Genomic DNA, 57,425 nt, shown 5'->3' on the forward strand with positions numbered 1-57,425 from the left:
GCGGCCGCCTTGCGGGCCTTCTCGGCCTCCTCCTCCGCCTCCATCTCGGCGAAGACGTCGATCGGCGGCGGGGCCTTCGCGAGGAAGACCCAGGTGAGGTACACGGCGAGCAGGAACGGCGGGATCTTCAGCGCCACCAGGACCCAGCCGAACTGCGTGGTGTCGGCCCACCAGTACAGCGGGAAGAGGATCGCGCACTTGGCGAGCAGGATGAGGCCCCAGGCCCAGCTGGCCTTGGCGTAGGCCTTCTTGCGGCCGGGGTTGCGGGTCCGCCAGGAGAGGTTCTCCTTGAAGACCGGGCCCAGGATCAGGCCGATCAGCGGCGCGCCCGCGAGCGTGGTGATGATGTAGGCGAGGGCGAGCCCCAGCGTGTACAGCATGCCCGGGAGGTAGAAGTCCTTGGCGTTGCCGGTCATCATCGCGAAGACCACGCCGATGGCCACGCCGAAGACGCCGCTGAAGGCGTGCTTCACGGTGTCCCGGCGGATCAGGCGGACGACGACGAGGAGCACGGAGACCCCCAGCGCGGCGATGGCCGAGCTGTGGAGGTCCTTGTTGATCGTGAAGATCGTGACGAAGAGAAGTCCGGGCAGGACCGTCTCGACCATGCCCCGTACGCCGCCGAACGCCTCGAACAGCGCGGCTTCGTTGACCTCCTTCGAGACCCGGGCGTCGGAGGCCTGGGCGTCCTGATCCTGTGTCGGCTTGTCGAGGGACGTCACCGGCTACTCCTGTCCGAGCGGTCGGAGCTCGTATTTGGGGTTGAAGAGGACCCGCCGGCCGTGGCTCATGGAGATCCGGCCGGAGGCGATCAGCTTGCGGCCCGGCTCGATGCCCACGATGGACCGCCGGCCCAGCCACACCACGTCCAGGGGGGCCGTGCCGTCGAACAGCTCGGCCTCCAGGGCCGGCACACCGGCCCGCGGACGCAGGGTGACCGTGCGCAAGGTACCAGTCACCTTGACTATCTGGCGGTCGGAGCAGTCACAGATACGTGTGCACCCCGAGGCGGCCGTGTCCCCCTGGAGCTCTTCGGACTCCAGCTCCTCCTGTGAGGTGGACAGCCGGTCGAGCATCCGGCGGAATCGCCCGGCCGGCTTCTCTGTACGCGGTGCGGCACTCATACAGAAAGCGTACCGGCCCCCGCGGACACGGGCCCCGGCCCTCCCGGCGGGGCCTCGGGTGCCGGGACCCCACGGCCGGGCGCGGGCCCGGACCAGGCGGTCGCGGGCACCGGATCGGGCCGGGCGCGGAGGCCGGATCGCGCCGGGCGCCCGGGCCGGATCAGTGCTCGAAGCGGTACCCCATGCCCGGCTCGGTGACGAAGTGCCGGGGGTGCGAGGGGTCCGCCTCCAGCTTGCGCCGCAGCTGCGCCATGTAGACCCGCAGATAGTTGGTCTCGGTGCCGTACGACGGGCCCCAGACCTCCTGGAGGAGCTGCTTCTGGCTGACGAGGCGCCCGCTGTTGCGGACGAGCACTTCCAGGAGGTGCCACTCGGTGGGGGTGAGACGGACGTCCCTGCCGTCGCGGTGGACCTTCTTGGCCGCGAGGTCGACCGTGAAGCCCTCGGTCTCGACGACGACGGCCCCCTCCTCGGCGCCGCCGACGGGCTCCGCCCGGCGGACCGCGGCGCGCAGCCGGGCCAGCAGTTCGTCCATCCCGAAGGGCTTGGTGACGTAGTCGTCGGCGCCCGCGTCGAGCGCCTCGACCTTCTCGTCGGAGGTCTGGCGCGCGGAGAGGACGAGGATCGGTACGCGGGTCCAGCCGCGCAGGCCCCTGATGACCTCGACCCCGTCGATGTCGGGCAGCCCGAGGTCGAGCACGATCACGTCGGGATGGCGCTCGGCGGCGAGCCGGAGGGCGGTGGCTCCGTCGGGCGCGGCGTCCACCTCGTACTTCCGCGCCCTGAGGTTGATCACCAGCGCGCGGACGATCTGCGGCTCGTCGTCGACGACGAGAACCCGGGTCATCGAAGGGGTCCTTCTCTCTGTGGGGGTGGAAGGGGGAGCCGGACGGCGTCGGGCCGACGTCAGGAGGTGAGGCGGGCGGGCAGGTCGGCCGTGGGCGGGGGCGCGTCGTCGGCCCGGCGTACGGCCTTGAGGGTCAGCGTCATGGTGAGTCCACCGCCGGGGGTGTCCTCGGCGGTGAGGGTGCCGCCCATGGCCTCGGCGAACCCGCGGGCGACCGCGAGCCCGAGGCCCACCCCGGAGCCGCGCGGGGCGTCGCCGAAGCGCTGGAACGGTTCGAAGATGCCGTCCTTGCTCTCGTCCGGCACCCCCGGCCCCCGGTCGGCGACCCGCAGCTCCACCCGGTCGGCCAGCGCGCTGGCGGCGACGGTCACCGGCACGTCGGGCGGGCTGTACTTCACCGCGTTCTCGACGATGTTGGCCACGGCCCGCTCCAGGAGACCCTTGTCGACCTCGACCATCGGCAGGCTCTCCGGGATGTCCAGCTCGGCGCTGCCGTCCGGGACGCCGCCGAGGGCCATCGGCACCACCTCGTCCAGGTCGATGGCGCGGATGAGCGGGGTGACGGTCCCGGTCTGCAGGCGTGACATGTCGAGGAGGTTGCCCACCAGGTGGTCCAGGCGGTCCGAACCCTCCTCGATGCCGGCGAGCAGTTCCGCCCGGTCCGCCTCCGACCACTCGACGTCGTCGGAGCGCAGGGAGGAGACCGCCGCCTTGATGCCGGCGAGCGGGGTACGCAGGTCATGACTGACCGCGGCGAGCAGGGAGGTACGGATCTTGTTGCCCTCGGCCAGTTTGCGGGCCTCCTCGGCCTCCCCGACGAGCCGCTGCCGGTCCCGTACCACCGCGGCCTGCGCGGCGAACGCGCCGAGCACGCGCCGGTCCTCGGCGGGCAGCGCGCGGCCGTTGAGGGCGAGGGCTAGGTGCTCCCCGACGGGCATGTCCACGTCGGCCTCTTCGGGGCGGGCCGCCGGGCCCGTGCCCACGCTGCCCGCGGGCCGCCACGGCTCGACGTCGCTGTCGCGTTCCAGGAGGGCCACCGACTCCATGGAGAAGGTCTCCCTGACCCGTTCCAGGAGGGCCTCCAGGCTCGACTCCCCGCGCAGCACGCTTCCGGCGAGATAGGACAGCACCTCGGACTCCGCGCGCAGCCGGGCCGCCTGGTGGGTGCGCCGCGCGGCGAGGTCGACCACCGACGCGACCGCCATGGCGACGCCGAAGAACACGGCGATGGCGACGATGTTCTTGGGGTCGGCGATGGTCACCCGGTGCAGGGGCGGGGTGAAGAACCAGTTCAGCAGGAAGGAGCCGGCCGCGGCCGACACCAGCGAGGGCACCAGACCGCCGAGCAGGGCGGAGGCGACGGTGAGGGCGAGGAACAGCAGCATGTCGTTGGCGAGACCGAGGTCGGCGTCGACATGGGTCAGCAGGAGGGCGAGCAGGACGGGCCCGGCGACGCCGACGGCCCAGCCCCACATGATCCGGGAGCGGCCGAGCCGGGCGCTGCGGGCGTCGGGCAGGCCGCGGCCCTTGGCGACCTCTTCGTGGGTGACGATGTGGACGTCGAGGTCCGGCCCCGACTCGCGGGCGACGGTCTGGCCGACGCCGGGCCCGAAGACGTACTGCCAGGTCTTGCGCCGGCTGGAGCCGAGGACGATCTGGGTGGCGTTGACACCCCGCGCGAACTCGAGGAGCGCGGAGGGTATGTCGTCGCCTATGACGTGATGGAACGTTCCGCCGAGGTCCTCGACCAGGGTCCGCTGGAGCGCCAGCTCCTTCGGCGAAGCCGCGGTGAGCCCGTCGCTGCGGGCGATGTAGACGGCGAGCACCTGGCCGCCGGCGCCCTTCTCGGCGAGCCGGGTGGCGCGCCGGATGAGCGTGCGGCCCTCGGGGCCGCCGGTGAGGCCGACGACGATCCGTTCGCGGGCCTGCCAGGTGGAGCGGATGTTGTGCTCGCCGCGGTACCGCCGGAGGTACTCGTCGACCCGGTCGGCGGTCCACAGCAGGGCCAGTTCCCGCAGCGCGGTCAGATTGCCGGGGCGGAAGTAGTGGGACAGCGAGGCGTCGATCTTGTCGGGCTTGTAGATGTTGCCGTGCGCCATGCGCCGGCGCAGCGCCTCGGGCGACATGTCGACCAGTTCGATCTGGTCGGCGCGGCGGACCACCTCGTCGGGGACGGTCTCCCGTTGCCGGACGCCGGTGATCGACTCCACGACGTCCCCGAGCGACTCCAGGTGCTGGATGTTGACGGTCGAGACGACGTCGATGCCCGCGGCGAGCAGTTCTTCGACGTCCTGCCAGCGCTTGCCGTTGCGGGAACCGGGGACGTTGGTGTGGGCGAGCTCGTCGACGAGGGCGACGACGGGTCTCCTGGCCAGGACCGCGTCGACGTCCATCTCGGTGAAGGTCGTGTCCCGGTGGGCGAGGGACCGGCGCGGTACGTGTTCCAGGCCGTGGAGCAACGCCTCCGTGCGCGGCCGGCCGTGGTGCTCGACGAAGGCGACGACACAGTCCGTGCCGCGCTCGACGCGCCGGTGCGCCTCGGACAGCATGGCGTACGTCTTGCCGACGCCCGGTGCCGCACCGAGATAGATCCGTAGCTTGCCGCGTCCCGCCATGGCACGACCATACGTCCAGCCAAACGGACATTCCGTACGGGTGTCAGGGCCCCCGGGCCGTATTGACGTGTTTCTGATGCACCCGCCGGCCGTGCCCGGCCGAGGGGCTCAGTGCTCGGTGATCTCGCCGTCGCTCAGTTCGAGGACGCGGTCGGCGAGTCCGAGGAGCTGGGTGTCGTGGGTCGCCACCAGCGCCGTGACGCCCTCGCTCCGCACCACCGCCCGCAGCAGCTCCATCACCGCGAGGCCGGTCTCCGCGTCGAGCTGGCCGGTCGGCTCGTCGGCGATCAGCAGGGCGGGCCGGTTGGCGAGGGCGCGGGCGATGGCGACGCGCTGCTGCTGACCGCCGGAGAGCTCCCCGGGGCGCTGGGCGGCGTGGTCCGCGAGGCCGACCAGGGCGAGGAGGAGGGCGACCCGCTCCTCGCGCTCCGTGGGGTCGGCCTTGCGCAGCCGCATGGGCACGCCGACGTTCTCGGCGGCGGTGAGGATCGGGATGAGCCCGAAGGACTGGAAGATGAAGCCGATACGGTCCCGGCGCAGCTCCAGGAGCCCGCTCTCGCCGAGGTCGGCGAGGTCGGTGCCGCCGACCGTGATCCGCCCGCCGTCCGGGGTGTCCAGACCGCCTACCAGGTTGAGCAGGGTGGTCTTGCCGGAGCCCGAGCGCCCCTTGAGGGCGACGAGCTCGCCCCGCGGGATGTCGAAGGAGACGCCGCGCAGGGCGTGGACGGCCGCCGCGCCCGTGCCGTACGAGCGGCGCAGGTCCCGGACGCGGACCATCGGGCCGGCGGCCGGCTCCCCGGCCACCGCCGTGCCGGACCGCGCGCTGCTCTCACTCATACCTGGGCTCCCCCCGCGTCGTCGTACGTGTGCGCCCGTCAGTATGGGCCGCCCCGGGGCCGCCGGACCAGGGTTCACCGGGGACGGCGGATCTTCGCGCGAAAGGAACCGCCCCCACCGCTGACGGCCTCCCCCCGGCCCTCCAGGTACCACCGCCCGCCCCCGCCCCCTACGCGAACGGCCGGTGGGCCGTGCCCCGTACACGACGTACGGGACACGGCCCACCGGCCGTCACCGCGAGCACCGTCCTGCGGACCGGGGCTCGCGGGGTGTCGTCGGCCGCGTGGGCCGACGGCTGTCGTCAGCGGACCTCGGTGATCTCCGGTCCGCGCTGGAGCTGGCCCATGCCTCCGGAGAAGCGCGAGCCCTCCTGGTCGTCCGTCTGGACGCCCTCGGGCACCATCTGCGCGTCGTTCGGCAGCTTCAGCACGATCGGGTCGCGCGGAGCCATCGGCCCGTCGCCCCGGACGACGACGGTGTCCCGGACGATCTGCTCCAGGAGACCGGCCGCCTCGGGCTGCACGGCGCCCTGGCCGGAGATCACTCCGCGCAGGAACCAGCGGGGGCCGTCGACGCCCACGAAACGCACCAGCTGCACGCCGCCGGTGCCGTCCGGCAACTGCACCGGGACCTGGGCCCGCAGCTCCCAGCCGAGGGGGCCCTCGACCTCGTCGATGACACCGCCCTGCTGGGTGATGCCGGAGGCGATCTCCTCGCGGACCTCGCCCCAGATGCCTTCCTTCTTCGGCGCGGCGAACGCCTGCAGCTGCACGGCGCTGTCACGCAGGACGACGGTGGCCGCGACGATCGCGTCGCCCGCCACCTCCACACGCAGCTCCATGCCCTCGACTCCGGGCACGAAGATGCCGCCGAGGTCCACCCGGCCGTCCTCCGGCTTGGAGACCTCGGAGATGTCCCACGGCCCGTCGGGCCGGGGAGCCGGCGGAAGATTCATCCGACGCGGCCGCCCGGCCGCGTCCGTGCCGTCACGGGTTTCGACCTCGTCGACGACCTGCTCGGCCTCGCCCGCTGCGTCCTCAGCGGAACCGCTCTTCTTGCGACGTCCGAACACGTCACTGTCCTTCCCGGTCGGATACGACCGAAGCGTATCGATTCCCACCCGTTGTGCCGTCCACGGCGGCATGACCGCCGGTGGACCCGAAGCCCCCCTCGGCCCGTGCAGAGCCGGGAAGCTCCGCGACCTCGTGGAAGCGCACCTTCTCGACCTGCTGGACGACAAGTTGGGCAATCCGGTCGAGCCGCTCGAACCGCACGCTCTCACGCGGGTCCAGATTGACCACGATCACCTTGATCTCTCCACGGTACCCGGCATCCACCGTCCCCGGGGCATTCACCAGGGCGATACCCAGCCGTGCGGCCAGACCGGAGCGCGGGTGCACGAAGGCGGCGTAGCCGTCGGGCAGCGCGATGGAGATCCCGGTGGGGAGCACGACCCGCTCCCCGGGGGGCAGGACGGCCGCCTCGGTGGTCACGAGATCCACTCCGGCGTCGCCGGGGTGGCCGTAGGCCGGGATCGGTACGTCCGGGTCCACGCGCCGGATGAGTACGTCGACAGGGTTACGCATCAGGGGTTCACCTCGAAGGCGCGGGCGCGCCGGACCTGGTCGGGGTCGGACATGGCCGCCCGGATCTCCTCCGGGCGTCCGTTGTCGATGAAGTGGTCGACCTTGACCTCTATGAAGAGGGCGTCGGCGCGGACCGCGACGGGGCCGTCGGGCCCGCCGATCCGGCCGGTGGCGGTCGAGTAGATCTTGCGCCCGTGCACGGCGGTGACCTCGGCCTCCAGGTGCAGCACCGTGCCGACCGGGACGGGCCGCGCGAAGTCGGTCTCCAGCCGGCCGGTGACGGCGATGACCCGGAGCAGCCAGTTCAGGGAGCCCAGGGTCTCGTCGAGCGCGGTGGCGAGGACGCCGCCGTGCGCGAGGCCGGGGGCGCCCTGGTGGTCGGGGGTCACGGTGAACTCCGCGGTGACGGTCACGCCCTCGCCGGCCATGGCCGCGAGGTGGAGGCCGTGGGGCTGCCCGCCGCCGCACCCGAAGCAGTGCTCGTAGTGCGCGCCGAGCAGCTCGCCGGGGGCGGGCGCGTCGGGGTGGCGTACCGGCGGTATGGCGTCGGCCGGCGGGGTGAGGGCGGCAGATGTTGCAGTCACAGCCGCAGACCTTACCCGCGCGGATGGGGGCAGGTCGCGCCGTGCCAAGCTAGGACGTATGCAGCCTTCCGCACCGTCCTCCGCGCCGGGTTTCGACGAACGTCTGACCGCTCCCCGCTCCTGGTGGGTGATCGTGGCCCTGCTGGGGCTGTCCGGCGGTCTGGTGACGTTCCCCCTCGGCACGGTGGCGACGCTCGTCGGGCTGATCGCGGCGGCGGCGCTGGCGGCCGTGGCGGTCTCCTCGTACGGCTCCGCCCGCATCCGGGTCGTGGCCGATTCGCTGGTGGCGGGCGACGCCCGTATCCCGGTGTCGGCGCTGGGCATCCCCGAGGCGCTGGACGCCGAGGAGGCGCGCGCGTGGCGGACGTTCAAGGCCGACCCCCGGGCCTTCATGCTGCTGCGCAGCTACGTCCCGGGCGCGGTCCGCGTCGAGGTCACCGACCCGGCGGACCCGACGCCGTACGTCTACGTCTCCACCCGTGACCCGGAGGGCCTGGTCGCGGCCCTGGAGGCGGTACGCGAGCGGATCGGCCGGGAGCGGGGCGCGGAGGCGGCGGTCGGCGAGGACGCCCCGGCCGGGGCCGCGGAGACGGCGCGGGGCACGGAGGCCTAGAAGCCGATCTCCTCGGGATTCTCGGGCTGCTCCAGCGGGGGCAGCGCGCCCAGGGCGTCCCAGGGGACCTGGCGGCGCCGGAGGTCCTTGCGGACGTGTTCGGCGAGCTTCTTGGTGTCGCGCCGGTTCATCACCGCGCCGACGGCGGCGCCGATCATGAACGGGGCCAGGTTGGGCAGATTGCGCACGATGCGCTTCGTGATCTGCTGGCGCAGTTCGCGCTTGAGCTGGCCGCCGAGCGCGGCGTTGACGGTGGTGGGCTTGGTGGGGTCGATGCCGCGTTCCTCCGCCCAGGAGGTCAGATAGGCGGCCGACCGCTGCGGGAGGGTGCCGGCCGGTCGCAGCCCGTACACCTCGTGCAGCTCGGCGATGAGCTTCAGCTCGATCGCCGCGACTCCGGTGATCTCCGCGGCCAGCTCCGCCGGCATCGCGGGGGGTACGGGAAGCATGGCGGCGGCGCCGATGCCCGCGCCGACGGTCGAGCTGGCGTTGGCCGCGCCCGCGACGAGCTTGTCGGCGATCTGTTCGGGCCCGAGCCCCGGGAAGTGGCGGCGCAGGGTCGCCAGGTCCCGTACGGGTACGCGTGGAGCGATGTCGATGACCCGGTCGGCGAGATAGCCGATCCCGATCTTGGCGCTCTCGCCGCCGCGCTTCACGCCGCGTTTGACGGCGTCGATCCGCGCGCGGTCGAGTTTGACGCGGTCCAGCTGGACGCGCGCCGGGTTGGCCACGCGTTTGACGGCGTCGAGACGCCCTCGGCGCGGCTCCTCCCGCTCCACCGGCACCGGGGCAGCTTCGAGCGAGGCCTGGGGGCCTCGCTCGTCGTCACGTGCGCCGAGGGAGGGCAGGAGGGCGGTGTTCTCGGCGTCGGGTGCGTGCTGGGCACCCTCCGCCCGACGTGAGCCGCCCTGATCCGCCTCCGGCTTCCCATGAAGCCGGAAGCGTCGCTTCCGGGACGGTGTGTCGCCTGCCACGGCCGGCCGATCTCAGTCGCAGTCGCGGCAGATCGGCTGGCCGTTCTTCTCTCGAGCCAGCTGGCTGCGGTGGTGCACGAGGAAGCAGCTCATGCAGGTGAACTCGTCGGCCTGCTTGGGCAGGACCCGGACGGCGAGCTCCTCGTTCGAGAGGTCCGCGCCGGGCAGCTCCAGGCCTTCTGCGGCCTCGAACTCGTCGACGTCGACCGTCGAGGTCGACTTGTCGTTCCGGCGGGCCTTCAGTTCCTCAAGGCTGTCCGAATCGACGTCGTCGTCGGTCTTGCGTGGGGTGTCGTAATCCGTTGCCATGTCGCTCTCCCCCTCTGGGTGGTTGCGGTGTCTCCAGCGCACGTAACGCGTGAGAGGCCGGACTTGTGCCCGACCCGAGGCGGAGATTTTGCCTCACATCAAGGTCTGTTACTCAATCGACACCCAATCCGCTCTCTCACGAGTGATCGGGTTTGGGTGGCGAACGGGACCGTACACGGTCCACCTGCCGTCCTTCACGGGCGCCACCCCGTGTACTTCCCGTCATCGATGACCCCGGAAACCCGGACTTTTCCTGGTTTTCCGAGGGAATTCCCGATCACGGAGAGTGGAGGGACGGCTGTACGTTCCTGTGATCGATCACACAGGGGCGTCTCACGGCCGGGCTCCGATAATTCCGCGCACAGCGAACGAAGCGGCGGGTACACGAAGTGTGTCAGATCGGGAGAGTGACGCGCATCACGAGACCACCGCCTTCACGAGGCTCCGCGATGATACGGCCGCCGTGGGCACGCGCGACCGACCGGGCGATCGACAGGCCGAGGCCGACTCCCTTGTCGCTTCCCGTCCGCTCCTGCCGTAGGCGCCGGAACGGCTCGAAAAGATTGTCGATCTCGTACGCGGGAACGACCGGCCCCGTGTTCGAGACCACCAGGACCGCCTGACCGTGCTGGGTCTCGGTGGTGACCTCCACCCAGCCGTCCTCCGGCACGTTGTACCGCACGGCGTTCTGGACGAGGTTCAGGGCGATCCGCTCCAGCAGGACGCCGTTGCCCTGCACGACGGCCGCGGCACGCTCGCCGCGGAACTCCACGCCCTTGGCCTCGGCCTCCGCGTGCACCTGGTCGACGGCGCGCGACGCGACCTCGGCCAGGTCGACGGGCTTGCGCTCGATGATCTGGTTGTCGCTGCGGGCGAGCAGCAGCAGGCCCTCCACCAGCTGCTCGCTGCGCTCGTTGGTGGCGAGCAGGGTCTTGCCGAGCTGCTGGAGCTCCACCGGGGCCCCGGGGTCCGAGAGGTGGACCTCCAGGAGGGTGCGGTTGATCGCCAGCGGCGTGCGCAGCTCGTGCGAGGCGTTCGCCACGAACCGCTGCTGGGCGGTGAAGGCCCGCTCCAGGCGTTCCAGCATCTCGTCGAAGGTGTCGGCCAGCTCCTTCAGCTCGTCGTCGGGACCGTCCAGCTCGATCCGCCGGGCCAGGTCCGATCCGGCGACCTGGCGGGCCGTCCGGGTGATCCTGCCGAGCGGCGACAGGACCCGGCCCGCCATGGCGTAGCCGAAGGCGAAGGCGATGATGCTCAGGCCGAGGAGGGCGAAGAGCGAGCGGCGCAGGAGGTCGTCCAGGGCGTGCTGGCGCTGTTCGTTGACGCAGGAGTTCATCGCCGCGTTGAACTCGGTGGCCGGGGCGTCGTTCGGGAAGTTGCAGACCTCGCTGGTGACCTTGCCCTGCACGATCTTGAACGGCAGCTCGCTGCCGATGTGCAGCGCCTGCGCGGCGAGGAGGTAGATGATCGACAGCAGCAGGATGCCGGCGATCAGGAACATCCCGCCGTACAGCAGCGTGAGCCTTATCCGGATGGTCGGACGCAGCAGGGGCCTGACGGGGTCCCGGGGGTCCCAGGTCGGCTTCGGGGGCGCCTGAGGCGGCGCCGGGGTCGCGGCCACGGGGTCAGATCCGGTATCCGGAGCCGGGGACCGTGACGATGACCGGCGGTTCGCCGAGCTTGCGGCGCAGGGTCATCACCGTCACCCGTACGACGTTGGTGAACGGGTCGGTGTTCTCGTCCCACGCCTTCTCCAGGAGCTGCTCGGCCGAGACGACCGCGCCCTCGCTGCGCATGAGGACCTCCAGGACGGCGAACTCCTTGGGCGCGAGCTGGACCTCCCTGCCGTCGCGGAAGACCTCGCGGCGGTTCGGGTCGAGCTTGATGCCGGCGCGCTCCAGGACGGGCGGGAGCGGGACGGTCGTGCGCCGGCCGAGGGCCCGGACCCGCGCGGTCAGCTCGGTGAAGGCGAAGGGCTTGGGGAGGTAGTCGTCGGCCCCGAGCTCCAGGCCCTCGACCCGGTCGCTGACGTCGCCGGAGGCGGTGAGCATCAGGACCCGGGTGGGCATGCCGAGCTCGACGATCTTCCGGCAGACGTCGTCCCCGTGGACGAGCGGGAGGTCGCGGTCGAGGACGACCACGTCGTAGTCGTTCACCCCGATGCGCTCCAGGGCGGCGGCGCCGTCGTACACGACGTCGACGGCCATGGCCTCCCGGCGCAGTCCGGTGGCCACCGCATCGGCGAGCAGCTGCTCGTCCTCGACGACGAGTACGCGCACGTCGCATTCCTTCCTGCCGGCCCTGGTCCGCGACGCGGGCAGAGCGGTTCATGAGCGTGGGCTGTGGGTGTCCATCCTGCCCCGGACGCGCGTAAACCGGCTGTAAGGCGGCGTACGGCCGGGGACCCGCCGAACGCCGGGGCGGGGGCCGGACGGCGCACGGCGAGGGGTGAAGGCGGGCACGCGGGCGCCGAGGGGGTGCGAGGGCGCGGAGAGGGCGGGCGGGCGGGGGCGCGGAGAGGGCGGGTGTGAGGCGCGCCGAGAATTCACCTGAATCACGGGCCAGTTGAGGTTTCTGTGAGGACCGGCTTGGGGAGGACGTCTGCACACCCCGCGATCACGCCCTGTATGTGGCACGCCACAGGCCGCTCTGTCCCCCAGAGGTGGCAGCGTGTGATCGACCCACCCTCGGCACACCCCCGTGCCACCGACCCATGACGAGGGGGCGCACGATGGACGCTTTCACCGCAGGACTGCTGCAGCGCATCAGGACGGCGCAGACCGACCTCACACGGGCTCGCGAGACGGGCGACGACTTCCTCGCGGACGTCGAGCAGGCTGAGCTCGAAGACCTGCACCGTCTGGCCGCCGAACACGGCGTGGAGGTCGGCGCCGCCAGCGTCTGACCCCAGCACGTGGCCTGCACCCCAGGACGCGAAGGGGCCCCGGTGTCGTCGACACCGGGGCCCCTTCGCGTGTCCACCGTCCTGGTTCAGTCGTGCCAGGCGCCGAACTCCTCCAGGAGCCTCTGGAGGGGCTCGAAGACGCCGGGTGAGGCCGCGACCGCCAGAGCGCCCGACGCGGCCTCACCGGGGCGTCCACCGGTCACCGCGCCCGCTTCCCGGGCGATGAGGTCCCCCGCCGCGAGGTCCCACGGGTTCAGTCCGCGCTCGTAGTAGGCGTCGAGGCGGCCCGCGGCCACGTCGCAGAGGTCGATCGCGGCGGAGCCGCCCCGGCGGATGTCGCGCACGCGCGGGACGAGGCGCTGGGCGACATCAGCCTGGTGCGAGCGGACCGCCTGGACGTAGGCGAAGCCGGTGGACACCAGGGCCTGGTCCAGCGGGGCCGCGGGCCGGCAGGAGAGCCGGCGCTCGCCGACGTCCGGACCCGTGACGTAGGCGCCGCCGCCGAGGACGGCCCGGTACGTCTCGCGGCGCATCGGGGCCGCGACGACGCCGACGACGGTCTCGCCGTCGCGTTCGGCGGCGATGGAGACGGACCAGGTCGGCAGGCCGTAGAGATAGTTCACGGTGCCGTCGAGCGGGTCGATCACCCAGCGGACGCCGCTGGAGCCCGGGCTCGCGGCCCCCTCCTCGCCGAGGAAGCCGTCGCCCGGGCGGTGCTCGGCCAGGAAGCCGGTGATCAGCTTCTCGGCGGCGATGTCCATCTCGGTGACCACGTCGATCGGGCTGGACTTGGTCCTGGCCACGGCCAGGTCGTCCGGCCGGCCGTCCCGCAGCAGCGCGCCGGCCCGCCGCGCGGCCTCCAGGGCGAGGTCGAGCAGTTCGGTCCGCAGGGGGTCGGTCACAGGCTGGGTCACAAGAACTCCTTACGCGTACGGGCTGTCGGCACCGGCCGCCGCCGGCCGCTCCGCGCGCGCGGGGCAGCAGCCGATCGGGCAGAGGTCGTGGGACGGGCCGAGGGCCCCCAGGGCACAGCGCTCGGCCCGGACACCGCGCTCGCCCGCCGCACGCTCCAGGACGAGGTCCCGGACCGCCGCGGCGAACCGGGGGTCCGCCCCGACGGTCGCGGAGCGCCGCACCGGGAGCCCCAGCTCGGCGGCCTTGGCGGTGGCCTCGGTGTCGAGGTCGTACAGGACTTCCATGTGGTCCGAGACGAAGCCGATCGGGACCATCACGGCGGCCGGGACACCGGAGCCGTGCAGCGTCTCCAGGTGGTCGCAGATGTCGGGCTCCAGCCAGGGGATGTGCGGGGCGCCGCTGCGGGACTGGTAGACGAGCTGCCAGGGGTACGCGACGCCGGTCTCCTCCCGGACGGCCTCGACGATCACCCGGGCCACGTCGAGGTGCTGGCGCACATAGGCACCGCCCTCGCCGTGCTCGCCGGCCGGACCGGAGGTGTCGGCGGCCGACTCCGGGATGGAGTGCGTGGTGAAGGCGAGGTGCGCGCCGGCGCGTACGGACTCGTCGAGCTCGGCCAGGGAGGCGAGCACGCCCTCGACCATCGGGCCGATGAACCCGGGATGGTTGAAGTAGTGCCGGAGCTTGTCGACGCGGGGCAGCGGCAGCCCCTCCGCCTCCAGCGTCGCGAGCGCGTCGGCGAGGTTCTCGCGGTACTGGCGGCAGCCGGAGTAGGAGGCGTACGCGCTGGTGGCGAGGACGGCGATGTGGCGCCGGCCGTCGGTGATCATCTCCCGCAGGGTGTCGGTGAGGTACGGCGCCCAGTTCCGGTTGCCCCAGTAGACCGGCAGGTCGAGGCCGGCACGCCCGAAGTCGGTCCGCAGCGCGTCGAGCAGGGCGCGGTTCTGGTCGTTGATCGGGCTGACGCCGCCGAAGAGGAAGTAGTGCTGCCCCACCTCCTTCAGCCGTTCCTTCGGGATGCCTCGGCCGCGGGTCACGTTCTCCAGGAAGGGGACCACGTCGTCCGGCCCTTCGGGGCCGCCGAAGGAGAGCAGCAGCAGGGCGTCGTACGGGGCGGGATCGTGCTGATCGGACATGGCACCGATCCTCCCACCCACCGCTGACGGCCGGTGGCGCGGCCCGGCCGAAAAAGGTGGCTGCCCGATCCACTTCAACACCGTAGGCTTTAGCTATTAATTACACGTGTTGGACGACGCGTGCCGAGCCGATGCCGGAGATCCCCTTGCCCAGTCCCTATCGCGCGATCTTCGCGGCACCCGGCACCAAGGCGTTCTCGGTCGCCGGTTTCCTCGGCCGGATGCCGCTGTCCATGATGGGCATCGGCGTCGTCACGATGATCTCCCAGGTCACCGGGAGGTACGGCCTGGCCGGCGCGCTCTCGGCGACGCTCGCGATGTCCGCCGCGGTGATGGGCCCCCAGGTCTCGCGGCTGGTCGACCGGCACGGCCAGCGCCGGGTCCTGCGCCCGGCGACCCTCCTGTCGCTGGCGGCCTGCGCCGGCCTCCTGCTCTGCGTCCAGCAGCAGGCCCCGGACTGGACCCTCTTCGCCTTCACCGCGCTCGTCGGCTGCGTGCCCAGCGTCGGTGCCATGACCCGGGCCCGGTGGGCGGAGATCTACCGCGGCTCGGCGCGCGAGCTGCACACCGCTTACTCCTGGGAGTCGATCGTCGACGAGGTGTGCTTCATCTTCGGCCCGATCATCTCCATCGGCCTGTCGACCATCTGGTTCCCCGAGGCCGGTCCGCTGTTCGCCGCCGCCTTCCTCGCGGTCGGCGTCTTCTGGCTGACCGCGCAGCACGCCACCGAGCCCCGGCCGCACCCCCGCGAGGAGCACGGCAGCGGCTCCGCCCTGCGCTCCCCCGGTCTGCAGATCCTGGCGCTCGCCTTCGTCGCCACCGGCGCGATCTTCGGCTCCGTCGACGTGGTGACGGTGGCCTTCGCCGAGGAGCAGGGACACAAGGCCGCCGCCAGCCTCGTCCTCGCCGTGTACGCCCTCGGTTCGTGTCTGGCGGGCGCGGTCTTCGGACTGCTCCACCTCAAGGGCGAGCCGTCCCGCAGATGGCTGCTGGGCGTCTGCGCGATGGCCGTGAGTATGATCCCCCTCCTACTGGCCGGGAACCTGCCGTTGCTGGCCGTGGCGCTCTTTGTCGCGGGCCTGTCCATCGCACCGACGATGGTGACCACCATGGCCCTCGTCGAAGCGCACGTACCGCGCACCAAACTGACCGAGGGCATGACCTGGACAGGGACCGGGCTCGCGATCGGTGTGGCGCTCGGCTCCTCGGCCGCCGGCTGGGTGGTCGACGTGTCGGGGGCGGAGGCGGCGTACGTGGTGCCCGTGGTCTCGGGCGCGCTCGCGGTCGTGGTGGGTCTCCTGGGGTACCGCCGGCTGCGCAGGCCGGTGCCGACTGGGGAGGGGCAGCGTGAGCGGGACGATGAGGGCGAGCACCAGGACGGCGATCACCGGAACGGCGAGCGGTCCGTGGCGTAACTGGGCGGGGAACGTCACCTCCCGGCCCGTACGGGAGGTGAGCCCCGCCTCGGCCGAGGAGCTCGCCGACGCCGTCCGGAAGGCGGCCGCCGACGGGCTGCGGGTGAAGACGGTCGGCACCGGGCACTCCTTCACCGCGATCGCGGCGACCGACGGCCTGCTGGTACGGCCCCATCTCCTGGCCGGCATCCGGCGGATCGACCGCGAGGCGATGACCGTCACCGTGGAGTCGGGCACTCCGCTCAAGCGGCTCAACGTCGCCCTGGCCCGTGAGGGTCTGTCGCTCACGAACATGGGCGACATCATGGAGCAGACGGTCGCCGGAGCCACCTCCACCGGTACGCACGGCACCGGCCGCGACTCCGCCTCGATCGCCGCGCAGATCCGGGAGCTGGAGCTAGTCACCGCCGACGGGCGGCTGATGACCTGCTCCGAGAAGGAGAACCCCGAGGTCTTCGCGGCCGCCCGGCTCGGGCTCGGCGCGCTCGGCGTGATCACGGCGATCACCTTCGCGGTGGAGCCGGTCTTCCTGCTCACCGCGCGCGAGGAGCCGATGACCTTCGACCGGGTCACCTCGGAGTTCGACGCCCTGCACGCCGAGAACGAGCACTTCGAGTTCTACTGGTTCCCGCACACCGAGAACTGCAACACCAAGCGCAACAACCGCAGCGCGGGCCCCGCCGCCCCGCCCGGGAGGATCGGCGGCTGGGTCGAGGACGAGCTGCTGTCCAACGGCGTCTTCCAACTGGCGTGCTCCCTGGGGCGCGCGGTGCCCCCGGTCATCCCGTCGCTGGCCAAGGTCTCCAGTCGCGCGCTGTCGGCCCGTACGTACACCGACATCCCGTACAAGGTCTTCACCTCCCCGCGCCGGGTGCGCTTCCTGGAGATGGAGTACGCCCTGCCGCGTGAGGCGGGGGTCGCGGCGCTGCGCGAGCTGAAGGCGATGGTCGAACGCTCGCCCCTGAAGGTGAGCTTCCCGGTGGAGGTCCGGACGGCTCCCGCCGACGACATCACGCTCTCCACGGCTTCGGGCCGGGAGACGGTCTACATCGCGGCCCACCTCTACAAGGGGACGCCCCACCGCGGCTACTTCACCGCGGTGGAGCGCATCATGACGGCGCACGGCGGGCGGCCGCACTGGGGCAAGGTGCACACCCGGGACGCCGCCTACCTCGCCGAGGTCTACCCGCGCTTCGCCGAGTTCACGGCGCTGCGCGACCGGTTGGACCCGGACCGGCTCTTCGCCAACGACTACCTGCGGCGCGTCCTGGGCGACTGAGGGTCACCCGGCCGACGGGGAGCCGGGTGACGGGCTGCCCATCGGGGCCGGGGTGGGCGTCACCGTGGAGGGTGTGGGGGTGGGCGCCGGGTCGCCGCCGGTCGAGGGCGAGGGGGTCGGATCCGGAGCGGGGGTGCTCGCCCCGGCGTCCGGGGGCGCGCTGCCCGCGCCGCTCTCCCCCTGGCCCTTGCCGGGGTCGGGACTCGGGTCCTGGCTCCGCCGGTGGTCCCGGTCCTGTCCGGTCCCGGGCCGGAGGGTGGAGGGAGCGTCGGTGGACGGACTCGACGGGGCGGGGTCCTCGCCGCCCCGCACGACCGAGCCGAAGGTGGTCCTTCCCTTGGTGCCGCCGAAGTCCTGATCGGAGATCAGTTCGTAGGCGGTGATGCCTCCCATGGAGACGAGGAAGACGAGGGCCGCCGCGACGGCGGAGCGCTTCCACCCGCGGACACGGGTGCCGTGGGTCGTCGCCTCGCCGAACTCCTCGCGGAACGCGCCGCGGGGGTGCGCCCCGGGCTCGTCCGGTGGCTCTGGCGCGGCGACGGTGAGGGGGAGGTGGCCGCGGTCGGCCTGGACGGTCGCCACCCGTATCTGTTCGCCCGTCCGCTTGAAGAGGTGCTGGAAGAGGGAACCGCCGCAGGTCGCGATGACGCTGATCACACCGGCGCCCAGGATCGTCCCGTACACACCGAGGGTGGAGGCGAGTTTGGCCGCCACGACGGCGGCGATCGCGCTGCCCGAGACCTGAGCCACGCTCAGGTCGAGCCTCTTCTTCTCCTGATCCATACCCGCCCTTGGCTGCTCGGCTGTTCAACGATGCACCCAGAAAGGACAAATGGGCGAAGTGAATAGTTCCGTTTCTGGGTTTTCTGTGAAGAGCGCCACGTGAACGCCGCGAGCACGGAGACTCAACTCCCGTACCTCCGGAGAAGTTGGGCGGCGTGCCGGTCCACCCAGGTGGCCCGAATGGAGTACTGTGGCGAGCCCTGGGTCCGGGCTCCCACGTGGGTGCTCGGAGTCAACGGGAGGGAGCCGACGGCGGCACTCGAACCGGCGGCGCCGTGGCACCGCACGGACGCCCGATGCACAGCGTGACCACCGGTCACTCTGCGTTGCAAACAGGTAACCGTGCCATAACGGCGTTCCAGGGTCCATGCCCGACACGCCGGGCAACTCGGCAAGGTTGTGGCAGGCTGCACCCGGGCAGGCCACACTCGACTAGCGGAAGCAGCGACGCACGTGACGTCGGCAGGCACCACCCGGGAGGTCCCCATGCCCGAACTGCGTGTCGTGGCCGTCTCCAACGACGGCACACGACTGGTGCTGAAGGCTGCTGACAGCACGGAGTACACGCTTCCGATCGACGAGCGGCTGCGCGCCGCCGTGCGCAACGACCGCGCGCGGCTCGGCCAGATCGAGATCGAGGTGGAGAGCCACCTCCGCCCCCGTGACATCCAGGCGCGTATACGTGCCGGTGCGTCGGCGGAGGAAGTCGCCCAGCTCGCCGGAATTCCGGTCGACCGCGTACGGCGCTTCGAGGGCCCGGTGCTCGCGGAGCGCGCGTTCATGGCCGAGCGGGCCCGCAAGACTCCCGTACGCCGGCCCGGTGAGAACACCGGCCCGCAGCTCGGCGAGGCGGTGCAGGAGCGGCTGCTGCTGCGCGGCGCCGAGAAGGACACCGTGCAGTGGGACTCCTGGCGCCGTGACGACGGCACGTGGGAGGTCCTGCTCGTCTACCGCGTGGCGGGCGAGGTGCACACCGCGAGCTGGACGTACGACCCGCCCAGGCGGCTCGTCCAGGCCGTGGACGACGAGGCGCGCGCGCTCATCGGCGAGACGGACGACACGATCGCCGCGGCGCCGGAGCCGAGCTTCCCGTTCGTGCCGAGGATCGCCCGGCTGCCCCGCGACAGGCCGCTCGACCGTGCACTGGACCGTCAGCTGGAACGCCCCGGCGCCGCGCTTCCCGCTGCGGAGCCGGAAGAGGAGCGGGACTCCCTGACGAGTCTGCTGGAGGCGGTGCCGAGCTTCCGGGGCGACATGATCGTGCCGGAACCGACGGACACCGAGATCGCCGAGGAGCCCGACGCGGAGGAGCCCCCGGCCCCCGCCGCGTCCGCCGGAGCGGGCTCGGCCTACGCCGACGTGCTGATGCCGCGCGCGGTCTCGGGGCACCGCGACCGTCTGACGGGCACGACCGACCGCCAGGCCGAAGCGGACGGCGTCCGCCCGGGCCGCCGGGCGGCGGTGCCGAGCTGGGACGAGATCGTCTTCGGCACGCGGAGGAAGAAGCAGGACTGACGGCCACGAGCGGGCCCCCACCCACGGTGGGGGCCCGCTCGCATGCCCGCCCCTCGGAGGTGCCGCGGGCCGCGGGGCCCGGCCTCGCGGGAGGGCACCGCCGACCCGGCCTCGCCCAAGGCGCCGCGGTTCCGGACACCCACCGCGGGCCTGGCCCCCGGCCTCCGCGCAGACGCCGGGCCCCCTATTGCGGGTCCGGCCCCTTGGCGACGGGGCGGGTGGGGTCGGCGGACCACTCCGACCAGGAGCCGGCATAGAGAGCCGCCTGGACGCCCGCGATCTCCAGGGCCAGGACTTCGTGGGCGCCGGAGACGCCCGAGCCGCAGTAGACGGCGACGGGGGTGCCGTCCGTCGCACCGAGGGCCGAGAAGCGGGCGGCCAGCTCCTTGGCCGGCAGGAAGCGCCCGTCCTCGGCCACGTTCTCGGTCGTCGGAGCCGAGACAGCGCCGGGGATGTGCCCGCCGACGGGGTCGATCGGCTCCACCTCCCCGCGGTAGCGCTCCGCCGCCCGCGCGTCGAGCAGCAGCCCCGAGCGGGCCAGCGCCGCCGCGCCGTCCGCGTCGAGCAGACCGTCCGCGCCCGGGACCGGCACGAAGTCCCCCGGCTCCGGCGTCGGCGTCCGGCGGGACAGCTCCCCCGTCCACGCCGTGAGCCCGCCGTCCAGCACCCGCACGTCCGGGTGGCCGGTCCAGCGCAGCAGCCACCACGCGCGGGCCGCGCCCCACCCGAGGCCGCCGTCGTAGACCACCACCGGGGTGTCCGCCGAGACGCCCGCCCGGCGCATGGCCGCGCCGAAGGCCTCCAGGTCCGGCAGCGGATGCCGGCCGCCGGCCCCGGGCGGGCCGGCCAGCTCGGTGTCCAGATCGACGTAGACCGCTCCGGGGAGGTGGCCGGCCTCGTACGCGGGCAGCCCGGGCGGTCCGCCCAGCTGCCAGCGGACGTCCAACAGGACGGGGGGCCGGGCCCCGACCGACTCGCTCACGAGTTCGCTTGCGGAGATGATGGGCTTCATGGGTGCCATCCTCGCGCAACCGTGACGGCGACACGGATGGCCTAGGAACGGCACACGAATCGGAAACGACGAACCAGGCATCCTCCTGCGGGATCGCGCCAAACCCGGCGCGGCCGGGGCGCGGGCCGTGCCCGGTGGTGCGAGCATCTGCACGGGGCGCGCGAGCGAGGCGCGAAGACGGCAGGCGGACGGCACGCACGGAACCGCTACGGACCCCGTGCCCGGGGCCCCACGGCCCCGTACCAGCTCGCCCGGACGCCTTGTCCCCCCGCACGGCCACGACGATGGTCCGAGGAGAGAGTGACGATGACCGAGGCGACCCGGCACACACCCGGTACACCCTGTTGGGTGAGCTTGATGGTGCACGGGCTTGACGCGACACAGGAGTTCTACAACGCCCTCTTCGGCTGGGAGTTCGTCCCCGGCCCGCAGCAGCTCGGCCCGTACGTGCGTGCTCTGCTCGACGGCAGGGAGGTGGCGGGTATCGGCCAGCTGCCTCCCGACCGGCATCTGCCGGTCGCCTGGACCACCTATCTGGCGTCGGACGACGCCGACGAGACGGCGGAGTCCATCCGCTGCTGCGGCGGGACGGTCGCGGTCGGCCCGCTCGACGCGGGCGAGGCCGGCCGCATGGTGATCTGCTCGGACCCGGCCGGGGCGATCTTCGGCGTCTGGCAGGCCGGACTGCACACCGGCACGACGACCGCCGGCCGGCCCGGCACCCCGGTCTGGAACGAGCTGTTGACCTACGAGACGTCCATGGTCGGGAAGTTCTACCGCACGGTCTTCGGCTACGACATCGAGCCGTCCGTCTCCGACGAACCCGACTCCCTGACCCTCCGTCGGCAGGGCCGCCCGGTCGCCGCCGTGCGCGGGCTCGGCGGCGGACTGCCCCGGGACCGGGGCGCGCACTGGATGACGTACTTCGAGGTGGCCGACACCGACGCCGCCGCCGCGCTGGTCCCGGAGCTGGGCGGTCGCGTCCTGCGGCCGCCCGGCGACGGGGCGGACGGGCGCCTCGCCGAGGTGGCGGACCCGGAGGGCGCCGTCTTCACGATCGTCCACTCGACGAGCGGCTGACCCCCGGGGGTGGACCCTCGGCTCAGCGTCCGCCGCGGACCGGTCCGCGGCGCAGCCGCGACGCGCGTCGCCGCGGGTCGCCACCCGGCAGGCCCAGCTCGGTCAGCCGCTCCCGCCGTACGTACCGCTCGGTGAGCAGACCGTCCGCGAGCAGCGCCGCTGTCTCGTCGCGCAGCCGGGGGTGCAGCCGCGGCTGCATGCAGTAGCCGACGGCCCTGACGAGCGGGCCAAGGGTGTCCGGCGCCGGCCCGGGTACGGCGGGGGCCGCGCCGGTCTCCAGGTCGGGCACGACGTGGTCCACGACGGTCAGCGGCACGCGGTTGCTGTTCTCGTACGGGGTGAGCCGCTCCAGGACCGTGCCCGTGCCGACCCGGGCGACGGGGACGTCGAAGTAGACGGCGGCGGTGAGCATCGCCGTGGAGAAGCAGCCCACGACGAGGCGGGGCCGGCAGCGCTCGTAGAAGGTCTCGGCGAGCAGCGGACCGTCCAGGACGGTGAGCCGCACCCCGGCGGCCTCGGCGGCCTCGCGCAGGGCCAGGGAGTAGCGGGCGGGGGCGGTCGGGTGCGGCTTGAAGACGATCGACCGGTGCCCGGCGGCCGCGGCGCCCCGGACTATGCGGACGTGCAGGTCCTCCTCCTCGTCCGGGGTGAGGATGCCGAGGGCGGCGAGGTACTGACCGAGCAGCACGGCGGTCGGCGCGGCCTCGACCGCCTCGGCCACCACCCGGTCGCCGTCGGCCGCCGCGGCGATCTCCGCGAGCACCGCGCGGAAGGCGTCGTCGGGCACCAGCTCGGGTTCGACTCCGGTCTCGGCGAGCAGCAGGGGGCGCAGGCCCGGTACGAGGTCGAGGTGGAGCAGCCGCCGGACACGGCAGCCGATCGACTGCGGGAGTTCGTCGCGGGTGGGTCCGTAGCTCATCAGGCCGTCCGCGTAGACGTCCACACCGCTCTCGGCGAAGACGGCGGCGAGCGCCTTGGCCGGATTGACCTGGATGGACTCGACGACGAGGTGGACCGGTGCGCCGCCCAGCCCCCAGGCGGTACGGAACACCCGCTGCCACAAGGGGGCCTCTTCGGGGCGGGGCGCCCAGGTGCCGGGGTGGTGGGGGCGGATCGCATCGTTCCAGTCGATCGTGCCGTCGAAGCGGGCGGCGATCCGGTCGTAGCCGGTCATCTCCTCCAGCCGCAGGGCGGTCTCCGGGATCTCCGCGTTGTTCGACACCAGCAGGAGCCGCCGGGCGTCGTCGGGGGCGCCGAAGCGCCCCGCGTCGAGGGCGGCGGCGACGGTGGCGGCACCGTACAGCGTGGACACCTGGAAGATCTGGACGGGCCGGTCGGCGGCGGGCGTCCCGGGGGCGCGCGTCTGCATGGTCAGGCGGTCCTTCCGGTGGCGCACAGACCGCGGAGCAGGGTGCTGCGCGCGGTGTCCATCGTCGCCAGGGTCTCGTCGAGCACCTGCTGGGGCATGCGGCGCAGGGCGTCCGTCACGTTCCGCTTGAGTCGTTTGGCGACCGCGGATTCGTACCGGTCGGCCTTTCCCATATGAAAGGCGATCATGGCGCAGTAGGTGCGGACGGCTTTCGGGAGAAAGCGGTCCGCCTCGGCATCACGGGAGACTTCCTCGAGCAGCAGATCGTACGAGGGGATGAAGTCGAGCTGCCGGTTGTCGGTGATCTGCGTCAGAGAGGTGGTGACACCTCGGCGGTAGAAGACTCCGTGCGTGCTGAGCGCGGCGTAGGACGTCGCTTTCAGGTGGAGCCGCCAGATCCACAGCCGGTCCTCGGCAGTGCGCAGGGTCGTCTCGAAACGTGAGGCGCCGTCGGCGAAGAGATGTCCGGCGTAGATGCCGAACGGCACGAAGGGATAGTCCACCATCGTCACCATGTTCGCCGGGGCGATGCCGTCCCGCGGGTCCATCACCGTGTCCCGCCGCTTGGCCGGCGCGTAGCGGACGCTGCGGGACGTGCCGGTCGACTGCACGTGGTCGGTACGGGCGAAGTCGCAGCCCAGTGCCTCGATGCCGTCGACCATGGCGCGCAGGTGTCCGGGGGCGTACCAGTCGTCGCCGTCGAGGAAGGTCACGTAGTCGCCGGTCGCCGCGTCCAGGCCGGTGTTGCGTGCCTGCGCCACGCCGAGATTGGTCTCGTGGCGAATGACGGTGGTGTGCGGAATCCGGCTCTTCCAGCTGTCGAGAACGTACGGCGTGTCGTCCGACGAATGGTCGTCGATCAGCAGGAACTCGAATTCCGGGTCCGCGTTGGCGGCGAGGCTGCGCATGGTGTCGGGGGCGTAGATCCCGACATTGTGGAGCGGCACGATGACGGACAGTTTCGGCACTCGGGATCCCAACGCTCACACAGGGCGACGATTCGGCGTCCTCGCCCGGCGTTCGCGCGCCGGGAGGGGACGATCAGGCGGCAGCGTATCGACGCTCAATTCCGGTCGGACGAGGCCGATGTGCATTCCGGATGAACTCTTCTCGTCCTGCCGAGAAACCGGTGCCGGAATGCGATCGCCAGCAGGCACACGAGTGCGACGGCACCGGTCGCGCCGCCGGCACGCAGCCCCGGCGGCCGGAAGGAGCAGTGGATCGAGGTGGCCGTGCCGTCGAGCGGTACGGCGATCAGGCCCCCACGGCTGCGGGCCGGCGCGAGCTCCTCGTCGCCCGCCGCGCACCGCCAGCCGGAGATACGCGGCACGGCGACGACGGCGGTCCCGGTGCTGCCGGCCGGCAGTTCGGCGGTGAGGGCGTGGCCGGTGGCCCGCACCTCGGTCGCACCGGTCGCGGTCAGGTGCCGGACGGCGGTGTCCAGCCGGTCCCGTACGAGACAGCCGACCGGCCGCGACGGCAGTGCCGGCGTCCCGGCGGCGGCACGCACCTCGATACGTACCGCACCGGACGCGGGGACGGTGCCGAGCGGCTGCATGGGGGCGAGGACGGAGGGGAGCTTGCCGGCGAAGACCACGGGCGGTTGCCCGGCGAGGGCCGCCATGCCCCGGTGACGAGGGGCCCAGAACCAGAGCTGCGCGCCGGCGGGGCAGACGGCCGTGAGGGTGAGCCGGCCCTCCGCCGCGCCGCTCGGGCCCGCCCGCCGGACAGCGGCCGGCTCGTCGTAGACGTCGGCGCCCAGCAGCGCCTCCTGACGGGCGAAGGCAGAGACGCCGTCGGGGGGCGCGTCGCCGCCGGGGGGATCGGTGCGGAGGGAGGAGGCGAGGTCCGGTCCGGGCGTCGGAGGCCGGTCGTCGTCGTGAACGGTGACCAAGGGCGGTACGGGCGTGTCGGTGGTGGTGATCGCGGCCCGGGGCGGCCTGTCGGTCCGGACGGGCGCGGTGGGTGCCGAACGCATCCGGGTGCCGATCGAGAAGATCGCGTCCGTCACCGGGTTGTCCAGGCTGACCGGGTGGCGCCCCTTGGCGTAGTGGCCGAAGCCGAGGGAGGCGAGCGTCCGGGAGGAGACGTCCGCCGTCAGGCTGCTGTAGTAGTCGGCGCCCTGCCCTCCGACGAGGAGGACGTCGTTGCCGCCCGGCACCTCACCGGGATCCGTGCGGTGCCGCGGCCAGGCGTTCGCCGCCTCCGTCGCCCGTGCCATGTCCGTGTGCCAGGGGCCGAGGGGTGGCGCCCAGGAGACCTTGCTGAGCTGCTGCCGCTCGACCCTGCCGCCGGTGATCGCGGTCTCGCCGGCCTGGGCGAGGACGAGCAGGCCGACGGCCAGGGCCGGCAGGACGCGAGCGCCGACGCCGTACCGCCGGGCGGCGAGCACGGCCGTGGCGGCGAGCGCGGCGGCGGCCAGGGCGGCGCCGAACGCCGGATAGGTCCACCGGTCGATGACCACGCTCCCCCGGGCCGCGAAGGCCGTCGCGCCGAGCAGGGTTCCGGCGCCGAGCAACGCCGGCAGGCGGGGCAGGCCCCGGGCCGTGGAGAGCCAGGCCGCGATCAGCAGGAGGCCGCAGAGGACGAAGGACTGACGGTACGGAATCCCGTTGGGCGAGGCTCCGGCGTGCCACAGGAGGTGGGTGGGACCCCACTGCATCGACAGGGCCACCAGACAGACCGCGGCCGTCCAGGCGATACGGACCCGGGGGGCGAGGGCGCCGTTGAAGGGCAGCGTCAGGGCCAGCGCGAGGGCCGGGGTGCCGATGAAGAGGGCCGGGGACGCGACGCTCGCCGTGGCCGGCAGCAGCCGGGCGAACACCTCCGTCCAGGTGACGGAGGTGAAGGTCACCTCGGGGGTCGGGTCGGCGACCCGGGTGGCCATGAAGATCACCAGGACGAGCGGGGTCGCGAGGCCGATGCCCACCAGCACCGCGCGGGCTGCGCGCAGCAGTCCGGCGAGGCGCCGGCGCCCGGTGTCGTCGGCGGTGAGCAGCCGGACGGCGAGGACGACGGCCGCGCCGACGGTCGCCATGTAGGCGGTGTAGAAGTTGGCGTACCACGCGAGGGCCACGACGAGCGGGCCGAGGACCGGGCGACGCCCTGCGCGGGCCCATTCGCCCACGAGGCACAGCAGGGGGAAGGCCAGCAGTCCGTCCAGCCACATCGGCACGGTGGCGGCGAAGTTGAGCGTCCAGCCGCAGAGCGCGTACGCCGTTCCCAGCACGGCGGCCACCGGCCAGGGGCCGCGGCGCAGCCGCAGCAGCAGGACCGCCATCGCCGCACCCGCGGCGGTGATCTTGGCGGCGGTGATGACGTAGAGGGCCAGCTCGATCCGGTCGGCCGGGAACAGGACGACGATCAGGTCGAACGGGCTGGAGAGATAGGTGCCGTAGTCGCCGAGGAAGTTCGAGCCGAAGCCGGAGCTCCAGTTCAGGAACAGATCGCCCTCGGCCTCGCCGACCAGGAGCCTGCGCCAGTAGGCGTGGTACGGGAGGTACTGCTGGCCGAGGTCGACGGTGTTGCGGGTGGTGGGCCCGAAGGGAAGGCTGCCGGCCAGAGCTCCGCCGAGGCAGAAGACGAGGCAGGTGAGCAGGGCCGCGAGGGCGGCCGCTCGCAGACGGACGCTGCGCCGGGCACGGGCCGTCCACGACCGGGGGCCGCCGGGCGGCTCGCCGGACGCGCCGGCCGCCGAGCCGGGCGGGTCGCCCACGGTCCGCATGCCCCGCCTCGGGGCGGGCACGGTCTCGGCAGCAGGGGGCACGCGTCCTCCGGGTGTGTCACGCGGCGCGCGGATGCGCGGGGCCCGGGGTTCCCGTCACGGGCCGACAGCCATTACCGCCGAGCCGGGCGACCCGCATCCGATCGGCAGACGAGGCCCGGGTACACCCGAGATGAATGGGAGGTGCCGCGCGCCGCCGCTTCTCTCGTCAGGGCTCGTGGGGGCATCTCCGAGGCCGGCCCGGGCTTGTACTCCCCTGCGTGCGTACGGGTCCGGGTGTGGGGTGTGGCGCATGCCGGCGTGAGGCTGCGGCGGGCGTGCGGGCGTGAGGCCGCGCCGGGCGTGCGGGCGTGAGGCCGCGCCGGGCGTGCCGGCGTGAGGCCGCGGCGGGCGTGCGGAGGCTACGACCGGCGGCGGGGCTTGCCGCGCTTGGCCGTTCCGGCGGCGCCGCCGGAGCGGCTCCGGGTGGTCTTGCCCGCCGTCCTGCCCGCCGACGTGCCGGCCGTCCTGGCTCCGGCGGGCTTCTGGCGTGCGCCGCCGCCCTTCTCCGGACGCTTGTCCTTCGCCTTGGCGTCCGCCGGGGCTCCGGCGCGACCGCGCGTGCTGTTGACGGTCCGGCCCCGGACGATCCCGATGAAGTCCTCCACCAGGTCGGTGGTGGCCTCCTCCCGCCACGACAGCGCGACGCGTGATGCGGGGGCGCCCGTCACCGTCCGGTAGGTGAGGTCCTTGCGGTGGTGCAGGCGGGCGAGCGACTGGGGCACGACGAGGACCCCGACTCCCGCCGCCACCAGCTCGACGGCGTCGGCCGTGGTGGCGGGGCGCTCGATCGCCGGGCGCCCCGGCAGGGCCTCCCAGTCCAGGGTGTCGTCAAGGGGGTGCAGCACGATGTCGTCGGCCAGGTCCTCGACCGTCACCTCGTCCGCCGCGGCCACGAGGTGGTCCTTGGGCACCACGACCACGGTCGTCTCGGTGTAGAGCGGGATCGCGCTGAGGTCGATCCGGTCGATCGGCAGCCGGACGAAACCGGCGTCGGCCCCGGCCGCCCGCAGCACGGCGGGTGCCTCGCCGGCGGACACGGGCACGAGGTGCAGCGGGACGTCGGGCAGGCGCTCGTTCCAGATCCGCACCCACTTGCCGGGCGTCACCCCGGGAACGTACGCGAGCCGGAACGAGGGGGTTTCTTCCGAGCCTGTCACCCCGCCAGGTTACCGGTCGTGGTCGGAGGTAGCGCACATGCTCGATACCCTTGACCTCATGAAGTCGCACCAGAGCGCCCAGACGATGAAGCCCGCCACGGCGGCCAAGAAGCTGGGTGTGTACCTCGAGGCCACCCCCGCCGAGTTCCAGGAGGGCGTCGTCTCCCGCGCCGAGCTGAGTGCGCTGCAGACCGATCCGCCCGAGTGGCTGCGGGAGCTGCGCCGCAGCGGTCCGCACCCCCGGCCGGTGGTCGCGGCGAAGCTCGGCATCTCCATCTCGGGTCTCGCGCGCGGCGGGGTGACCGAGCCCCTCACCACGGAGCAGATCGAGGAGCTGAAGACGGAGAACCCCGACTGGCTGCAGAAGGAGCGCGCCACCCAGGCCGAGGTCCGCAAGGAGACCGTGCGCCTCAAGGAGAAGCAGGCCGAGCAGAAGCAGGCCTGACGGAAGCGGCCCCGGCGGCAGCAGACCGCGCGGAACGACCGGCTCCGCGGCCGGGCTTCGGCTCCTCCCCCGCACGGGGCGAGGAGCCGGCGTATGCCGTCAGGAGTGGTTGACGGGGAGGACGTCCGGGGACAGGGCGCCCGCCCGGGCCGACGCGCTGGTCATGTGACGGCGGTGGTGGCGACGGCACAGGACCTCGTAGCCGATCTCCTCGGCCGGACGGTTCACGTCCCCGACGACGACCTGCTCGCCTTCCACGACCATCTCTCCGCCCACCGTGCGGGCGTTGTGCGTGGCCCGCGCCCCGCACCAGCACAGGGCCTCCACCTGCAGCTGCTCGATCCGGTCGGCGAGTTCGATCAGCCGCTGCGAGCCAGGGAACAGCTTCGTCCGGAAGTCCGTCGTGATGCCGAAGGCGAAGACGTCCATGCCGAGGTCGTCGACGATCCGGGCCAGCTGGTCGATCTGATCCGGGGCGAGGAACTGGGCCTCGTCCACGATCACGTAGTCCGCCCTGCCGCCCTTGGACATCTGCTCCACGAGGTACGCGTACAGGTCCATGCCCTCGCCGGCCTCGACCGCCTCCGTCACCAGGCCCAGGCGCGAGGAGAGCTTGCCCTCGCCCGCGCGGTCGTCGCGGGTGAAGATCACGCCCTGGAGCCCGCGGGCGGAACGGTTGTGCCCGATCTGGAGCGCCAGCGTGCTCTTTCCGCAGTCCATGGTTCCGGAGAAGAACACCAGCTCGGGCATGGCAGGTTGAGGCCTTTCGGGCAGGAACGGGGGGGGTACCGGGAGTTCAGGAACGGACTTCGAGGAGCGGGACGAACTGCTCCGCGGGCGTCATGGACCCGTGCACGCCGACCATCGCCGACTCGTGCGGTTCCTTGACGGAGGCGGTGATGACGACGTCGTCATGGGCCGCGGCGACCACGTCGCCGATCCTCCCGTACACCCGCTCGTCGACCGTGTCGCCGAACCAGCCCAGCGCGATGGCCTCGTCCCTGCTCGCCACCCAGAACTGCTCGCCGAGCACCTCGCGCCAGCAGGTCAGGACGTCGGTCTCGGCGCCCGGCACGGCGTAGACGTGACGGGCGCGGCCCTCGCCGCCGAGCAGGGCGACGCCGGCGCTCAGCTCCCAGTCCTCGTCGAAGTCGATCCGGGACTGCTCGTCGAACGGGATGTCGACCATGCCGTGGTCCGCCGTGACGTACAGCGCGGAGTGGGACGGCAGCTGTTCGGCGAGGCGCTGGACGAGCCGGTCGACGAACATCAGCTGGCCGCGCCAGGCGTCGGAGTCGACGCCGAAGCGGTGTCCGGCGCCGTCGAGCTCGCTGTAGTACGTGTAGACCAGCGAGCGGTCGCCGGCGGCGAGCTGCTCGGCGGCGAAGTCCATGCGCTCCTCGCCGGTGAGCCGGCCGTGGAACGCCCCGCCACTCAGAGCGATCTTGGTGAGCGGGGTGTCCTGGAAGATCGGCGACGAGACCTGGGCGGTGTGGATCCCGGCCTCATGGGCGAGCTGGAAGATCGTGGGGTACGGCTGCCAGACGTGGGGCGGCGTCCACGGCTTCCACCGCAGCTGGTTCATCAGCTCGCCGGTGACGGGGTCGCGGACGGTGTAGCCCGGCAGGCCGTGCGCACCGGGGGCCCGCCCGGTGCCGACCGAGGCGAGCGAGGTCGCGGTGGTGGCGGGGAAGCCCGCGGTGATCGGTCGTCCGGTGCCGCCGCGCGAGGTGGCGAGCAGCGAGGTGAGGTACGGGGCCTCGTCGGGATGCGACCGGATCTGCTCCCAGCCGAGCCCGTCGATCAGGAAGACGCAGTTCCGGTCGGCCGGGGAGAGTTCGGCGATCCGGGCGTCGAAGCCGGGGGCGCCCTGTCCGGCGACGAGGGTCGGCAGGAGGTCGGCGAGCGAGCCGAAGCCGTACTCCGGGACGGGCGCGGATTCCGGCGCGAGTCCCACCGGTTCGTCGGGCCAGCCCGAGGTGACCGTGGAGGGCTGGACCATCAGCGGGTCGCCGCGGTGGCTTCGGAGAGCGACTGCGCGAACGCGAGGGTCTGGCGGACCGTGTCCGGGCCGTCGCCCGCGTCGCTGACGCGGAGGCTGAGGTCGTCCGCGGTGGCGTTGCCGGTGTAGCCGTGGTCGGCGTCGCAGTTGGGATCGCCGCAGGCGGCGGGCTCCAGGTCGATCCGGGAGACGGCGCCCCAGCCGATGGTGAGGACGACCTCGCGAGGCAGCGTGCCGGGCGTGTACGACTCCGGGTTGGCGACGACGCGGCTGACGACGACGGAGGAGATCCGGTCGAGCTTGACCGACTCCGTGGACGTGGTGGCGTACGGCGTCGGGGAGCTGGTGTCGGCGGCCTGCTCGTCGGTGTGGCTGACGACGAAACGGGTGGCCGTCAGGACGAGAACCGTGACATGGCGGCGGACCTCGTTGGTGTCGAACGTGGTCTCCTGGTGCACCACGTACGACGCGATCGCCTCGCCACCGACGGCGGCCTCCACCGCCTCGGCCACGAGGGCCGGGTAATAGCCGCTGCGCTCGATCGCCGCGCGCAGCCCCTGGGTCGTCGTACCGGTCTTCGCCATGGACTCCATCCTAATCCGTCGGAAGGGGCGCTCCGGGACGCGTCGGCCGCCGGGGCCGGGGCGCGGGGCGGCTTCAGTAGCTCGGCAGGCGACGCGGTCCGAGGTCGGTGCGGGGCGGGGGCGGTGCGAGGCGGACCGTGGCGCCGAGGACGGACAGGCCGCGCGAGGCCACGACGACGGGCTCCAGGGTGATCGCGACGACCTCGGGGTGGTCGTCGACGAGCCGGGAGACCCGCAGCAGCAGCTCCTCCAGGGCGGGAGTGTCGACGGGGTCCGAGCCGCGCCAGCCGAAGAGGAGGGGGGCGGTGCGGATGGACCGTACGAGCTCGGCGGCGTCCCGGTCGGTGGCGGGGACGAGCCGGTGGGACATGTCGCCGAGCAGCTCGGAGGCGGCTCCGGCGAGTCCGAAGGAGAGGACGGCGCCGACGGCCGGGTCGATGGCGGCCCGGACGACGGTGTCGACTCCGCGCGGAACCATCGCCTGGACGACCGGATGGAGCTCCTCCGGCTTGCCGAGGGTGTCGGTCACTTCGCCGTAGGCGGCACGGAGTTGTTCCTCGGTGGCGAGGTCGAGCCGTACGCCCCCGAGATCGGGGCGGTGGCGCAGATGGGGCGCGGTCGTCTTGAGGGCGACGGGGTAGCCGAGGCGGCCGGCGGCCGCGACCGCGGCGCCGGGGGTGGGCGCGGGCAGGGTCGGCAGCACGGTGATGCCGTACCGCGCGAGCAGCTCGCCGGCCTCGTCGCTGCCGAGGGTGACGCCCCGGGTGTCCACGTCCTCTCCGAGCGACCGCTCGATGCGGGCGGCGGCCCCCGCCTCGTCGATGTCCTCGTACTCCGGCACCCGCCCCGGCTCCGCGGACTGGCGCCGCCACTGTCCGTAGCGCACGGCCTCGGCCAGGGCGCGCACGGCCCGCTCGGCGGCGGGGTAGGCGGGGATGTGCCCGCTGACCCGGGCCGGCGCGGCGGGCTCGCCGGCCTCGGCCCCGCCGACGGGGTCGGCCCCCGAGGGCCCGCCGCCCGTCGTGGCCCCGAAGCGGGTGGGCGGGGGCGGCGTCCCGTCGGCGTCACCGCCGGGCACCACCGCTGCGTTCCGGCCCGCTGCCGCGTCGAAGCGGGCGGGGGCCGTGGGCGTGGCTGTTGCACCCCAGCCGCTTCCCCGGGGCGCCCCGGGAAGGCCGGGCGCGGCGGCGCCGGGTGCCGTGGGAGGCACAGGAGGGACGGGAGGCATGGGCGGCATGGGAGGGATGGGCCTGGTGGCGGTCGGACTGGTGGGGGCCGTGGGCGTGGCGCCCGGGGTCGCGGAGGGGCCGGCGGGCGGGGTGGAGGGCCCGGGCGGCGTGGCGGACGGGGCGGGCGGGCCGGCGGGGGCCGGGCCGGTGCTCCGCGTCGGCGTCGCCGGTCGGGTGCTCGTCGCCGCCGAAAGAGCCTCCGCCAGGCCGCCCATCTCGACGTGCACCACGACCACGGGCTTCGCCGGGGCGGGGGCGGAGGCCACGGCCTCACGGAGGTAGGCCGCGAGGACCTCCCCGTCTCCGGATTCGACGGCTCCGGTCTCGCCGACCCAGGGGATCGCCGTCACGACGACCGCGTCGCTGGTCTCGTCCACGAGCGCCGCCGCGAGCGCCTCGCGGAAGTCCGCCGGGCTCGCCGCCGTCGTGAGGTCGAGGGGGCGCAGCGGCCGCAGGCCCTCGGTGAGACAGGCGTCGTAGGTCAGCAGCCCGAGGGACTCGGAGTTGCCGAGGATCGCCACGCGCGGTCCGGTCGGCAGGGGCTGGCCGGCGAGGAGCAGGCCCGCGTCGACGAGTTCGGTGACCGTGTCGACGCGGATGACCCCGGCCTGCCGGAGCAGCGCGGAGACGGTGGCGTGCGGGATCCGGGTGACCGGCACGCGGTGGCCGGGCGGCGCGCTGCCGCTGTGCCGGGCTCCCTTGACCACGACGACCGGCTTGACCGCCGCGGTGCGCCGCGCGAGCCGGGTGAACTTCCGGGGATTGCCGATCGACTCCAGGTACAGCAGGACGACGTCCGTCGCCGGGTGGTCGTACCAGTGCTGGAGGAGGTCGTTGCCGGAGACGTCGGCCCGGTTGCCCGCCGAGATGAAGGAGGAGAGACCGGCGCCCCGGCGGTGGAGTCCGGCGAGGAGGGCGATGCCGATGGCCCCGGACTGGGTGAACAGGCCGATCCGCCCGGCCGCGGGCATCTGCGGCGCGAGCGAGGCGTTCAGCCGGGCGCCGTCCGAGGTGTTGATGATCCCGAAGGCGTTGGGCCCGATGATCCGCATGCCGTACGAGCGGGCCTGCCGGACCAGTGCGCGCTGGCGGTCCCGTCCCGCCTCCGTCCCGGTCTCGGCGTATCCCGCGCTGAGGACCACCAGGCCGCGCACCCCGTGTTCGCCGCAGTCGGCGACCGCCTCCGGCACCCGTTCGGCGGGGACCGCCAGGACGGCCAGGTCGACCGGCTCCCCGATGTCCGCGACGGAGCGGAAGGCCGGCACGCCGTCGAGCGCGGTCGCCCCCTGGTCGAGGGCCCGGTTCACGGCGTATGTCCGCCCGGTGTAGCCGGCGTCGAGGAGGTTGCGCAGCACGGTCCGTCCGACGCCGCCCGGGGTGCGGCCTGCGCCGACGACGGCGACCGAGCCGGGGGTGAGCAGCCGCTGCACGGAGCGGGCCTCGGCGCGCTGCTCCCGGGCCAGCTGGACGGCGAGCGAGCGGTCGGTGGGCTCCAGGTCGAGATGGAGGCGCACGGCCCCGTCCTCGAAGCTGCGCTTCTGGGTGTACCCGGCGTCCGTGAACACCTTGATCATCTTGTTGTTGGCGGGGAGCACCTCTGCGGCGAACCGTCGGATGTCCCGCTCCCGCGCCACCGCGGCGATGTGTTCGAGCAGGGCGGAGGCGACGCCCCTGCCCTGGTGCGCGTCCTGGACGAGGAAGGCGACCTCGGCCTCGTCGGCGGGGGCCGAGGCGGGCAGGCCGCGGGCGTCGATGCGGTCGTACCGCACGGTGGCGATGAACTCGCCGCCGACGGTCGCGGCGAGTCCGACCCTGTCCACGTAGTCGTGATGGGTGAAACGGTGGACGTCCTTGGCGGACAGGCGCGGGTAGGGCGCGAAGAAGCGGTAGTACTTCGACTCGTCCGAGACCTGTTCGTAGAAGCTGACCAGTCTGTCGGCGTCGTCGACGGTGATGGGCCGGATGCGTGCGGTGCCGCCGTCGCGGAGGACCACGTCCGCTTCCCAGTGGTCCGGGTAGGCGTGTTCCGGCTGGGCCGGGTCCGGCTGTTCCGACGCGCTCTGCATGGGGCAAGCGTACGGCCGGGGTACGACAGTGGCACCGGTCGCGCACGGCGTGCGTGCCCCGCGCGGGCCGTGCAAGGTAGGAGGGCCGGAGGGCCGTTCCGCCGGGCCGCGGGCAGGCACGAGCACATCGCAACACATGAGAGACTGGTCTAGACAACCCGCTAAGACTTGAAGGGCAACACCATGGCTGAGCGCCGCGTCAACGTCGGCTGGGCCGAGGGCCTGCACGCCCGCCCCGCCTCCATCTTCGTCCGTGCCACCACGGCCTCCGGCGTCCCCGTGACGATCGCCAAGGCCGATGGAAACCCGGTGAACGCCGCGTCGATGCTCGCGGTGCTCGGCCTGGGCGCGCAGGGCGGCGAGGAGATCGTGCTCGCTTCGGACGCCGAGGGTGCCGAGGCCGCGCTGGACCGTCTCGCCAAGCTGGTTGCCGAAGGTCTCGAAGAGCTGCCCGAGACCGTCTGACATCACCTCACGAAGGAGCCGCGTCCCGCCCCCCGGCGGACGCGGCTCTTTCGCGTCTGCCGGGGGGCGGGACGCGGCCACCACCCGGCAGCGCGCACGGCCGGGGCGGCGCACGCGTCCGCCGGCTCACGCGTCCGACCCACTCTCACGCCCGGCCGGCTCGCGCGTCCGGTTCGGCTGCGCGCGTCCGGTTCGGCTCGCGCCTTCCGACGGCGAGGACCCGGGGAGGCCGATGCCCCGGGCTGCGGGATTCCAGGGGAAAGGATTCCGGGCAGCCTGGATTCTCGAGCCCGCCGACGCGGCGCCCCGTCGACGGAAATCACGCGAGAGGCTTTTCCGGGCCCCGCATTTCCGGGCAGCAGAATTCCACCACCCCATTACTTCTCTTTGTATACGGCCCGGTCGTTAATTCCGGATGCTCGCGGTGTTTACGACATGTTGCGAAGCCCTCACACGGCCGCGCTCGGGCCGCTTCGGCCGGTACAGGACGAGCGAACGTTCGGCGTGCAGCGCCGTGAGGGCGCGGGCCCGCTCGGCGTCACCGCGGGCGACCGCGTCGACGATCGCCCCGTGCTCGGCCCAGGCCTCGACCGGCTGCGCGGCCGGCTCGATCGCGTACATCCAGGCGATCTTGTGCCGCAGTTGCGTGAGCAGCGCCGTGAGCGCCGGGCTGCCGGACGCCTGCGCGAGGGTCTCGTGGAACCAGCCGCCCAAGGAGCGCAGGTCGTCGCCCTGGCCGCGGCGGGCACGCTCCTGACCCAGCCTGACCAGCCCGCGCAGCACCTTGAGGTGGGCGTCCGTGCGCCGTTGGGCGGCGCGGGCGGCCCCCAGCGGCTCCAGGAGCGCCCGGACGTCCAGCAGGTCCGCCGCCTCCTGCTCGGTGGGCTCGGCCACGTGGGCGCCCGCGTGCCGGCGGGTGACCACGAAGCCCTCCGACTCCAGGGTGCGCAGCGCCTCACGGACCGGGACGCGGGAGACTCCGTAACGGCGTGCCAGCTGCTCCTCGGTCAGCCGGCTGCCGCGCTCGAAGAGACCGGAGACGATGTCGTCCCGAATCGCCGTGCATACCGAATGCGCCGGGATGCGCATGTTCGACCTCCGCCTTTTCCGCGCGAAACCCATCCGATGGACGTCTGTTCGTCGACTCTTCGGTGACTCTATTGCAGCGGGGCGGTATTTCCGATGGCTACCGGAGATCCATGGATATCTTTTGGCCGACGAAAAAGCCCCGGCTCGGTACGAGCCGGGGCTTTTTCGTCGGGCCTTGAGCGGCCCGTGGGCGTTCGCCGGACGCGGACGGGTCAGACGTTCACGCCGCGGGCGCGCAGGTACGCGACCGGGTTGATGTCGGAGCCGTACTCGGCGCTCGTGCGGGCCTCGAAGTGCAGGTGCGGGCCGGTGGAGTTGCCGGTCGAGCCGGAGATGCCGATCCGCTCGCCCGGGGTGACGGACTCGCCGACCGAGACACTGATGGCCGAAAGGTGCCCGTACTGGGTGTACGTGCCGTCGTTCATCCGGATGACGATGTTGTTGCCGTACGCGCCACCCCAGCCGGCCTCGACCACGGTGCCGGAGCCGACGGAGACGACCTCGCTGCCGTAGGAGGCGTGGAAGTCGACGCCGGAGTGGCTGCCGGAGGACCACAGGGAGCCGCCGGTCTGGTACCCGGTGGTGACGTACGAGCCGGCCACGGGGAGCTGGAAGGAGTTCAGGCGCTTGCGCTCGGCCTCACGGGCGGCGCGCTCCTTGGCCTCGCGGATCTCCTTGGCACGGGCCTCGGCCTTGCGCTTCGCCTCCGCCTTGGCGCGGGCCTCGGCCTTCGCCTTCGCGATGGCCTCGACGGCCTCCCGCTCCTGCGCGGCCGCCTGCACGTCGATCCGGTCCGCCAGCGACTCGGAGACGACGGCCTGGTTCATGCCGGTGTCCTCGAGCGAGCGGGTGTCCGTGTCGGCGGCGAGCGCCGGGGAAGCGAGGGTTCCGATGACGCCGGTGGTGGCGAGGGTCGCGACGCCGGCGATGCCCGCGCTGCGGCGCGCCAGACGGCTCGGACCACGATGCTTCCCGGTGGCACGGGTGAACGCCATGTAGTGGCTGATCCTTTCCTTCCTTCTCGCCTACCGGGTTAGCTGACGGGTTCGGAGCAGGAAGGTCTCCTACGGGCCCCTCCGCATGGATGCGAAGGCGTCCGATTCACCCCAGGGACTTCGTGTGGGTCCCCGGCTCCCCAGGCTCGCGCCTGACGGGGACTCGGCGATGACTGTCCGATGCCGCGGATGCGGCGGGTGCAACTGGCGAACAGCCGGATTGACGCTAAACGGACCGTCTTTCAATCGGCAAACGGACTCGGCTGTTTGTAAGACATGCCACAGGGCAGACACCCACTCTCCGTCTCAATACGGACAAAAGATCAATAAAGGCGAGGGCCCCGACGTATGGTGACGTCGGGGTCCTCGCCGTGGCGCGTGTTCCGCCTGGATCAGCCTGTGTTCCGCCTCGATCAGCCGGTGACGACGGTGACTTCGCCGATGCCGAGCGCCCGCACGGGCTCCTCGATCTGCGCCGCGTCACCCACGAGCACGGTGACCAGACGGTCCACCGGGAAGGCGTTGACGACCGCGGCCGTCGCCTCCACCGTGCCCGTCTCCGCCAGACGCGCGTACAACTGCGCCTGGAAATCGTCCGGAAGGTGCTGCTCGACCTGGTCGGCGAGCGTCCCCGCGACGGAGGCGGCGGTCTCGTACTTGAGCGGCGCCACACCCACCAGGTTCTGCACCGCCACATCCCGCTCCGCGTCGGTCAGTCCCTCTGCGGCGAGCGTGCGCAGCACCTTCCACAGGTCGTCAAGTGCCGGGCCGGTGTTGGGGGTGTCGACCGAACCGCTGATGGCGAGCATCGCGGCGCCGTTGCCCTCGGCGTCGGAACGGAGCACCTGCCCGAAGGACCGGACGCCGTAGGTGTAGCCCTTCTCCTCGCGCAGGACACGGTCCAGGCGGGAGGTGAGGGTGCCGCCGAGGCAGTACGTGCCGAGGACCTGGGCGGGCCAGACGCGGTCGTGCCGGTCGGCGCCGACGCGGCCGATCAGCAGCTGCGTCTGGACCGCGCCGGGGCGGTCCACGATGACCACACGGCCGGTGTCGTCGGCCGTGATCGGCGGGACGGGGCGCGGCTCGGCGGTGTCGCCGGTCCACGCGCCGAGCGTCTCGGCGAGGACCTTGTCCAGGTCGACGTCGGTCAGGTCGCCCACGACCACGGCGGTGGCCGTGGCGGGCCGGATGTGCGCCGTGAAGAAGGCTCGGACGGCCGTGGCGTCGATCGCGGCGACGGTCTCCTCGGTGCCCTGGCGCGGCCGGGACATGCGTGAGCCGGCCGGGAACAGCTCCTTGGAGAGCTGCTTGGCCGCCCTGCGGGCCGGGTTCGCCGTCTCGTGCGGGATCTCGTCGAGCCGGTTGCGCACCAGGCGCTCGATCTCGCTGTCGTCGAAGGCCGGGGCGATCAGGGCCTCGGAGAGCAGGCCGAGCGCCTTGGGCAGCCGGGAGACGGGGACCTCGAGGGAGACGCGTACGCCCGGGTGGTCGGCGTGGGCGTCGAGCGTGGCGCCGCAGCGCTCCAGCTCGGCGGCGAACTCCTCCGCCGTGTGCTTGTCGGTGCCCTCGGAGAGGGCCCGCGCCATGATCGTGCCGACGCCGTCGAGGCCCTCGGGCTCGGCCTCCAGAGGGGCGTCGAAGAAGATCTCGACGGCCACCACCTGCTGGCCCGGACGGTGGCAGCGCAGCACGGTCAGGCCGTTGTCCAGCGCACCCCGCTCCGGGGCCGGGAAGGCCCAGGGGCGTGCGGTGCCCGGCTGGGGCTGCGGGTGGAACTCCATGCTCGTCAAAGCCGCGGCAGCGTCGCTCACTGGTCCGCTCCCTCTTCCTCGTCGTTCTCGCTGTCGCTGTCGCCGTGCTCGGCGGTGACCGGTTCGTAGACCAGCACCGCGCGGTTGTCGGGACGCAGCCGGGCGGCGGCGACCGCCCGCACCTCGTCGGCGGTGACGTCCAGGACCCGGTTGACGGCGGTCAGGGCGAGCTGCGGGTCGCCGAACAGCACGGCGAAGCGGCACAGTTCGTCGGCGCGGCCGGCGACCGTGCCGAGCCGGTCGAGCCACTCGCGCTCCAACTGCGCCTGGGCGCGCTCCATCTCCTCGGGCGTGGGGCCCTCGGCGGCGAAGCGGGCCAGCTCCTCGTCGACGGCGGTCTCGATCTCGGGCACCTCCACACCACCGGAGGTCTTCACGTCGAGCCAGCCGAGCGAGGGCGCTCCGGCGAGGCGCAGCAGGCCGAAGCCGGCCGCGACGGCCGTGCGGTCGCGACGGACCAGGCGGTTGTGGAGCCGGGAGGACTCGCCGCCGCCGAGGACGGTGAGGGCCAGGTCGGCGGCGTCGCACTCGCGGGTGCCGTCGTGCGGGAGGCGGTAGGCGGCCATCAGCGCGCGGGCCGGCACCTCCTCCTCGACGACCTCGCGGAGCTGCTCCCCGATGACGTCGGGCAGCGTGCCGTCGCGCGGCGGCCGCTTGCCGTCGTGGGACGGGATGGATCCGAAGTACTTCTCGATCCAGGCGAGGGTCTGCTCCGGGTCGATGTCGCCGACGACCGAAAGGACCGCGTTGTTCGGCGCGTAGTACGTACGGAAGAAGCTCCGCGCGTCCTCCAGCGTGGCCGCGTCCAGGTCGGCCATGGAGCCGATCGGCGTGTGGTGGTACGGGTGCCCCTCGGGATAGGCGAGGGCGGTCAGCTTCTCGAAGGCCGTGCCGTAGGGCACGTTGTCGTACCGCTGGCGGCGCTCGTTCTTGACGACGTCGCGCTGGTTCTCCATGGACTCGTCGTCCAGGGCGGCCAGCAGCGACCCCATGCGGTCCGCCTCCAGCCAGAGGGCCAGCTCCAGCTGATGGGTCGGCATCGTCTCGAAGTAGTTGGTGCGCTCGAAGCTCGTCGTGCCGTTGAGCGAACCGCCCGCTCCCTGGACCAGCTCGAAATGACCGTTTCCGTGGACCTGCTTCGACCCCTGGAACATCAGGTGCTCGAAGAGGTGGGCGAGACCGGTGCGGCCCGCGACCTCGTGACGCGAGCCGACGTCGTACCAGAGGCAGACCGCGGCGACCGGGGTCAGGTGGTCCTCGGAGAGCACCACGCGCAGGCCGTTGGCCAGCCGGTGCTCGGTCGCTGTCAGGCCGCCGGAGCCGGCCTCGGCCGTGGCCGTGTGACCCATGGGCATGTACGTCCCTTCGATCGCGATATGGAAAAGTCCTGCCACTGTATGCAAGCGCACCGACACCTCGCGAAGTTCCCGCAGGTTCGAGGCTTCCCTCTTCCGGGTCGCGGACGCGTCGCGTCCGGCCCAGGGGCGGCCGGAGGCGGTGCGGAACCACCCATTCCCGGGTCGCGGTCGGCGTTGTCGGTGGGACGGTCCACAATGGTCCGCGTCAGATCAACCTTGTTGGTGAAGGAGCCGCAGCCGCGATGGCCCGCCGCAGCACGAAGACACCGCCGCCGGACGACGCGTTCGAGGAGCGAATCCTCGACATCGACGTCGTCGACGAGATGCAGGGCTCCTTCCTCGAGTACGCGTACTCGGTGATCTACTCCCGCGCGCTGCCGGACGCCCGCGACGGCATGAAGCCGGTGCAGCGCCGCATCGTCTACCAGATGAACGAGATGGGGCTGCGGCCCGACCGCGGCTATGTGAAGTGCGCCCGTGTCGTCGGCGAGGTCATGGGCAAGCTGCACCCCCACGGCGACGCGTCGATCTACGACGCGATGGTGCGGATGGCGCAGCCGTTCTCCATGCGGCTCCCCCTCGTGGACGGCCACGGCAACTTCGGTTCGCTGGGCAACGACGACCCGCCGGCCGCCATGCGGTACACCGAGTCCCGGATGGCGTCGGCCGCACTGCTGATGACGGAGTCCATCGACGAGGACACCGTCGACTTCTCCCCGAACTACGACGGCCAGGAGCAGGAGCCGGTCACGCTCCCGGCGGCGTACCCGAACCTGCTGGTCAACGGCGCCTCGGGCATCGCGGTCGGCATGGCGACCAACATGCCGCCGCACAACCTCGGCGAGGTGATCGCGGCCGCCCGGCACCTCATCCGGTACCCGAACGCCGATCTCGAGGCGCTCATGCGGTTCGTGCCCGGCCCCGACCTGCCGACCGGCGGCCGGATCGTCGGCCTGTCCGGCATCAAGGATGCGTACGAGAACGGCCGCGGGACGTTCAAGATCCGCGCCACCGCGACCGTGGAGAACGTGACGGCCCGCCGCAAGGGCATCGTCGTCACCGAACTGCCCTTCACGGTGGGACCCGAGAAGGTCATCTCCAAGATCAAGGACCTGGTCGGCTCCAAGAAGCTCCAGGGCATCGCCGACGTCAAGGACCTCACCGACCGCAGCCACGGCCTCCGTCTGGTCATCGAGGTCAAGAACGGCTTCGTGCCGGAGGCGGTCCTGGAGCAGCTCTACAAGCTGACGCCGATGGAGGAGTCCTTCGGCATCAACAACGTGGCGCTGGTCGACGGCCAGCCGCTGACGCTGGGCCTCAAGGAACTGCTGGAGGTCTATCTCGACCACCGGTTCACCGTGGTGCGCCGCCGCTCCGAGTTCCGCCGGAGCAAGAAGCGCGACCGGCTGCACCTGGTCGAGGGCCTGCTCGTCGCGCTGCTCGACATCGACGAGGTCATCCGTCTCATCCGCTCCAGCGAGAACTCGGCGGAGGCCAAGCAGCGCCTGATCGAGCACTTCTCCCTGAGCGAGATCCAGACGCAGTACATCCTGGACACCCCGCTGCGCCGGCTCACCAGGTTCGACCGGATCGAGCTGGAGAGCGAGCGGGACCGCCTCAACGGCGAGATCGACGAGCTGACCGGGATCCTCGACTCCGACGCCGAGCTGCGCAAGCTGGTCTCGGGCGAACTGGCCTCGGTGGCGAAGAAGTTCGGCACCGACCGGCGTACGGTCCTGCTGGAGTCGGCGGGCGCCCCGGTGGCCGCCACCTCGCTGGAGGTCGCGGACGACCCGTGCCGGGTGCTGCTCTCCTCGACGGGGTTGCTGGCCCGTACGGCGACGGCGGAGCTGCCGGCCGCCGAGGACGGCAGGCGCGCGAAGCACGACGTGATCGTCTCGGCCGTGCCGGCGACCCAGCGCGGCGACGTCGGCGTGGTGACCTCGACCGGGCGGCTGCTGCGGCTCGCGGTGATCGACCTGCCCCAGCTGCCCGACACCCACGCCGCGCCGAACTTGGCCGGCGGGGCACCGCTGGCGGAGTTCCTGACCTTGGAGAACGACGAGTCGGTGGCCTGCCTGACCACGCTCGACGAGTCCTCGCCGGGTCTGGCGATCGGCACGCTGCAGGGCGTGGTGAAGCGCGTGGTGCCGGACTATCCGGCGAACAAGGACGAGCTGGAGGTCATCACCCTCAAGGAGGGTGACCGGATCGTCGGCGCGACCGAGCTGCGAACGGGCGAGGAGGACCTGGTCTTCATCACCTCCGACGCCCAGCTGCTGCGCTTCCAGGCCGCGCAGGTGCGGCCCCAGGGGCGGCCGGCGGGCGGCATGGCGGGCGTCAAGCTCACGGCCGGCGCCGAGGTGATCTCCTTCACGGCGGTGGATCCGGCGGCGGACGCGGTGGTGTTCACGATCGCGGGCTCGACCGGCACGCTGGACGGCTCGGCGGCCACGTCGGCGAAGCTGACGCCGTTCGACCAGTATCCGCGCAAGGGGCGCGCGACCGGTGGTGTGCGCTGCCAGCGGTTCCTGAAGGGCGAGGACGTGCTGCTTCTCGGCTGGGCGGGAGGCGCCCCGGCGCGCGCGGCCCAGCAGAACGGTACCCCGGTCGACCTCCCCGAGATCGACCCGCGCCGCGACGGCTCGGGCACGCCCCTGGCGAAGCCGGTCGCGGTGCTGGCGGGCCCGGCGAGCTGAGCCAGGCGGCCCGGCACCGGCGGATCCGATCGGATCCGCCGGTGCCGGGCCGACTGACCGGGCCGCGCCTGACCGGGCCGCGCCGGCCCTGGACGGACCGGGTCGGGCCTGGCCTGGTCGGATGTGGTCAGGCCGGATCGGACGCGGCGAAGAGACCCTCCGCTCCTGGGTCCTCCTCGGCCTCGTTCCGCTGCACGTAGCGCAGGACCCCCCAGAGAGCGCGCTCGTCGGGGGTGTCCTGCGGGCCGGTCACCTCACAGCCGGCGAGTTCCTTGCGCAGGGCTTCGGCGTCGATGCCGGATCCGATGAGGACGAGCTGGGACAGGCGCTCCTCACCCTCCGGCCAGGGCTCGGGGTAGAAGCGCAGGAACCGGCCGACGGCATGGACGCCGTAGCGGTTGACCGGGTCGGCCGCGCCGAAGTCGAGAAAGCCCTTGAGGCGGTAGAGGCCCTGCGGCCGGGAGTCGAGGAACTCCATGAGCCGGCGCGGGTGCAGCGCGGTCCCGGTGGCGAGCGAGAGGGTCTCGTAGGCGGCGTGCGGATGGGCGGCCGCGTCCTCGTCCGCGTACAGCAGGTCCTCGATGGACATCTGCCCCTCGATCTCCCCCTCGGGCACGACCCGGTCGAAGAGGACCTCGGGGTCGATCCGCCCGTGCGCGGTTCGGATCACCGCGGCTCGTCCGGCGAGCCCGGTGACGGTGGCGTGGACGGCGTCCAGCTCGCGCTCCCCCACCCGGTCGGCTTTGTTGACGACCACCAGATCCGCGAGGGCGAGGTGCCGGTCGGTCTCGGGGTGCCGCTCGCGCGTGGCGGAGAACTCGGCCGCGTCGACGACCTGCACGAGCCCGCCGTACACGATCCGCTCGTTCTCGCTGGCGAGCACCATTCGCACCAGCTCCTGCGGCTCCGCGAGGCCGCTCGCCTCGATGACGATCACGTCCAGGCGGGCCGAGGGCCGGGTGAGGACCTCCAGGTACTCGTCCAGCTCGCTCGCGTCGACGGCGCAGCACAGACAGCCGTTGCCGAGGGAGACGGTGGACCCGACCTGCCCGGCGACGGTCATGGCGTCGATACCGATGTCCCCGAAGTCGTTGACCATGACACCGATCCGGGTGCCCCGGGCCCTGCGCAGCAGATGGTTGAGCAGCGTGGTCTTGCCCGACCCCAGGAATCCGGAGAGGACGACGACCGGGATCTGCTGCGTGCTCAAGGCGAAACCCTCCTGATGCTCGACGCGCGACGAAGCTCCCAGAATAGGCAGCCGCCCGCGGCCGCACGGGCCCGGGCCTGCGGCCATCCCGCCGATCACCAGGGCCGGCCGCGCGGTCCCGAGGGCCCGCGTGGAACCCACCCGGCCCGCTCCGGCGTATGGGCGCTGACGGGCCGAGCCGCCCCCGTGCCCCGGCGTGGCCCCCGGCGTCCCCAGGCCAGGCCGACCAAGAGGGCACGGCTTCCAGCGCGCGGCCCTGGCCGGGGCGGGATTTCCGGTCGGGTTCGTACGACCCGTACCGTTCCTCGCATGCGTCCCGCACCGACCACCCCCGCACGGCCCGCTGTGCGCCGTCGGCGGATCGGCTGGCCGCGGCGGGTCTTCTCCCAGGTCCTCCTCATGCAGCTGGCCATCGCCACCGGCGTGACCGTGCTGGCCACCGGCCTCTTCCTGGCGCCGCTCAGCGCCCAGCTCGACGACCAGGCCATGCGCCGCGCCCTCGCCATCGCGGAGACCACCGCGTCGCCGGAGGTGGCGTCGGCGTTGCGGAACTCGTCGCCGTCCGTCGGCGGGGCCGTCCAGGCGGAGGCCGAACGGATCAGGCGCTCCACGGGCGCCGAGTACGTCGTCGTCATGGACACACGGGGGGTGCGCTGGTCGCACACCGACCCTGCGCAGATCGGCAAGGTCGTCTCCACCGACCCCAGCACGGCCCTCGCCGGCCGCGAGGTGATGGAGATCGACAGCGGCACCCTCGGCCGCTCCGCCCGGGGCAAGGCCCCGCTGCGGGCCGCCGACGGGAGCATCGTCGGCGCGGTGTCGGTCGGCATCGAGTACGACAGCGTCCAGGACCGCCTGCTCGGGGCGATCCCGGGTCTCCTCGCGTACGCGGGCGGCGCCCTGGCCGCCGGAGCGCTGGCGGCCTATCTGATCTCCCGCAGGCTCCAGCGGCAGACCCATGACCTGGCCTTCTCCGACATCTCCGCGCTGCTCGCCGAACGCGAGGCGATGCTCCACGGCATCCGGGAGGGCGTGGTCGCCCTCGACCGCACCGGACGGATACGGCTGCTGAACGACGAGGCCCAGCGCCTGCTCGGCATCGGCGCCGAAGCCACCGGCAGCCCCCTGGAGGAGGCGCTCGGCTCCGGCCGCACCGCCGACGTGCTGGCCGGCCGGGTCACGGGCGAGGACCTGGTGACCGTCCGCGGGCACCGGGTGCTGATCGCCAACCGGATGCCGACGGACGACGGCGGCGCCGTCGCCACCCTGCGCGACCGCACCGAGCTGGAGAGGCTCGGCCGCGAGCTGGACTCCACCCGCGGTCTGATCGACGCGCTGCGCGCCCAGGACCACGAGCACGCCAACCGTCTGCACACCCTGCTCGGCCTCCTGGAGCTGGAGATGCACGACGAGGCGGTCGAGTTCGTCACGGAGGTGGTCGGCGTCCATCGCGCCACCGCCGAGCAGGTCACCGAGAAGATCCACGACCCGCTGCTCGCGGCGCTCCTCGTCGGCAAGGCGACGGTCGCGGCCGAGCGGGGTGTCTCCCTGCGCGTCGCCCACGGCTCGCTGCTGCCCGACCGGCTGGTCGACCCGCGCGAGCTGGTCACCGTCGTGGGCAATCTCGTCGACAACGCCCTCGACGCGGCCGCGGGCTCCGCGGACCCCCGCGTCGAGGTCGCCCTGGGCACGGAGGGCCGCACGGTCGTCCTTCGGGTCACGGACAGTGGCCCGGGCGTCCCGGAGGACCGGCGCGAGCTGATCTTCACGGAGGGCTGGACCACCAAGGAGCTGCCGTCCCACGGCAAGCGCGGGCTGGGCCTGGCACTGGTCCGCCGGCTCGCCGAGCGTCAGGGCGGCAGCGCCCGGGTCGCCGAGGGCGCCACCGGCGGCGCCGCGTTCACCGTCGTCCTCCCGGAGGCACTGAGCGAGCCGGAGCCGGCGCGCGCGGCCGGGGAGGCGCGGTGATCGACGTCTTGGTCGTGGACGATGACGTGCGGGTCGCGGGGATCAACGCGGCCTACGTCGCCAAGGTGCCCGGTTTCCGCGTCGTCGCCACCGCCCACTCCGCCGCCGAGGCCCTCGCCCGTCTCGCCGAGGAGCCGGTCGACCTGATCCTCCTGGACCACTACCTGCCGGACGAGAACGGACTCTCGGTCGTACGGGAGCTGCGCCGGCTCGGCCACCAGACCGACGTGATCATGGTGACGGCGGCGCGGGACGTGGCGACCGTCCAGGCGGCGATGCGGCACGGCGCGCTGCAGTATCTGGTCAAGCCGTTCGTCTTCGCCGGCCTGCGCGCCAAGCTGGAGGCGTACGCGGCGCTCCGCCGCACCCTCGACGGCGGCGGCGAGGCGGAGCAGGCCGAGGTGGACCGGATCTTCGGCGCCCTGTCGGCGGGGGCCGTGGAACCGGGTCTTCCCAAGGGCCATTCGCCCACCACCGCCGAGCTGCTGCGACAGGTCCTGCTGGCCGCCGACGGGCCCTTGTCCACCCAGGAGATCGCCGAGCGGGCGGGCGTGAGCCGCCAGACCGCCCAGCGCTATCTCAAGCTCCTGGAGCGGACGGGCCGGGTGCGGCTGTCCCTGCGGTACGGCGAGACGGGCCGCCCGGAACACCGGTACGTCTGGACGACCCCGGCGGGCTGAATGCCGGCCCGGTGGGCCCCCCGCTCACACCGCTCCGGCTCCGGTCAGCGCCCGGACCTCGGTCTCCGCGTGCTTGGCGGCGTCCGGCGGCTCGTGCGAGGTGACGGTCCCGATCCAGCCGGCCAGGAAGCCCAGCGGGATGGAGACCAGCCCCGGGTTCTGCAGCGGGAAGACATGGAAGTCGACGCCCGGGAAGAGCGCCTCCGGGCTGCCCGAGACCACCGGTGAGAGGACGACGAGCAGGACGGCCGGTACGAGCCCCCCGTACACCGACCAGACGGCTCCCCTGGTGGTGAAGTTCCGCCAGAACAGCGAGTACAGGAGCACCGGGAGGTTGGCCGAGGCGGCGACGGCGAAGGCGAGGCCGACCAGGAACGCCACGTTCAGGTCGCGGGCGAGCAGACCGAGCCCGATCGCCGCCACACCGATCCCGGCCGCGGCGAGCCGCGCCACGGTGACCTCGCTGTAGGGCTTGGCCCGGCTGCCACGCCGGCGCAGGGAGGCGTACAGGTCGTGGGCGACGGAGGCCGAGGAGGCGAGGGTGATGCCGGCGACGACGGCCAGGATGGTCGCGAAGGCGACGGCGGCGACGATCGCGAAGAGCACGGTGCCGCCGGTGGAGCCCGCTCCTCCGCCGAGGTCGAGGGCGAGCAGCGGCACGGCGGTGTTGCCGGAGGCGTTGGAGGCCCGGACGGCGTCGGGTCCGATGATCGCGGCGGCTCCGAAGCCGAGGACGATCGTCATCAGGTAGAAGCTGCCGATGAGGCCGATCGACCAGACGACGGAGCGTCGGGCGGCCCGTGCGGTGGGCACGGTGTAGAACCGCGAGAGGATGTGCGGCAGCCCGGCGGTGCCCAGGACCAGGGCGATCCCGAGACTGATGAAGTCCAGGCGCGCGGTCCAGTCCCCGCCGTAGCGCAGGCCGGGGGCGAGGAAGTCCCGTCCGTGGCCGCTGCGGTCGGCGGCGCCGGCGAGCAGCTGCTCGAAGTCGCCGTGGAAGCGGAGCAGCACGAGCACCGTCAGGGCGATCGTTCCGGCCATCAGCAGGACGGCCTTGACGATCTGGATCCAGGTGGTGGCGCGCATCCCGCCCAGCGACACGTAGATCACCATCAGGGCGCCGACGCCGATCACCGTCCAGGAGCGGGCGGCTTCGCTCGTGCCGCCGAGGAGCAGCGCGACGAGACTGCCGGCACCGACCATCTGGGCCACCAGATAGAGCACGGAGACGGTCACGGAGGAGGTGCCGGCCGCGATCCGGACCGGGCGCTCGGCCATCCGGGAGGCCACGACGTCGGCGAGCGTGAACCGGCCGCAGTTGCGGACCAGTTCGGCGACGAGGAGGAGGACGACCAGCCAGGCGACCAGGAAGCCGACGGAGTACAGCATCCCGTCGTAGCCGTAGAGGGCGATCAGGCCGGAGATGCCGAGAAAGGAGGCGGCGGACATGTAGTCACCGGCGATGGCGAAACCGTTCTCCATCGGCGAGAAGAGCCGGCCTCCGGCGTAGAACTCCTCGGCCGAACCGTGCCGTTTGCGGCTCACCCAGGTGGTGATCGCGAGGGTGACCGCGATGAAGGCGCTGAACAGCAGCAGGGCCAGGGTCTGGTGGTCGCCGGTCACCGCTGGACCCCTCGTGTCATCTCCTGGGTGTCCCAGCGCAGTTCCAGCGCCGCGCGGTCCCGGCGAAGCCGGGCGTGGCGGGCGTAGGCCCAGGTCAGGAGGAAGGTGGTGAGGAACTGTCCGAGTCCGGCGACCATCGCCACGTTGACCGCTCCGGCGACGGGCCGGGCCATCAGTCCGGGCGCGGCGGTCGCAGCGACGACGTAGGCCAGGTACCAGAGCAGGAAGGCGAGCACGGCGGGGATCACGAACCGCCGGTAACGGCCGCGCACCTCCTGGAAGGCCGGGCTGCGCTGGACCTCCAGATAGATGTCCGCCGCACTGCGCGCGGGCCGCTGTCGCGGTACGTCCCCGGACGCCTCGGGGGCGGTGGGCGCCGCCACGCCGTCCGGTGCCACCGTGTCGACGGGCTCGCCCCAGCCGGACGCCAGGGCGTCGTACCAGGGATCCTCGATCCGGACCGCCGGATCGCCGTTCCGCGCCGCGGAGGCGTCCGTCCCTTCCTGCTTCTCCACCGGTGAACTCTCCTTGTCAGCGAACCGTTTCGGCCGCGTGCACAAGGATGGACAGAGCGGGAAGATCCCGGACTCTTCTCCTTCCCCACTTCACCCCATCAGGTGACGGAACACCGCGTGAGGGGACACCTCCGCGCTGATAGGCGTACCGGCACGCGGAAGCGCCGGTACGCCTATCAGCGCGGAGGCCGCCCGGCGGAGCGCACGCCGGTGGGCGGAACGCCGAGGGGGCGGAGGGAGAGCCGCCCTCCGCGACCGCCGGAGCCGTCCTCCGCGATCGCCGAGGGGGGCGGAGCCGACGGCTCCGCCCCCCTCGGGGAGACCGGTGGATCAGGCGTCGATGCGCGAGCGGTCCAGGGTCGCCGCCGAGCTCGTGATGAACTCCTTGCGGGGCGCGACGTCGTTGCCCATGAGCAGGTCGAAGACCTGCTCCGAGGAGTCCAGGTCGCCGATGTTGATCCGGCGCAGGGTGCGGTGGCGCGGATCCATCGTGGTCTCCGCGAGCTGGTCGGCGTCCATCTCGCCGAGGCCCTTGTACCGCTGGATGGCGTCCTTGTAGCGGATGCCCTTGCGCTGGTACTCGAGCAGGGTCTGGCGCAGCTCGTTGTCCGAGTACGTGTACACGTACTTGTCCTGGCCCTTCTTGGGCTGGACCAGTTCGATGCGGTGCAGCGGCGGCACGGCGGCGAAGACCCGGCCGGCCTCCACCATCGGCCGCATGTACCGCTGGAAGAGCGTCAGCAGCAGGCAGCGGATGTGGGCGCCGTCGACGTCGGCGTCGACCAGGAGCACGATCTTGCCGTAGCGGGCCGCGTCGATGTCGAAGGTGCGGCCGGAGCCGGCTCCTATGACCTGGATGATCGCACCGCACTCGGCGTTCTTGAGCATGTCCGAGACGGAGGACTTCTGGACGTTGAGGATCTTTCCGCGGATCGGCAGCAGCGCCTGGAACTCGCTGTTGCGCGCCAGCTTGGCGGTGCCGAGCGCGGAGTCGCCCTCCACGATGAAGAGCTCGCTGCGCTCGACGTCGTCGCTGCGGCAGTCGGCGAGCTTGGCGGGGAGCGAGGAGGACTCGAGCGCGGTCTTCCTGCGCTGCGCCTCCTTGTGCTGGCGGGCCGCGATACGGGTCCTGGCGGCCGCCACGGCCTTCTCCAGGACGGCGCGGGCCTGGGCCTTGTCGTCGCGCCTGGTGGAGGTCAGGAAGGTCTTCAGCTCCTTCGCGACCACGTTGGCGACGATCCGGCGGGCCGCGGAGGTGCCGAGCACCTCCTTGGTCTGGCCCTCGAACTGCGGCTCGGCGAGGCGGACCGTCACGACGGCCGTGAGCCCCTCCAGGGCATCGTCCTTGACGATGTCGTCCTCGGCGACGCGCAGCATCTTGGCGGAGCGCAGCACCTCGTTGACCGTCTTGGTGATGGCCTGCTCGAACCCGGAGACGTGGGTGCCGCCCTTGGGGGTGGCGATGATGTTCACGAACGAACGGACCGTGGTGTCGTAGCCCGTGCCCCAGCGCAGGGCCACGTCGACCCCGAGCTCCCGGGTGACCTCGGTGGGCGTCATGTGTCCGCGGTCGTCCAGGACCGGGACGGTCTCCTTGAAGGTTCCCTGACCGGTCAGGCGCTGCACGTCGCAGACGGCCTTGTCCTGGGCGAGGAACTCGCAGAACTCGCTGATGCCGCCGTCGAAGCGGAAGGTCTCCTCGCTCTTGCCGACACCCTCCAGGTCCCGCTCGTCGCGGACGACGATGGTGAGGCCGGGCACCAGGAAGGCGGTCTGGCGGGCGCGCTGGTGGAGGTGGTCCAGGGAGAGCTTGGCGTCCTTCAGGAAGATCTGGCGGTCGGCCCAGTACCGCGTCCGGGTACCGGTGCGGGTCTTCGGCACGCGCTTGCTCTTGAGCAGGCCGTTGGCCGGGTCGAAGGGGCTGTCGGGGCCCTGCTCCGTGAAGATGCCGGGGACACCGCGCCGGAAGCTGATGGCGTGCGTGGCGCCGCCCCGGTCCACCTCGATGTCGAGCCGGGCGGACAGGGCGTTCACCACCGAGGCGCCGACACCGTGGAGACCGCCGGAGGCGGCGTAGGAGCCACCGCCGAACTTTCCTCCGGCGTGGAGCTTGGTCATGACGACCTCGACGCCGGAGAGCCCGGTCTTGGGCTCGACGTCGACCGGGATGCCGCGGCCGTTGTCGCGCACCTCGACGGAGCCGTCCTCGTGGAGGATCACGTCGATGTGGTCGCAGTATCCGCCGAGGGCTTCGTCGACGGAGTTGTCGATGATCTCCCAGAGGCAGTGCATGAGGCCGCGGCTGTCGGTGGACCCGATGTACATGCCGGGGCGCTTGCGAACCGCTTCGAGCCCTTCGAGTACGAGCAGGTGCCGCGCGGTGTAGTTGGAACCGTCACGGTCTGCGGTCAGCAGCGCACTGGACGGCACGGACGTTTCGGCGGTCACGCGGTTCGCTCCTCGCTGAATTTGAAAACAGGCTCGGTGGGTAAGGCCCGGCGTCGTTCACCGGTCAGAGCGTACCGATGCCTGGTAGAGGCGTTGTCACGCCACCCTCCCGAAATCTCATGCTAGTGCAGAGTCGCATGAGTGTTCGATCCCTCGAAGGGGTGACGTGAACATCACGTTCCCTTCGAGGCATGAACCATTTAGGCTCCGGGCACGTCCTCATTCACAACCGGCAACCCAGCCGGGAGGGCCGAACCCACACAAGCAACGCGAAATCCGTAGAGCGACGCAATACGGCTCATTCGCCGCCAACCGGCAGCAGACAGCCACCTTGGGAAGAAGTTTCAAGGAAAAGCCACGAGCGGGAACGTTTCCGGCCTGGTTGGATGTTGACCCTGGTACGACAGCTCGTCGAGCTAGAGAAGAGGCGACGTGACTACTGTTCTGACCCCCGCGAGCCCCCTGACGGCCGCTGACCGCTGCGACCGCTGCGGCGCCCAGGCGTACGTGCGCGTCGTCCTGACCAGCGGCGGTGACTTGCTCTTCTGCGCGCACCACGGGCGTAAGTTCGAGCCGGAACTCAAGAAGATCGCCGCGGAAATACAGGATGAGACGGACCGGCTCACCGACGTGCCGGCCAAGGCAGTAGACGAGGACCGCTGACGCCTCGCACATACGACGAGCCATGGGCCGGTCACTGACCGGTCGACGGGCGGCAACCCCCTCGATCCAAGGGGGCGGCCGCCCGTTCTCGTACCCACCAGCTCTCAGGCGCGGGCGGGCAGGAGCGCCGACACCCGGGTGTACACACCCGGGCTGTCCGCCTGAGCGCACCCACTGCCCCAGGACACCAGTCCGATAAGCCGCCCGCCGGCCACCAGAGGCCCTCCGCTGTCCCCCTGGCAGGCGTCCTTGCCTCCCCGGGGATCTCCGGCGCACAGCATCGTGTCCGGGCGGTAGGAGGCCCCCAGGCCGCCCGGATAGGCCCGCCCACAGGTCCCGTCCGGCAGCACCTGCACGCGGGCCGACCGCAGGGCGGAGGCGTAGGTCTCCCTGCCGGTGGTGTCACCCCACCCGAAGACCTCCGCCTCCGTGCCCGGCGCCTCCGCGGCGTCGCCCGGGCGCGCCGTCTCGATCACGTACGACGCGGGCAGCGCGACCGCCAGCGACAGGACGGCGAGGTCGCCGGAGTTGTTCGCCGGGTCGTAGGACGGGTTGACCCAGGTCCCGGAGATCCGGACCTCGTGCCCCCCACGGCCCCGCAGGGCGCTCCGGCCGGCGATCACCTTGAAGTCCGCGAGGTCGGACGGCTTGCCTCCGAGGACGTCCCGGCCGAGGCAGTGGGCCGCGGTGAGGACCCGCGTGGGCGCCACGACCACTCCCCCGCAGAACTGCCCCGCGCGCGTACCCCCGAACCGGTCACGGCTGGAGAGCGCCACCACCCAGGGCGCGTCCGCGATCGGGGTCGGCTGCCCGCCGACCACGACGCTGTCGGCGGCCGCCGGGGCGGCGGACGCGAACGGCCCCGCGGCCGCCACGGCCAGCCCCAGGGCTGCGGCCACTGCTCGGGCGATGGGGCGACGCATAGAGCCTCCTGACTCTCCGGTTATGTCCGTTCACCCAGCGTCCGCCACTTCCTCCCGGATCGCACCCCCGCACGCCGAAGGGCCCGGCCCCTTTTCGGGGGCCGGGCCCTTCGGACGCCTGCCGCCAGGCCTCGCGAGCGGCGAGGCGACGGCGGGAGACGGTGACTAGTCGAGGTAGTCGCGCAGAACCTGCGAACGCGACGGGTGGCGCAGCTTCGACATCGTCTTGGACTCGATCTGCCGGATGCGCTCGCGCGTCACGCCGTAGACCTTGCCGATCTCGTCGAGGGTCTTCGGCTGGCCATCGGTGAGACCGAAGCGCATGGAGACCACGCCGGCCTCACGCTCGGAGAGCGTGTCGAGGACGGAGTGGAGCTGCTCCTGGAGGAGCGTGAAGCTGACCGCGTCGGCCGGGACGACCGCCTCGGAGTCCTCGATCAGGTCGCCGAACTCGCTGTCGCCGTCCTCACCCAGCGGGGTGTGGAGGGAGATCGGCTCACGGCCGTACTTCTGGACCTCGATGACCTTCTCAGGGGTCATGTCGAGTTCCTTGGCCAGCTCCTCCGGGGTGGGCTCGCGGCCCAGGTCCTGGAGCATCTGGCGCTGCACACGCGCGAGCTTGTTGATGACCTCGACCATGTGCACCGGGATACGGATGGTGCGGGCCTGGTCGGCCATCGCGCGGGTGATCGCCTGACGGATCCACCAGGTGGCGTACGTGGAGAACTTGTAGCCCTTGGTGTAGTCGAACTTCTCGACCGCGCGGATCAGGCCCAGGTTGCCCTCCTGGATCAGGTCCAGGAAGAGCATGCCGCGGCCGGTGTAGCGCTTCGCCAGCGAGACCACGAGGCGGAGGTTGGCCTCCAGCAGGTGGTTCTTGGCGCGGCGGCCGTCCTCGGCGATGATCTCCAGCTCGCGCTTGAGCTTGGGCGCCAGCTTGTCGGAGTTCGCCAGCTTGTCCTCGGCGAACAGACCGGCCTCGATGCGCTTGGCGAGCTCGACCTCCTGCTCGGCGTTGAGCAGCGGGACCTTGCCGATCTGCTTGAGGTAGTCCTTGACCGGGTCCGCGGTGGCACCCGCGACGGCGACCTGCTGCGCCGGAGCGTCGTCCTCGTCCTCGTCGGACAGGACGAAGCCCTTGTTCTCGCCCTCGGTCTCTTCGTCCTCGCCCTTGCCGGGCGCGACGTCCTCGAGGAGCTCCTCGCCCTCGACGACCTCGTCGGCGTCCTTCTTGGCGGTGGTCTTCTTGGCCGCCGTCTTCTTGGCGGTGGCCTTCTTCGCCACCGTCTTCTTGGCGGTGGCCTTCTTGGCGGCCGCCTTCTTGGCCGGCGTGCCGGCCTCGTCGGCCGGGTCCGCGCTCTCTTCCGCCGGGGCCGCGGTCGCGGCCGCGACGGACTTCGTCACGGTCGTCTTGGCGGTGACGGTCTTGGTGGCGGTGCGCTTGGCCGGGCTCTTCGCTGCGACGCTCTTGCGGGCGCGCTTCGGCGACTCCGCTGCACTGACCATCAGCGTCACACCCTCTTCCTCGAGGATCTGGTTGAGGCTGCGCAGAACATTCTTCCACTGGGTTGGCGGAATCTGGTCAGCCTCGAAGGCCCGACGCACGTCATCGCCGGCGATCTGCCCATCAGCCTTTCCCCGCTCGATGAGCGCCATCACAGACTCGGACTCGGCGATCTCCGGCGGGAGCGTACGGGATGTGCTGGCCGACACGAACAACCTCTCGGAACGATGGAAAACGGCTTCCGGCCCCGCCCGGGATCGGGCCGGAGCCGACGACCGTCAGCGGGGGATGTGCCGACGGCGCGGGCTGGACCGGGGAACTGCACAGCGCCTCGCGGGGCGGCTGTATTCCTTCCTCGGCTGTCACCTCTTAGGTCATCGCATGGCTCCGAGGAGTGTTACGCCCAATCCGCGTGGCCCGAGTCACACCTCATTGGCGACGAAACATACAGAACCGGTGCACATCGTACATTCACGCCGCCAAGCCCCCGCGATCCCCGGGGATCGGTTGCGATCCCCGGGGTCCGCGCGAGTCGGGCGACCCGCGATGCATAGGGCTCCCCGTTCCCGGCCATGAGGCGCGCGCGTCAGTGCTCGCGCGGAGCCGGCACCACACGCTCCACCTCGGGGTGGACCATGAGCAGCTGACGCATGGCCGTCTCGGCGGCGTAGGCGTCGCCGGCCGCGAGGGCGTCGACGATCCGCGCATGGTGCGCGATGCAGTTGTCGCCGGGCCGGTCACAGGCCGTGACCGGCCCTCCGGAGACCTGGAGCGCCGCGCCGACGATGCCGGAGAGGTGCTCCAGCATGCGATTGCCCGCGAGCTGGATGAGCAGGGAGTGGAACTCGGTGTCCGCGCGGGAGAAGGTGATGCCGTCGCCCTGGGCGTAGGCGTGACTCATGATCTCGACCATGTCGGAGAGCCGCTGCTGGACGTCCTCGCGGCCGTGCCCGGCGGCGAGCCGGGCGGCCAGGGGCTCGATCGTCCAGCGCAGCTCGTTCAGCTCCCGGCGCTGGTCGTCGCGCTGCGGGCCGAAGGCGCGCCACTCGATGATGTCGGGGTCCAGCAGGTTCCAGTCGCTGACCGGCCGGACCCGGGTGCCCACGTTGGGGCGGGCGCTGACCAGCCCCTTCGCCTCCAGGACGCGCAGCGACTCGCGTACGACGGTCCGGGAGACCTCGAAGCGCTGGCCGATCTCCTCCGGAACCAGCGGCCGGTCGGCACCGAGGTCGCCGGAGACGATCATCTGACCGAGCTGCTGGACGAGTTGGCCGTGCAGCCCGCGGCCACGGCTGCCGGCGGTGCGCCGGCCGACCCGGCCGAGGTCCGTCTCCACCCCCTCCCAGGCCGGCGGGCCGACGCGATCGGCGACGGGCGCCTCCGCGTAGGGGTAACGGTCGAGATCGCCCGGGGCGCCGAGGCCGGAGTCGACGGAGCGGGCGGCGGTCATCATGGTGTGCGCAAGGGTACTCACGCATCCTTTGTCGGCGTGGCTCGCGGGACCCTTGAGGTCTTTGGTGAAAAGCACACGAAAGGGTGATCGGCACCCCCTACACAATTGACGATTAATCGGACATTCTTAGGCATTTCAAAGGAGGTTGTCGAGAACTCGAACGTTCTCGATCCGAAGTGGTCACCAACGCGCCTTACGGCGAAGCCCGGTGAACAGATAGGCACAGAGCAGGCCGGTCAACGCCAACGTCATCGCCACCCCCACGGGCTGGGCGACCACCCGAATCCCGCCCATCAGCCACCGGTCGGCCGCGGCGGGCCATGCCGCGAGGACGAATTCACGGAGCCGGGCGGGAAGTCCGGCGATCGAACGCCCAGACGGGCCGGCGATCGCGTTGTTCAGCAGGGGGACGAGCACGATCGGTACGGACAGCACCGCCGCCACCCCGGCCGCGGCGACCCGGAAGACCCCGGCCCCGAGCACACCGGCCCAGGCGCAGCCGGTGATGAGCCCGAGCCAATTGGCACACAGACTCGGCCAGTTCTCCGGTACGGGAATCAAGTCGCCCCCGTAGACCAGGCGCAGGGCCTCCAGGTCGACCACCACGACGAGGACGGCGAGGAGGATCGCGACGGCGGCCGCGACCGCGAGCTTGGCGAGCAGCAGGCCGAGGCGCCGGGGAACGGTCCCCCGTCCGGTCGTGAGCGCGGGATAGCGGTACTCGTCCCCGAAGGCGAAGGCGCCGAGCAGCCCCGCGCCGAGCGCGGCCGGAGGCAGCGGCGAGAGGGAGGGCCAGCCTGCGATCGCGGTGGGGACGGGCGTACCTCCTCCTCGGGCGAGGAGCACCGCGATCAGGACGGACGCGGCGAGGGTCGCCGCCACGACGAGGGGGGTGCTCGGCACACCGAGGAGGCGGCGGACCTCGTACCGCAAGGGGCGCAGCGGCGCACGCGACGGCCGACGGGCGGACAGGGGCTCCCCGTCCCGTCGGCCGCCGCCTCCGGCGGCCTCGGTCCCGACTCCGCTCCCCGCGGCCGCCCCGGGCTCGGCGGCGGCCGGGCCCGGGGCGCGGTTCACAGCGGCACGGGCGGCTCCGTGGTCGGCGGCGGGGCCCGTGTCGCCCACCTCGTCGGCCAGGCGGTGGATGAGCACACCGTGCCGGAAGGCGGTCTCGCCGATGGTGGCGCAGTCGCTTCCATAGACGGAGAGGCGGTTGCCGTTCTCGGCGACCACCTCCACGGCGCGGCGGGCGGCGCGCGCCTCCTGTGTGACGACGGCGGCGAGCCGGGCGGCGTGCGGCGTGCGGACGGCTACGCGCGGCCGCAGCCGGGTGCGGGCGAATTCGGTGACGTCCTGGTCGGCGACGAGGCGGCCGGACGTCAGGGTGACGACGCGGTCGGCGTGGCGCGCCGCCTCCCTGGGGTCCGCCGTCGTGAACAGGACGGTGCCGCCGTCCTGGGCATGGGCGCGCAGGAGTTCGTACAGCCAGGCGTTCTCCCGCGCGGACAGACCGGCGCCGGGCTCGTCGAGCAGCAGCGTGTGCGGGTCCCCCAACAGGGCCGACGCAAGGCCGAGTCGGCGGTCCATGCCCCGCGAGAGGGTCCCGATGCGCTGGTCGTGGAGCCCGGTCAGCCCCACGACCCGGAGCATCTCGTCCGCCTTGGCTCCCGGAACGCCGGTGGCCGCGCAGAGCATCCGGAGCTGGCTGCGCACCGTGCGCGAGGGGTGGCCGGCGACGTCGCCGAGCAGGACCCCGACCTCCCCCGGGGGGTAGGCGATGCGGTGGAGGGGGCGGCCGCGGAAGTACGTGACGCCGCGCCCCGGCTCGAGTTCGAGCATCAACCGCAGGGCGGTGGTCTTCCCGGATCCTGCGG

General features: G+C 72.3%; 48 protein-coding genes and 1 riboswitch (2 of these 49 running past the window's edge). Of the genes, 12 read left to right on the plus strand and 36 right to left on the minus strand.

Going from position 1 to position 57,425, the window contains the following annotated elements; all coding sequences use genetic code 11:
* The 8 genes from ACZ68P_RS20345 to ACZ68P_RS20380 form a co-directional block, all read right to left on the minus strand.
* Positions 1-722, minus strand: partial view of a DUF3159 domain-containing protein gene (locus ACZ68P_RS20345; RefSeq protein ID WP_471007980.1) — the 5' portion only. Its footprint begins 22 nt before the window's first position; 722 of the gene's 744 nt are visible here — the first part of the coding sequence; its start codon is at positions 720-722; its stop codon lies off the left edge, out of view.
* A 3-nt stretch (positions 723-725) separates the two neighbouring features.
* Entirely contained in the window at positions 726-1,124 is a 399-nt protein-coding gene (locus tag ACZ68P_RS20350; protein WP_365713893.1) for an OB-fold nucleic acid binding domain-containing protein, read from the minus strand.
* Between the two features lie 160 nt (positions 1,125-1,284).
* The gene (locus tag ACZ68P_RS20355) at positions 1,285-1,971 is read right to left on the minus strand and encodes a response regulator (RefSeq protein ID WP_471007981.1); all 687 of its coding nucleotides are present in this window, start codon (positions 1,969-1,971) and stop codon (positions 1,285-1,287) included.
* Positions 1,972-2,030: 59 nt separating this feature from the next.
* A complete protein-coding gene (locus ACZ68P_RS20360) occupies positions 2,031-4,586 on the minus strand; it encodes an ATP-binding protein (RefSeq protein ID WP_471007983.1) in 2,556 nt (851 codons plus the stop codon).
* Positions 4,587-4,694: 108 nt separating this feature from the next.
* The gene (locus ACZ68P_RS20365; protein ID WP_471007985.1) at positions 4,695-5,423 is read right to left on the minus strand and encodes an ABC transporter ATP-binding protein; all 729 of its coding nucleotides are present in this window, start codon (positions 5,421-5,423) and stop codon (positions 4,695-4,697) included.
* Positions 5,424-5,724: 301 nt separating this feature from the next.
* Positions 5,725-6,495, minus strand: a complete 771-nt coding sequence (locus ACZ68P_RS20370; protein ID WP_365713883.1) for a DUF3710 domain-containing protein — start codon at positions 6,493-6,495, stop codon at positions 5,725-5,727.
* Between the two features lies 1 nt (position 6,496).
* Positions 6,497-7,009 carry a dUTP diphosphatase gene (dut, locus tag ACZ68P_RS20375; protein ID WP_365713881.1) on the minus strand — a complete coding sequence of 171 codons (513 nt, stop codon included), beginning with the start codon at positions 7,007-7,009 and terminating at the stop codon, positions 6,497-6,499.
* Complete coding sequence (locus ACZ68P_RS20380) at positions 7,009-7,593, minus strand: PaaI family thioesterase (RefSeq protein ID WP_471007989.1); 585 nt, start codon at positions 7,591-7,593, stop codon at positions 7,009-7,011. The genes dut and ACZ68P_RS20380 overlap by 1 nt, the downstream gene beginning before the upstream one ends.
* Before the next feature lie 58 nt (positions 7,594-7,651).
* On the opposite strand from ACZ68P_RS20380, the gene ACZ68P_RS20385 reads away from it, so the two are divergent.
* Positions 7,652-8,206 (plus strand): DUF3093 domain-containing protein, encoded by a 555-nt coding sequence (locus ACZ68P_RS20385; protein ID WP_471007992.1) that lies wholly within the window; start codon positions 7,652-7,654, stop codon positions 8,204-8,206.
* Here ACZ68P_RS20385 and ACZ68P_RS20390 read toward each other — a convergent pair.
* From ACZ68P_RS20390 to ACZ68P_RS20405, 4 genes are all read right to left on the minus strand, one after another.
* Positions 8,203-9,180 carry a hypothetical protein gene (locus tag ACZ68P_RS20390; RefSeq protein ID WP_471007995.1) on the minus strand — a complete coding sequence of 326 codons (978 nt, stop codon included), beginning with the start codon at positions 9,178-9,180 and terminating at the stop codon, positions 8,203-8,205. The genes ACZ68P_RS20385 and ACZ68P_RS20390 overlap by 4 nt on opposite strands.
* 12 nt (positions 9,181-9,192) lie before the next feature.
* Complete coding sequence (locus ACZ68P_RS20395) at positions 9,193-9,489, minus strand: DUF4193 domain-containing protein (RefSeq protein ID WP_003955561.1); 297 nt, start codon at positions 9,487-9,489, stop codon at positions 9,193-9,195.
* Between the two features lie 394 nt (positions 9,490-9,883).
* The gene (locus ACZ68P_RS20400) at positions 9,884-11,110 is read right to left on the minus strand and encodes a sensor histidine kinase (protein WP_471007997.1); all 1,227 of its coding nucleotides are present in this window, start codon (positions 11,108-11,110) and stop codon (positions 9,884-9,886) included.
* 4 nt (positions 11,111-11,114) lie between these two features.
* Positions 11,115-11,768, minus strand: coding sequence for a response regulator transcription factor (locus ACZ68P_RS20405; RefSeq protein ID WP_345284337.1), 654 nt, complete (start codon positions 11,766-11,768; stop codon positions 11,115-11,117).
* A gap of 452 nt (positions 11,769-12,220) precedes the next feature.
* Between ACZ68P_RS20405 and ACZ68P_RS20410 the strand changes: the two genes are divergently transcribed.
* A complete protein-coding gene (locus tag ACZ68P_RS20410; protein ID WP_365713871.1) occupies positions 12,221-12,394 on the plus strand; it encodes a hypothetical protein in 174 nt (57 codons plus the stop codon).
* Positions 12,395-12,480: 86 nt separating this feature from the next.
* On the opposite strand, the gene ACZ68P_RS20415 is transcribed toward ACZ68P_RS20410, so the two are convergent.
* Together ACZ68P_RS20415 and ACZ68P_RS20420 are read right to left on the minus strand one after the other, a co-directional pair.
* The gene (locus ACZ68P_RS20415) at positions 12,481-13,296 is read right to left on the minus strand and encodes an inositol monophosphatase family protein (protein ID WP_471008232.1); all 816 of its coding nucleotides are present in this window, start codon (positions 13,294-13,296) and stop codon (positions 12,481-12,483) included.
* Positions 13,297-13,317: 21 nt separating this feature from the next.
* Positions 13,318-14,445: a ferrochelatase gene (locus tag ACZ68P_RS20420; protein WP_471008000.1), complete on the minus strand. Its 1,128-nt coding sequence runs from the start codon at positions 14,443-14,445 to the stop codon at positions 13,318-13,320.
* 146 nt (positions 14,446-14,591) lie between these two features.
* Here ACZ68P_RS20420 and ACZ68P_RS20425 point away from each other — a divergent pair, with 146 nt between their 5' ends.
* Both ACZ68P_RS20425 and ACZ68P_RS20430 read left to right on the plus strand, forming a co-directional pair.
* On the plus strand, positions 14,592-15,860 hold the full coding sequence (locus tag ACZ68P_RS20425) for an MFS transporter (protein WP_471008001.1): 1,269 nt from the start codon (positions 14,592-14,594) through the stop codon (positions 15,858-15,860).
* Positions 15,805-17,139, plus strand: coding sequence for a D-arabinono-1,4-lactone oxidase (locus ACZ68P_RS20430; RefSeq protein ID WP_471008234.1), 1,335 nt, complete (start codon positions 15,805-15,807; stop codon positions 17,137-17,139). The genes ACZ68P_RS20425 and ACZ68P_RS20430 overlap by 56 nt, the downstream gene beginning before the upstream one ends.
* A 3-nt stretch (positions 17,140-17,142) precedes the next feature.
* Here ACZ68P_RS20430 and ACZ68P_RS20435 read toward each other — a convergent pair whose 3' ends face one another.
* On the minus strand, positions 17,143-17,922 hold the full coding sequence (locus ACZ68P_RS20435) for a hypothetical protein (protein ID WP_471008004.1): 780 nt from the start codon (positions 17,920-17,922) through the stop codon (positions 17,143-17,145).
* Between the two features lie 453 nt (positions 17,923-18,375).
* Here ACZ68P_RS20435 and sepH point away from each other — a divergent pair, with 453 nt between their 5' ends.
* A complete protein-coding gene (sepH, locus tag ACZ68P_RS20440; RefSeq protein WP_471008006.1) occupies positions 18,376-19,437 on the plus strand; it encodes a septation protein SepH in 1,062 nt (353 codons plus the stop codon).
* A gap of 184 nt (positions 19,438-19,621) precedes the next feature.
* Here sepH and ACZ68P_RS20445 read toward each other — a convergent pair whose 3' ends face one another.
* Positions 19,622-20,449: a sulfurtransferase gene (locus ACZ68P_RS20445; RefSeq protein WP_471008007.1), complete on the minus strand. Its 828-nt coding sequence runs from the start codon at positions 20,447-20,449 to the stop codon at positions 19,622-19,624.
* Positions 20,450-20,755: 306 nt separating this feature from the next.
* Between ACZ68P_RS20445 and ACZ68P_RS20450 the strand changes: the two genes are divergently transcribed.
* Positions 20,756-21,529, plus strand: coding sequence for a VOC family protein (locus ACZ68P_RS20450; protein ID WP_471008008.1), 774 nt, complete (start codon positions 20,756-20,758; stop codon positions 21,527-21,529).
* A gap of 22 nt (positions 21,530-21,551) precedes the next feature.
* Here the strand turns inward: ACZ68P_RS20450 and ACZ68P_RS20455 are convergent, their stop codons facing one another.
* The 4 genes from ACZ68P_RS20455 to ACZ68P_RS20470 form a co-directional block, all read right to left on the minus strand.
* Positions 21,552-22,898 carry a polysialyltransferase family glycosyltransferase gene (locus tag ACZ68P_RS20455; RefSeq protein ID WP_471008010.1) on the minus strand — a complete coding sequence of 449 codons (1,347 nt, stop codon included), beginning with the start codon at positions 22,896-22,898 and terminating at the stop codon, positions 21,552-21,554.
* 2 nt (positions 22,899-22,900) lie between these two features.
* Complete coding sequence (locus ACZ68P_RS20460; protein WP_471008012.1) at positions 22,901-23,866, minus strand: glycosyltransferase family 2 protein; 966 nt, start codon at positions 23,864-23,866, stop codon at positions 22,901-22,903.
* A gap of 95 nt (positions 23,867-23,961) precedes the next feature.
* The gene (locus ACZ68P_RS20465; RefSeq protein WP_471008014.1) at positions 23,962-26,664 is read right to left on the minus strand and encodes a YfhO family protein; all 2,703 of its coding nucleotides are present in this window, start codon (positions 26,662-26,664) and stop codon (positions 23,962-23,964) included.
* A gap of 359 nt (positions 26,665-27,023) precedes the next feature.
* Positions 27,024-27,821 (minus strand): LysR substrate-binding domain-containing protein, encoded by a 798-nt coding sequence (locus tag ACZ68P_RS20470; RefSeq protein ID WP_471008017.1) that lies wholly within the window; start codon positions 27,819-27,821, stop codon positions 27,024-27,026.
* A 58-nt stretch (positions 27,822-27,879) separates the two neighbouring features.
* Between ACZ68P_RS20470 and ACZ68P_RS20475 the strand changes: the two genes are divergently transcribed.
* A complete protein-coding gene (locus ACZ68P_RS20475) occupies positions 27,880-28,266 on the plus strand; it encodes a DUF5997 family protein (RefSeq protein WP_471008020.1) in 387 nt (128 codons plus the stop codon).
* A gap of 99 nt (positions 28,267-28,365) precedes the next feature.
* Here ACZ68P_RS20475 and ACZ68P_RS20480 read toward each other — a convergent pair whose 3' ends face one another.
* From ACZ68P_RS20480 to ACZ68P_RS20495, 4 genes are all read right to left on the minus strand, one after another.
* Positions 28,366-29,016, minus strand: a complete 651-nt coding sequence (locus ACZ68P_RS20480) for a thymidine kinase (RefSeq protein ID WP_471008023.1) — start codon at positions 29,014-29,016, stop codon at positions 28,366-28,368.
* A 46-nt stretch (positions 29,017-29,062) separates the two neighbouring features.
* Entirely contained in the window at positions 29,063-30,268 is a 1,206-nt protein-coding gene (locus ACZ68P_RS20485) for an alkaline phosphatase family protein (RefSeq protein ID WP_471008025.1), read from the minus strand.
* Complete coding sequence (locus tag ACZ68P_RS20490; protein ID WP_471008027.1) at positions 30,268-30,852, minus strand: DUF5998 family protein; 585 nt, start codon at positions 30,850-30,852, stop codon at positions 30,268-30,270. The genes ACZ68P_RS20485 and ACZ68P_RS20490 overlap by 1 nt, the downstream gene beginning before the upstream one ends.
* A gap of 73 nt (positions 30,853-30,925) precedes the next feature.
* Positions 30,926-34,147 (minus strand): bifunctional acetate--CoA ligase family protein/GNAT family N-acetyltransferase, encoded by a 3,222-nt coding sequence (locus ACZ68P_RS20495; protein ID WP_471008031.1) that lies wholly within the window; start codon positions 34,145-34,147, stop codon positions 30,926-30,928.
* A 183-nt stretch (positions 34,148-34,330) separates the two neighbouring features.
* Here ACZ68P_RS20495 and ACZ68P_RS20500 point away from each other — a divergent pair, with 183 nt between their 5' ends.
* On the plus strand, positions 34,331-34,612 hold the full coding sequence (locus tag ACZ68P_RS20500; RefSeq protein WP_048477591.1) for an HPr family phosphocarrier protein: 282 nt from the start codon (positions 34,331-34,333) through the stop codon (positions 34,610-34,612).
* Positions 34,613-35,017: 405 nt separating this feature from the next.
* Here the strand turns inward: ACZ68P_RS20500 and ACZ68P_RS20505 are convergent, their stop codons facing one another.
* The 4 genes from ACZ68P_RS20505 to ACZ68P_RS20520 all read right to left on the minus strand — a co-directional run bounded on the left by ACZ68P_RS20505 (position 35,018) and on the right by ACZ68P_RS20520 (position 39,862).
* Positions 35,018-35,701 carry a GntR family transcriptional regulator gene (locus ACZ68P_RS20505; protein WP_471008035.1) on the minus strand — a complete coding sequence of 228 codons (684 nt, stop codon included), beginning with the start codon at positions 35,699-35,701 and terminating at the stop codon, positions 35,018-35,020.
* Positions 35,702-35,913: 212 nt separating this feature from the next.
* Positions 35,914-36,696, minus strand: coding sequence for a M23 family metallopeptidase (locus ACZ68P_RS20510; RefSeq protein WP_471008038.1), 783 nt, complete (start codon positions 36,694-36,696; stop codon positions 35,914-35,916).
* Between the two features lie 13 nt (positions 36,697-36,709).
* Positions 36,710-36,875, minus strand: a riboswitch (cyclic di-AMP (ydaO/yuaA leader).
* A 234-nt stretch (positions 36,876-37,109) separates the two neighbouring features.
* The gene (locus ACZ68P_RS20515) at positions 37,110-38,477 is read right to left on the minus strand and encodes a M16 family metallopeptidase (RefSeq protein ID WP_471008236.1); all 1,368 of its coding nucleotides are present in this window, start codon (positions 38,475-38,477) and stop codon (positions 37,110-37,112) included.
* Between the two features lie 26 nt (positions 38,478-38,503).
* Positions 38,504-39,862 (minus strand): M16 family metallopeptidase, encoded by a 1,359-nt coding sequence (locus ACZ68P_RS20520; protein ID WP_471008041.1) that lies wholly within the window; start codon positions 39,860-39,862, stop codon positions 38,504-38,506.
* 245 nt (positions 39,863-40,107) lie between these two features.
* Here ACZ68P_RS20520 and ACZ68P_RS20525 point away from each other — a divergent pair, with 245 nt between their 5' ends.
* Complete coding sequence (locus ACZ68P_RS20525) at positions 40,108-42,564, plus strand: DNA gyrase/topoisomerase IV subunit A (RefSeq protein ID WP_471008044.1); 2,457 nt, start codon at positions 40,108-40,110, stop codon at positions 42,562-42,564.
* Positions 42,565-42,691: 127 nt separating this feature from the next.
* On the opposite strand, the gene ACZ68P_RS20530 is transcribed toward ACZ68P_RS20525, so the two are convergent.
* Positions 42,692-43,774, minus strand: coding sequence for a CobW family GTP-binding protein (locus tag ACZ68P_RS20530; protein WP_471008047.1), 1,083 nt, complete (start codon positions 43,772-43,774; stop codon positions 42,692-42,694).
* A gap of 309 nt (positions 43,775-44,083) precedes the next feature.
* On the opposite strand from ACZ68P_RS20530, the gene ACZ68P_RS20535 reads away from it, so the two are divergent.
* Both ACZ68P_RS20535 and ACZ68P_RS20540 read left to right on the plus strand, forming a co-directional pair.
* On the plus strand, positions 44,084-45,742 hold the full coding sequence (locus tag ACZ68P_RS20535; RefSeq protein ID WP_471008049.1) for a sensor histidine kinase: 1,659 nt from the start codon (positions 44,084-44,086) through the stop codon (positions 45,740-45,742).
* On the plus strand, positions 45,739-46,422 hold the full coding sequence (locus tag ACZ68P_RS20540; protein WP_471008052.1) for a response regulator: 684 nt from the start codon (positions 45,739-45,741) through the stop codon (positions 46,420-46,422). The genes ACZ68P_RS20535 and ACZ68P_RS20540 overlap by 4 nt, the downstream gene beginning before the upstream one ends.
* Positions 46,423-46,446: 24 nt before the next feature.
* Here ACZ68P_RS20540 and ACZ68P_RS20545 read toward each other — a convergent pair whose 3' ends face one another.
* The 3 genes from ACZ68P_RS20545 to ACZ68P_RS20555 all read right to left on the minus strand — a co-directional run bounded on the left by ACZ68P_RS20545 (position 46,447) and on the right by ACZ68P_RS20555 (position 51,008).
* Positions 46,447-48,045, minus strand: a complete 1,599-nt coding sequence (locus ACZ68P_RS20545; protein WP_471008054.1) for a solute symporter family protein — start codon at positions 48,043-48,045, stop codon at positions 46,447-46,449.
* Positions 48,042-48,560 (minus strand): DUF485 domain-containing protein, encoded by a 519-nt coding sequence (locus tag ACZ68P_RS20550; protein ID WP_471008057.1) that lies wholly within the window; start codon positions 48,558-48,560, stop codon positions 48,042-48,044. The genes ACZ68P_RS20545 and ACZ68P_RS20550 overlap by 4 nt, the downstream gene beginning before the upstream one ends.
* 330 nt (positions 48,561-48,890) lie before the next feature.
* Positions 48,891-51,008 (minus strand): DNA gyrase/topoisomerase IV subunit B, encoded by a 2,118-nt coding sequence (locus tag ACZ68P_RS20555; protein ID WP_471008059.1) that lies wholly within the window; start codon positions 51,006-51,008, stop codon positions 48,891-48,893.
* Between the two features lie 432 nt (positions 51,009-51,440).
* Between ACZ68P_RS20555 and ACZ68P_RS20560 the strand changes: the two genes are divergently transcribed.
* Positions 51,441-51,671, plus strand: coding sequence for a DUF7455 domain-containing protein (locus ACZ68P_RS20560; protein ID WP_329115038.1), 231 nt, complete (start codon positions 51,441-51,443; stop codon positions 51,669-51,671).
* 104 nt (positions 51,672-51,775) lie between these two features.
* Here ACZ68P_RS20560 and ACZ68P_RS20565 read toward each other — a convergent pair whose 3' ends face one another.
* The 4 genes from ACZ68P_RS20565 to ACZ68P_RS20580 form a co-directional block, all read right to left on the minus strand.
* Positions 51,776-52,594: a serine protease gene (locus ACZ68P_RS20565; RefSeq protein WP_471008063.1), complete on the minus strand. Its 819-nt coding sequence runs from the start codon at positions 52,592-52,594 to the stop codon at positions 51,776-51,778.
* Positions 52,595-52,759: 165 nt separating this feature from the next.
* Positions 52,760-54,307 (minus strand): RNA polymerase sigma factor, encoded by a 1,548-nt coding sequence (locus ACZ68P_RS20570; protein WP_471008066.1) that lies wholly within the window; start codon positions 54,305-54,307, stop codon positions 52,760-52,762.
* Positions 54,308-54,684: 377 nt separating this feature from the next.
* On the minus strand, positions 54,685-55,572 hold the full coding sequence (locus ACZ68P_RS20575) for a FadR/GntR family transcriptional regulator (RefSeq protein WP_471008069.1): 888 nt from the start codon (positions 55,570-55,572) through the stop codon (positions 54,685-54,687).
* Positions 55,573-55,731: 159 nt separating this feature from the next.
* Positions 55,732-57,425 carry the 3' portion of an ABC transporter ATP-binding protein gene (locus ACZ68P_RS20580; RefSeq protein WP_471008072.1) on the minus strand. 109 nt of this gene lie beyond the right edge of the window, so 1,694 of the gene's 1,803 nt are visible here — the last part of the coding sequence; its start codon lies off the right edge, out of view; it ends in the stop codon at positions 55,732-55,734.

This window comes from Streptomyces sp. NPDC036822 (assembly GCF_055609145.1).

What these genes read in the sequence shown, in the direction of transcription:
- ACZ68P_RS20485 (WP_471008025.1), bottom strand. Translation starts at nt 30,268, where the DNA reads ATGGTCCAGCCCTCCACGGTCACCTCGGGCTGGCCCGACGAACCGGTG.
- ACZ68P_RS20395 (WP_003955561.1), bottom strand. Translation starts at nt 9,489, where the DNA reads ATGGCAACGGATTACGACACCCCACGCAAGACCGACGACGACGTCGAT.
- ACZ68P_RS20495 (WP_471008031.1), bottom strand. Translation starts at nt 34,147, where the DNA reads ATGCAGAGCGCGTCGGAACAGCCGGACCCGGCCCAGCCGGAACACGCC.
- ACZ68P_RS20445 (WP_471008007.1), bottom strand. Translation starts at nt 20,449, where the DNA reads ATGAAGCCCATCATCTCCGCAAGCGAACTCGTGAGCGAGTCGGTCGGG.
- ACZ68P_RS20410 (WP_365713871.1), top strand. Translation starts at nt 12,221, where the DNA reads ATGGACGCTTTCACCGCAGGACTGCTGCAGCGCATCAGGACGGCGCAG.
- ACZ68P_RS20420 (WP_471008000.1), bottom strand. Translation starts at nt 14,445, where the DNA reads ATGTCCGATCAGCACGATCCCGCCCCGTACGACGCCCTGCTGCTGCTC.
- ACZ68P_RS20450 (WP_471008008.1), top strand. Translation starts at nt 20,756, where the DNA reads ATGACCGAGGCGACCCGGCACACACCCGGTACACCCTGTTGGGTGAGC.
- ACZ68P_RS20505 (WP_471008035.1), bottom strand. Translation starts at nt 35,701, where the DNA reads ATGCGCATCCCGGCGCATTCGGTATGCACGGCGATTCGGGACGACATC.
- ACZ68P_RS20355 (WP_471007981.1), bottom strand. Translation starts at nt 1,971, where the DNA reads ATGACCCGGGTTCTCGTCGTCGACGACGAGCCGCAGATCGTCCGCGCG.
- ACZ68P_RS20535 (WP_471008049.1), top strand. Translation starts at nt 44,084, where the DNA reads ATGCGTCCCGCACCGACCACCCCCGCACGGCCCGCTGTGCGCCGTCGG.
- dut (WP_365713881.1), bottom strand. Translation starts at nt 7,009, where the DNA reads ATGCGTAACCCTGTCGACGTACTCATCCGGCGCGTGGACCCGGACGTA.
- ACZ68P_RS20520 (WP_471008041.1), bottom strand. Translation starts at nt 39,862, where the DNA reads ATGCCCATGGGTCACACGGCCACGGCCGAGGCCGGCTCCGGCGGCCTG.
- ACZ68P_RS20430 (WP_471008234.1), top strand. Translation starts at nt 15,805, where the DNA reads ATGAGGGCGAGCACCAGGACGGCGATCACCGGAACGGCGAGCGGTCCG.
- ACZ68P_RS20510 (WP_471008038.1), bottom strand. Translation starts at nt 36,696, where the DNA reads ATGGCGTTCACCCGTGCCACCGGGAAGCATCGTGGTCCGAGCCGTCTG.
- ACZ68P_RS20475 (WP_471008020.1), top strand. Translation starts at nt 27,880, where the DNA reads ATGAAGTCGCACCAGAGCGCCCAGACGATGAAGCCCGCCACGGCGGCC.
- ACZ68P_RS20480 (WP_471008023.1), bottom strand. Translation starts at nt 29,016, where the DNA reads ATGCCCGAGCTGGTGTTCTTCTCCGGAACCATGGACTGCGGAAAGAGC.
- ACZ68P_RS20500 (WP_048477591.1), top strand. Translation starts at nt 34,331, where the DNA reads ATGGCTGAGCGCCGCGTCAACGTCGGCTGGGCCGAGGGCCTGCACGCC.
- ACZ68P_RS20515 (WP_471008236.1), bottom strand. Translation starts at nt 38,477, where the DNA reads ATGGAGTTCCACCCGCAGCCCCAGCCGGGCACCGCACGCCCCTGGGCC.
- ACZ68P_RS20360 (WP_471007983.1), bottom strand. Translation starts at nt 4,586, where the DNA reads ATGGCGGGACGCGGCAAGCTACGGATCTATCTCGGTGCGGCACCGGGC.
- ACZ68P_RS20525 (WP_471008044.1), top strand. Translation starts at nt 40,108, where the DNA reads ATGGCCCGCCGCAGCACGAAGACACCGCCGCCGGACGACGCGTTCGAG.
- ACZ68P_RS20365 (WP_471007985.1), bottom strand. Translation starts at nt 5,423, where the DNA reads ATGAGTGAGAGCAGCGCGCGGTCCGGCACGGCGGTGGCCGGGGAGCCG.
- ACZ68P_RS20385 (WP_471007992.1), top strand. Translation starts at nt 7,652, where the DNA reads ATGCAGCCTTCCGCACCGTCCTCCGCGCCGGGTTTCGACGAACGTCTG.
- ACZ68P_RS20455 (WP_471008010.1), bottom strand. Translation starts at nt 22,898, where the DNA reads ATGCAGACGCGCGCCCCCGGGACGCCCGCCGCCGACCGGCCCGTCCAG.
- ACZ68P_RS20565 (WP_471008063.1), bottom strand. Translation starts at nt 52,594, where the DNA reads ATGCGTCGCCCCATCGCCCGAGCAGTGGCCGCAGCCCTGGGGCTGGCC.
- ACZ68P_RS20435 (WP_471008004.1), bottom strand. Translation starts at nt 17,922, where the DNA reads ATGGATCAGGAGAAGAAGAGGCTCGACCTGAGCGTGGCTCAGGTCTCG.
- ACZ68P_RS20490 (WP_471008027.1), bottom strand. Translation starts at nt 30,852, where the DNA reads ATGGCGAAGACCGGTACGACGACCCAGGGGCTGCGCGCGGCGATCGAG.
- ACZ68P_RS20350 (WP_365713893.1), bottom strand. Translation starts at nt 1,124, where the DNA reads ATGAGTGCCGCACCGCGTACAGAGAAGCCGGCCGGGCGATTCCGCCGG.